The 57,671-nt window shown below is 37.9% G+C and carries 39 protein-coding genes and 2 pseudogenes (1 of these 41 running past the window's edge); 17 read left to right on the top strand and 24 right to left on the bottom strand.

What is annotated here, in order from left to right:
- The 4 genes from QNJ50_RS04335 to cax all read right to left on the bottom strand — a co-directional run.
- Positions 1-891, bottom strand: partial view of a serine/threonine-protein kinase gene (locus tag QNJ50_RS04335; protein WP_300632451.1) — the 5' portion only. Its footprint begins 606 nt before the window's first position; only the first 891 of its 1,497 coding nucleotides appear in the window; it begins with the start codon at positions 889-891; its stop codon lies off the left edge, out of view.
- A gap of 452 nt (positions 892-1,343) precedes the next feature.
- Complete coding sequence (locus QNJ50_RS04330) at positions 1,344-2,750, bottom strand: AtzE family amidohydrolase (protein WP_300632449.1); 1,407 nt, start codon at positions 2,748-2,750, stop codon at positions 1,344-1,346.
- Between the two features lie 58 nt (positions 2,751-2,808).
- Positions 2,809-2,994: a DUF4089 domain-containing protein gene (locus QNJ50_RS04325; protein WP_300632446.1), complete on the bottom strand. Its 186-nt coding sequence runs from the start codon at positions 2,992-2,994 to the stop codon at positions 2,809-2,811.
- Between the two features lie 194 nt (positions 2,995-3,188).
- On the bottom strand, positions 3,189-4,286 hold the full coding sequence (gene cax, locus QNJ50_RS04320) for a calcium/proton exchanger (RefSeq protein ID WP_300632443.1): 1,098 nt from the start codon (positions 4,284-4,286) through the stop codon (positions 3,189-3,191).
- A 574-nt stretch (positions 4,287-4,860) separates the two neighbouring features.
- Between cax and QNJ50_RS04315 the strand changes: the two genes are divergently transcribed.
- Positions 4,861-7,575 carry a DUF3536 domain-containing protein gene (locus QNJ50_RS04315; protein WP_300632440.1) on the top strand — a complete coding sequence of 905 codons (2,715 nt, stop codon included), beginning with the start codon at positions 4,861-4,863 and terminating at the stop codon, positions 7,573-7,575.
- A gap of 332 nt (positions 7,576-7,907) precedes the next feature.
- Here QNJ50_RS04315 and QNJ50_RS04310 read toward each other — a convergent pair whose 3' ends face one another.
- From QNJ50_RS04310 to QNJ50_RS04290, 5 genes and pseudogenes are all read right to left on the bottom strand, one after another.
- Entirely contained in the window at positions 7,908-8,489 is a 582-nt protein-coding gene (locus QNJ50_RS04310) for a TetR/AcrR family transcriptional regulator (protein ID WP_300632437.1), read from the bottom strand.
- A 162-nt stretch (positions 8,490-8,651) separates the two neighbouring features.
- Positions 8,652-9,398 (bottom strand): creatininase family protein, encoded by a 747-nt coding sequence (locus QNJ50_RS04305; RefSeq protein ID WP_300632435.1) that lies wholly within the window; start codon positions 9,396-9,398, stop codon positions 8,652-8,654.
- 244 nt (positions 9,399-9,642) lie between these two features.
- Positions 9,643-9,930 (bottom strand): annotated as a pseudogene (locus tag QNJ50_RS04300) (cupin domain-containing protein).
- Positions 9,931-9,998: 68 nt separating this feature from the next.
- Positions 9,999-10,358 (bottom strand): Mo-dependent nitrogenase C-terminal domain-containing protein, encoded by a 360-nt coding sequence (locus tag QNJ50_RS04295; protein ID WP_300632433.1) that lies wholly within the window; start codon positions 10,356-10,358, stop codon positions 9,999-10,001.
- Between the two features lie 1,030 nt (positions 10,359-11,388).
- On the bottom strand, positions 11,389-14,037 hold the full coding sequence (locus tag QNJ50_RS04290; RefSeq protein ID WP_300632430.1) for a CPBP family glutamic-type intramembrane protease: 2,649 nt from the start codon (positions 14,035-14,037) through the stop codon (positions 11,389-11,391).
- Between the two features lie 458 nt (positions 14,038-14,495).
- Between QNJ50_RS04290 and QNJ50_RS04285 the strand changes: the two genes are divergently transcribed.
- Together QNJ50_RS04285 and QNJ50_RS04280 are read left to right on the top strand one after the other, a co-directional pair.
- On the top strand, positions 14,496-15,206 hold the full coding sequence (locus tag QNJ50_RS04285) for a PspA/IM30 family protein (protein ID WP_300632427.1): 711 nt from the start codon (positions 14,496-14,498) through the stop codon (positions 15,204-15,206).
- Between the two features lie 215 nt (positions 15,207-15,421).
- Positions 15,422-16,357, top strand: coding sequence for a substrate-binding domain-containing protein (locus tag QNJ50_RS04280; RefSeq protein WP_300632424.1), 936 nt, complete (start codon positions 15,422-15,424; stop codon positions 16,355-16,357).
- Between the two features lie 92 nt (positions 16,358-16,449).
- On the opposite strand, the gene QNJ50_RS04275 is transcribed toward QNJ50_RS04280, so the two are convergent.
- Positions 16,450-17,574, bottom strand: a complete 1,125-nt coding sequence (locus tag QNJ50_RS04275) for an alpha-hydroxy acid oxidase (RefSeq protein WP_300632421.1) — start codon at positions 17,572-17,574, stop codon at positions 16,450-16,452.
- Between the two features lie 451 nt (positions 17,575-18,025).
- Here QNJ50_RS04275 and QNJ50_RS04270 point away from each other — a divergent pair, with 451 nt between their 5' ends.
- A complete protein-coding gene (locus QNJ50_RS04270) occupies positions 18,026-18,409 on the top strand; it encodes a hypothetical protein (RefSeq protein WP_300632419.1) in 384 nt (127 codons plus the stop codon).
- A gap of 467 nt (positions 18,410-18,876) precedes the next feature.
- Here the strand turns inward: QNJ50_RS04270 and QNJ50_RS04265 are convergent, their stop codons facing one another.
- The 3 genes from QNJ50_RS04265 to QNJ50_RS04255 form a co-directional block, all read right to left on the bottom strand.
- The gene (locus QNJ50_RS04265) at positions 18,877-20,499 is read right to left on the bottom strand and encodes a hypothetical protein (RefSeq protein ID WP_300632417.1); all 1,623 of its coding nucleotides are present in this window, start codon (positions 20,497-20,499) and stop codon (positions 18,877-18,879) included.
- Positions 20,500-20,711: 212 nt separating this feature from the next.
- Entirely contained in the window at positions 20,712-23,462 is a 2,751-nt protein-coding gene (locus tag QNJ50_RS04260; RefSeq protein ID WP_300632415.1) for a bifunctional acetate--CoA ligase family protein/GNAT family N-acetyltransferase, read from the bottom strand.
- 650 nt (positions 23,463-24,112) lie between these two features.
- A complete protein-coding gene (locus QNJ50_RS04255; protein WP_300632413.1) occupies positions 24,113-26,869 on the bottom strand; it encodes a PAS domain S-box protein in 2,757 nt (918 codons plus the stop codon).
- Between the two features lie 216 nt (positions 26,870-27,085).
- Between QNJ50_RS04255 and QNJ50_RS04250 the strand changes: the two genes are divergently transcribed.
- Complete coding sequence (locus QNJ50_RS04250; RefSeq protein WP_300632410.1) at positions 27,086-28,774, top strand: hypothetical protein; 1,689 nt, start codon at positions 27,086-27,088, stop codon at positions 28,772-28,774.
- 476 nt (positions 28,775-29,250) lie between these two features.
- Here the strand turns inward: QNJ50_RS04250 and QNJ50_RS04245 are convergent, their stop codons facing one another.
- Positions 29,251-30,435 (bottom strand): hypothetical protein, encoded by a 1,185-nt coding sequence (locus tag QNJ50_RS04245; protein ID WP_300632407.1) that lies wholly within the window; start codon positions 30,433-30,435, stop codon positions 29,251-29,253.
- Positions 30,436-31,368: 933 nt separating this feature from the next.
- Here QNJ50_RS04245 and pflB point away from each other — a divergent pair.
- The 4 genes from pflB to adhE all read left to right on the top strand — a co-directional run bounded on the left by pflB (position 31,369) and on the right by adhE (position 38,714).
- Positions 31,369-33,594: a formate C-acetyltransferase gene (pflB, locus tag QNJ50_RS04240; protein ID WP_300632405.1), complete on the top strand. Its 2,226-nt coding sequence runs from the start codon at positions 31,369-31,371 to the stop codon at positions 33,592-33,594.
- A gap of 100 nt (positions 33,595-33,694) precedes the next feature.
- Positions 33,695-34,765 (top strand): ATP-dependent 6-phosphofructokinase, encoded by a 1,071-nt coding sequence (locus QNJ50_RS04235; protein WP_300632403.1) that lies wholly within the window; start codon positions 33,695-33,697, stop codon positions 34,763-34,765.
- Between the two features lie 390 nt (positions 34,766-35,155).
- On the top strand, positions 35,156-35,917 hold the full coding sequence (pflA, locus tag QNJ50_RS04230; protein WP_300632401.1) for a pyruvate formate-lyase-activating protein: 762 nt from the start codon (positions 35,156-35,158) through the stop codon (positions 35,915-35,917).
- Positions 35,918-35,987: 70 nt separating this feature from the next.
- A complete protein-coding gene (gene adhE, locus QNJ50_RS04225) occupies positions 35,988-38,714 on the top strand; it encodes a bifunctional acetaldehyde-CoA/alcohol dehydrogenase (protein ID WP_300632398.1) in 2,727 nt (908 codons plus the stop codon).
- Between the two features lie 110 nt (positions 38,715-38,824).
- On the opposite strand, the pseudogene QNJ50_RS04220 reads toward adhE, so the two are convergent.
- Positions 38,825-38,962, bottom strand: a pseudogene (locus QNJ50_RS04220) (transposase); the annotation flags it as partial.
- 56 nt (positions 38,963-39,018) lie between these two features.
- Here QNJ50_RS04220 and QNJ50_RS04215 point away from each other — a divergent pair.
- Positions 39,019-39,153, top strand: a complete 135-nt coding sequence (locus QNJ50_RS04215) for a DUF4114 domain-containing protein (protein WP_300632396.1) — start codon at positions 39,019-39,021, stop codon at positions 39,151-39,153.
- Positions 39,154-39,280: 127 nt separating this feature from the next.
- Here the strand turns inward: QNJ50_RS04215 and QNJ50_RS04210 are convergent, their stop codons facing one another.
- The 4 genes from QNJ50_RS04210 to QNJ50_RS04195 form a co-directional block, all read right to left on the bottom strand.
- Entirely contained in the window at positions 39,281-40,564 is a 1,284-nt protein-coding gene (locus QNJ50_RS04210; protein WP_300632393.1) for a response regulator, read from the bottom strand.
- Positions 40,565-40,660: 96 nt separating this feature from the next.
- A complete protein-coding gene (locus QNJ50_RS04205) occupies positions 40,661-43,309 on the bottom strand; it encodes an ATP-binding protein (protein ID WP_300632391.1) in 2,649 nt (882 codons plus the stop codon).
- 282 nt (positions 43,310-43,591) lie between these two features.
- Positions 43,592-43,765 carry a hypothetical protein gene (locus QNJ50_RS04200; protein WP_300632389.1) on the bottom strand — a complete coding sequence of 58 codons (174 nt, stop codon included), beginning with the start codon at positions 43,763-43,765 and terminating at the stop codon, positions 43,592-43,594.
- On the bottom strand, positions 43,755-46,808 hold the full coding sequence (locus QNJ50_RS04195; RefSeq protein WP_300632387.1) for an HAD-IC family P-type ATPase: 3,054 nt from the start codon (positions 46,806-46,808) through the stop codon (positions 43,755-43,757). The genes QNJ50_RS04200 and QNJ50_RS04195 overlap by 11 nt, the downstream gene beginning before the upstream one ends.
- Before the next feature lie 516 nt (positions 46,809-47,324).
- On the opposite strand from QNJ50_RS04195, the gene QNJ50_RS04190 reads away from it, so the two are divergent.
- The 4 genes from QNJ50_RS04190 to QNJ50_RS04175 all read left to right on the top strand — a co-directional run bounded on the left by QNJ50_RS04190 (position 47,325) and on the right by QNJ50_RS04175 (position 49,632).
- Positions 47,325-47,696 (top strand): DUF4342 domain-containing protein, encoded by a 372-nt coding sequence (locus QNJ50_RS04190; RefSeq protein WP_300632384.1) that lies wholly within the window; start codon positions 47,325-47,327, stop codon positions 47,694-47,696.
- A gap of 50 nt (positions 47,697-47,746) precedes the next feature.
- Complete coding sequence (locus QNJ50_RS04185; protein WP_300632381.1) at positions 47,747-48,715, top strand: 2-dehydropantoate 2-reductase N-terminal domain-containing protein; 969 nt, start codon at positions 47,747-47,749, stop codon at positions 48,713-48,715.
- A gap of 38 nt (positions 48,716-48,753) precedes the next feature.
- Complete coding sequence (locus QNJ50_RS04180) at positions 48,754-48,966, top strand: hypothetical protein (RefSeq protein ID WP_300632378.1); 213 nt, start codon at positions 48,754-48,756, stop codon at positions 48,964-48,966.
- Between the two features lie 99 nt (positions 48,967-49,065).
- Positions 49,066-49,632 (top strand): hypothetical protein, encoded by a 567-nt coding sequence (locus QNJ50_RS04175; RefSeq protein ID WP_300632376.1) that lies wholly within the window; start codon positions 49,066-49,068, stop codon positions 49,630-49,632.
- On the opposite strand, the gene QNJ50_RS04170 is transcribed toward QNJ50_RS04175, so the two are convergent.
- The 4 genes from QNJ50_RS04170 to QNJ50_RS04155 all read right to left on the bottom strand — a co-directional run bounded on the left by QNJ50_RS04170 (position 49,621) and on the right by QNJ50_RS04155 (position 53,925).
- On the bottom strand, positions 49,621-50,493 hold the full coding sequence (locus QNJ50_RS04170) for an alpha/beta hydrolase (protein ID WP_300632373.1): 873 nt from the start codon (positions 50,491-50,493) through the stop codon (positions 49,621-49,623). The genes QNJ50_RS04175 and QNJ50_RS04170 overlap by 12 nt on opposite strands.
- Positions 50,494-50,691: 198 nt before the next feature.
- Positions 50,692-52,083: a C45 family peptidase gene (locus QNJ50_RS04165; RefSeq protein ID WP_300632371.1), complete on the bottom strand. Its 1,392-nt coding sequence runs from the start codon at positions 52,081-52,083 to the stop codon at positions 50,692-50,694.
- A 318-nt stretch (positions 52,084-52,401) separates the two neighbouring features.
- Positions 52,402-53,478, bottom strand: a complete 1,077-nt coding sequence (locus tag QNJ50_RS04160; RefSeq protein WP_300632368.1) for a heparan-alpha-glucosaminide N-acetyltransferase domain-containing protein — start codon at positions 53,476-53,478, stop codon at positions 52,402-52,404.
- A 186-nt stretch (positions 53,479-53,664) separates the two neighbouring features.
- The gene (locus QNJ50_RS04155; protein ID WP_300632366.1) at positions 53,665-53,925 is read right to left on the bottom strand and encodes a hypothetical protein; all 261 of its coding nucleotides are present in this window, start codon (positions 53,923-53,925) and stop codon (positions 53,665-53,667) included.
- A 390-nt stretch (positions 53,926-54,315) separates the two neighbouring features.
- On the opposite strand from QNJ50_RS04155, the gene QNJ50_RS04150 reads away from it, so the two are divergent.
- The 3 genes from QNJ50_RS04150 (at position 54,316) to QNJ50_RS04140 (ending at position 56,638) form a co-directional block, all read left to right on the top strand.
- Positions 54,316-54,669 (top strand): hypothetical protein, encoded by a 354-nt coding sequence (locus QNJ50_RS04150; protein WP_300632363.1) that lies wholly within the window; start codon positions 54,316-54,318, stop codon positions 54,667-54,669.
- Positions 54,670-55,076: 407 nt separating this feature from the next.
- The gene (locus tag QNJ50_RS04145; protein ID WP_300632360.1) at positions 55,077-55,496 is read left to right on the top strand and encodes a hypothetical protein; all 420 of its coding nucleotides are present in this window, start codon (positions 55,077-55,079) and stop codon (positions 55,494-55,496) included.
- A 317-nt stretch (positions 55,497-55,813) separates the two neighbouring features.
- Complete coding sequence (locus QNJ50_RS04140; RefSeq protein WP_300632357.1) at positions 55,814-56,638, top strand: IS5 family transposase; 825 nt, start codon at positions 55,814-55,816, stop codon at positions 56,636-56,638.
- Positions 56,639-56,912: 274 nt separating this feature from the next.
- Here the strand turns inward: QNJ50_RS04140 and QNJ50_RS04135 are convergent.
- Positions 56,913-57,671, bottom strand: a 759-nt coding sequence (locus QNJ50_RS04135) for an ERF family protein (RefSeq protein ID WP_300632356.1), incomplete at its 5' end; no start/stop codon positions are given.

Raw genomic sequence — 57,671 nt, 5'->3', positions numbered from 1 at the left:
ATGGGACAACATATCCAAGGCTTCCAGCGCTTTTCGCGCCGATCCCATGCGAAGTTTTAAACTTGGTTCTGTTAACCACTTCAACCAGTCGAGAAAAGCAGGACTAAGATTTACTAATTCTTCGAACTTAATTGTCATGTCATCCTGGAGCAAATCTGCAGGATGTTTTCCTGTTACCAGATGAATTAATGTTGCTCCCAAACCATACAGATCAGATGCGGGAAAAGCACGTCCACCGAACTGTTCTGGCGGCATATAACCATAAGTTCCCACCACTGTCATGGTTCCATCTTGCTGCGCCATTGCAGTTTTAACCGATCCAAAATCTACTACGTATACTTGACCAACATTTTCCCAAGAGCGATGGGTCAAGGAATGACTTCCAAATTTCTTTCGAGATTTTGAATTTGAACTATTCCTGTGCTTTAGGTAGTAAGAAGGGGGATCGCCAAGCAAAATATTACTGGCTTTAAGATCGCGGTGAATAACGGGAGGGAGGCGTTCGTGAAGATAAATAAGTACCTTTAATAAAGATTTAGCAATTTGCTTAAGTTCTATTTCGCTGAAGGTACGTCCTGCTCTTAGGTGTTCTACTAAAGACTGTGCTGGGATATAGGTTTGTACTAAAGCAAAACCTTTTAAGTCTGGTAAATCGAGTTCAAAATAGTCAAGATAGCGAGGAATTGCAGGATGAGATAGTTCTTGAAGAATTTGGGCTTCCCTGGTCAACAGTTTCAAATCCTGCCATTTAAAGTCACTACCAAAGATTAACAGTTTGATGATGACTAATTCTTCTGTTACTAAATCTTTTGCCAGTAGTGCGTGTCTTCCAGCATTTTTTCTTAATTGTCGCTGAATTTTATAACGTCCCTGCAAAACCTTGTCTTTCATCAGAACTAATCTCTATCTTTAACTGTTAAGCGTGATAGTAAGGTAAGTTGCTAGTTCAAGTCTGTTGGATTTAGATCCCTCTAACCTCCGTTCGCGCAGCGCGTCCAATAACTTGAGGGAAATTAATTCAAATTCCCCCTTTTTAAGGCGGATTTAGGGAAATATAAGAGAATCTAAAAGTTTTTCCTGTCGCAACTTGGGTTAGTAATTTACTATTGAAACGAGTTTATTCTCATCGTTAAAAAACGAACTATAGCGGTTTTCGGTTGAGTGTAGTACACCTCGTAGAGACGTATTAGCACAGCGTGACCGTAAGGTCATAATTTTACGTCTCTACATTTGGAAATTAGAAAATGTATTTGATTAAAATGAAAACCGCTATAGAATGCTTCCTGGTTCTATCGTAACAATTTTCTTCTTTCTATGAGCGACTACATTTTCCATCGCACGAACTAAACAACTGCTGTAGAAATTACACCTATTTTTTCTAATACTGCTGCAACTCTTAAAATTAATTCTTCATTATAAGGAGCAGCTATTAACTGCACTCCTAAAGGTAAAGCATTCGAACGTTGGATGGGAACAGATAAAACGGGTAAGCCAATAAAAGATAATGGTTGAGTAAATAAGCCAAGATGAGGGCGAACCAGAATTTCCTCACCGTCCAACACCATAGTTTGTTGTCCGATCTCGGGTGCTGTAATTGGTGTTGTTGGTGCCAAAATTACATCAATTTGATCGCGGTTATTTTTACTAAAAATTTCTCGAACTCGATCTCGATACCAAGTTCTAAATCGTTGGGCTTGAATATACCAACTACCAGGAATTAATGCTCCAGCCAAAAAGCGATCGCGTGTGGCGGGATCGAAATCTTGGGGACGCTTTCTCAAGTCATCCAAATGCAAGTTTGAACCTTCGGATGCAGTAATTATATATGCTGCTGCGCGGGCGCGTTCTGCTTCTGGGATGGTTACACGTTCGCTTACATTTAAAGCCTTAGCAACATGGTGCACTGCTTCTAAGGCTTCCGGTGCAGCTTTTTTAGTAAAATAATCGTCTGCAATCGCAATTTTAATGTCATCAATATTAGTGTTTCTACTGATAAGATTGCGCGTTTCTACGGGAGGATGTTTGGTACAGATGGGATCCCCTTCGTCCTCTCCTTGAAGTAAATCGAATACTGTAGCGATATCTCTGACCGAACGGGCGAAAGGTCCAACGTGGTCGAGACTGCTAGAAAATAAAGCAACACCTGCACGCGATAATCTACCGTAGGTGGGCTTGAAACCAAATATCCCACATAAAGCCGCAGGTACCCGAATCGAACCATTAGTATCTGAACCCAAAGTTAAAGGAACCAATCCACCTGCAACAGCAGCAGCTGAACCTCCCGACGATCCACCAGCAATACGTTTTAAATCGTGGGGATTATGGGTCGCACCATAATGAAAGTTTTCGGTCACAAACCCATAAGCATATTCATCCATATTTAAAGCACCGACAAGAATTGCACCTGCTTGTTTTAACTTGGCGATCGCTGTAGCATCTTGGGTCGCAGGTGGGTTTTCTGCATTGATTTTTGCACCTGCAAGAGTTGTTAAACCAGCGATATCATACAAATTTTTAACTGCAAAAGGTACACCAGTTAACATACCAGGGTCTTTACCTGCTGCAATTTCCTCATCAATACGTTTTGCATCTGCTAAAGCTGCTGTGGCTGTTACCTCAGTAAAACAGTTCAATTCCTGTTGTCGTGCTGTAATTCTATTTAATGCAGCTTGGGTAACTTCCACTGCGCTAATTTTACCGTTACGTACTGCATCTGCTGTGGCGATCGCGTCTGCTTGTTCTAGATTCATGGTTTAAAATTCAGACTACGAATTACGAATTACGAATTACGAATTAAAAATTATTCTCTCATGGTTCAAATTTTGACCCTACTTCAATATCTTTCGGTAAGGGAAACTCATTCACAAGCTTGGCGATCGCCTGAATTTTCTTAAAATTTGCGATCGCACTATTTCGATATTCATCTCGTAATTGTAAATCTAATAATAACGCTGCCTGTTCTACATATTGACTCGCATCAATTTTTTTATTCATCTTTTTATTCACAATCTTGTGATGTTTTTTATTTTATGGTGTTTTTAGTCGTCTCAAACTTTCTATCTCTTTTGTTCGTACAGAACTGGTAAAACAAAAAAAGATGTTGGCGTAAGTTACACCAACATGCAAAGAGTTTAAATTTTGATGTGCAAAAATCTGCAAAAAATATAGTTGAATCTGAAATAGATTATCTATCCAATTCCTTCTATAACTGGATGAAAATAGAAAGCTAAACCCAGAATCACATAGGATGCTAGTAATAAAGTACCTTCAAGCCAATTGGACTTACCATCAGAACTAATACTATTAGCAATCAACACCGATACAGCTACCGCTACTAATTCAAAAGGGTTGAAATCTAAATCCATTGGTTTTCCAAACAACCAACCTGCGATTACCAGTACAGGTGCAACAAATAAAGCAATTTGCATGCTAGAGCCAACAGCGACAGACAAAGATAAATCCATCTTGTTTTTCATCGCGACCGTAACTGCTGTAGCATGTTCTGCTGCATTACCAATTATCGGAACTATGACAACCCCAGTAAATAATGCTGTTAGACCCAGTTCGGATGTAGCTACTTCCAAAGAACCAACCAAAAACTCCGACTCAAATGATACTAGTACAGTGCAAAGTAGCAGTACTCCCATCCACTTCCAAACATTGGGTTGGTGACCATTATTTACCAATTGCTCAGAACCCTCTACTACACCCACATCATAAAGATAAGAATGGGTTTTCATAGAGAATAATAAGGTTAAAGCGTAAACTAAAATCAAGACTGCAGCAACAGCCAAAGATAAATTTTGCAATGTAATTTGGCTAATCCCGTTGTTTGATGTGAAGTGCATCGCCGTCGGGACTAAAATCGCAATTACAGCCAAATTCATTGAAGCTGCATTTAATCGCGCCACATCAGGCTGGAAATTTTGCTCTTTATGGCTCAAACCACCCAAAAGCATTGCCAAACCCATCACTAACAGTAAGTTACCAATAATCGAACCAGTGATACTTGCTTTGACTACGTCTACGAGTCCCGCCCTTAAGGCAAACAAAGCAATAATTAGTTCTGTAGCATTACCAAAAGTAGCATTTAACAATCCGCCTAATGAAGGACCGACCACCACAGCAATCTCCTCTGTGGCTGTACCCATCCAAGCAGCTAAAGGTAAAATTGCTAACCCAGCGGTAACGAAAACAGTTAATTCTCCCCACCCTAGGAAGTGGGCTGCGATTGAAACTGGGACAAAAGCTAACAAGACGGAAAATATTTTCTTTTTAACTGACATTTATCATTTCAAATCAGGGATACCAGTCACAAAATTACAAAATCTCGTGATGCCTCAGAGAGATGGTAACGCAACGGATTATACTCTAGAATACCCTCGCAAGACTTAATTTCAGGTTCCGAAGATCTACTGTTTCTCATAAAAATGTTTGTTCGTAATGGTAGAGGTAATACCAATCACAAATTTGTTATTTTCTGTATAAAATTGTAAATAAAATTTTATAATTTGTAGGCAAGATGGGATTTAGAATCTTAAAGGGTAATAAAATTTTTGCTGTTTTATTCATTGGAACTTGCAACAAAAAAAATTCTGAAGAATTTAGTTAGAATAGCAGTTGTTTGTTGGCTATAGGGAACAGCCATTTGCTCAAGTAAAGTAAATACAAATTACTATCTATTGTGAAGATTGTTTGATTATTTGTTGTAACTATATTTTCCATAATTGTCATTTTTCATAATTGTCATCTATGAATTTGTTTTGCTGTAACGCAAGTATATTAAGCAATACATGGATTATTTCAAGATGAAATTTCAGGATAATATTGCTTTTTTTCTATAACATGGATAATCTCTACATGACTTCTTTAGTTGAAAAATCAGCTAATGCTGACACGATATTGAATGAAGAAAAAAATACGGCAAATACCTATCAGCCCGATCCCCTAAATTCGGCTACTGGTGTTTACGTTACAGTACATGGACATTTTTATCAGCCACCACGGGAAAATCCTTATTTAGATGCTATTGAACGTCAAAGTAGTGCTGCACCATTTCATAATTGGAACGAGCGAATACATTATGAATGTTATCGTCCCAATGCCTTTGCTAGAGTCTTAAATGATAGAGGTGAATTAACGGGGATCGTTAATAATTATGAGTATTTGAGTTTTAATATTGGACCGACATTAATGTCATGGTTGGAATCACATGATGTAGAAGTTTATCAACGAATTCTAGATGCGGATCGCAAATCTAGAGAGCGTCTAAATGGTCATGGGAACGCCATCGCGCAGGTATACAATCACATAATTATGCCTTTGGCTAACGAAAGAGATAAATATACACAAATCCGTTGGGGGAAAGCAGATTTTCGTTCGCGATTTGGTCGTGATCCCGAAGGAATGTGGTTGGCGGAAACGGCTGTAGACTACCCAACCCTTGAAGTGTTGATTGCGGAGGGAATTCGTTTTATTATTCTTGCTCCTTCCCAAGCAGAACGCTGTCGTCTTCTACCGACAGTTGAGGATACCAACCCCGAATGGTGTGAAGTTGGAGGAGGTCAAATCGATCCCACCCGACCTTATCGGTGTTACCTGAAAGGAAATAGGGAAATTTCCATAAGTCAGGGTTTAGAAGAGATTGAGAATCAGGAGATTGATAAACCAGAGATTCAAAACAGACCTTACATCGATATCTTTTTCTATGATGGTCCCATCTCACGCGATATGGGGTTTAGTGATGTGGTGTATAATTCCAACCATTTTGCTGGACGTATTGGGGCTGCGATCAGAGGGGATCATCGTCCTGCACAGTTAATTTCTGTTGCAACCGATGGAGAAACTTTCGGACACCATAAGAGTGGTACTGAAAAAACTTTGGCTTATGCTTTCAGTGAAGAGTTTAAACGAAGAGGTTGGACTTTAACCAACTTTGGTCACTATCTAAGTTTAAATTCCCCAGCTTGGGAAGTTGAGCTAAAACCCGTTACTGCTTGGAGTTGTTCCCACGGAGTCGATAGATGGCAAGATGACTGTGGTTGTGGAGGTGCGCCGGGATGGCACCTAAAATGGCGACGTCCGTTACGAAATGCTCTTAATTGGTTGCGGGATCGGTTAATTGAAGTTTATGAAGAACATGGTAGAGAGTTTTTTAACGATCCTTGGGAAGCACGAGACAAGTATATTGAAGTGATTCGCGATCGCTCCAACGCCAATGTCCATCGTTTTTTGAGCAGTCACCAAAATCATGAATTAAATGCATCGGAAGAAGTGGACGCCTTGCGCTTATTAGAAATGCAACGTCATGCTTTGTTGATGTTTACTAGTTGTGGTTGGTTTTTTGAAGAAATATCGCGCCCAGAGGGAACCCAAATTCTCCGTTATGCAGCCCGTGCTTTGGAATTGGCCGGAGATGTGGCGGGAGTACAATTAGAAAAAGAGTTCCTTCAGCGTCTGGAGGAAGCACCGAGCAATATTGATTACTTCAAAACTGGTGCTGGAGTTTACCGTCAGTTAGTAGTTAGCTCCCAAATTAGCCTTCCGAAAGTCGCTGCTCACCATGCAATCGCTTCCCTATTTAATGGATATACTTCGGCTGAAAGAAAGCAATCGAAACCTCACCCCCAAAAAACGTCTCAACCCCATTCTCAATACAAACAGGTTTACTGCTACAGTGCCCATGAGTTAGATTACCAGCTCCAACGTATGGGAACTTTAACTTTAGCTGTCGGACACTTAAAGTTAGTGTCAGATATTACCTGGGAAAGTGAAGATGTCATATTTGCTGTGCTTCATCTGGGTGGTTGGGATTTTCACTGCTGTATTCAACCTTTTACCGGACGGCGGATTTATACACAAGTTAAGGAAGAATTATTTGGAGTACTGCAAGAAGTAAGTGCAGCCCGAGTGATTTTGACAATGTCTAAGTTGTTTGGGGAAAATTCCTATAATTTGCAAAATATGTTTGCAGAAGAACGCCATCGAATCATGCGGTTACTAACCCAAGAAACTCTGACGAGGCTCGATCAACTTTATACTCAAGCCTATAGGGAAAATTACGGGGTATTACTAGCATTTCATCAGGATGGACAAACTGCACCCCAGGAATTACAAGTCGCAGCAGAAGTTGCTTTGGGATATCGCTGTAAAACAACTATTAAAGCTTTAGAGCATGACATTACCGAAGCACAACTGAGTTCGAATCATTTATTGGAACTAGAGGCGATCGCTACCGAAGCCAAACATTTACGCTGTAATTTAAAAGCACCAGAAAGTAAGCAAACAATTGAAGAATTAATTAAGCGACTGCTTTGGCAATTATTGCATCAAAGTAACGGTAGTTTCCACACATGTATTGAACGTTTGGAACAATTAATTGATGTTGCACACAAGTTAGATATTGGTATTTCGTTAGAACGCTCCCAAGAATTATACTTGAACTGTTTGTACACTCAAATTGTTCCACAATTACAAATCCTTACCCACAATTCAGAGGATATGAGTAAATACCGGAAAATATTGAAGCTGGGTCAAAAATTACAAGTTGATGTTAGTTCTTGGTTAAGATATTAGTTACTGCTAGGAAATATTTTTTGTAAAGTTTCCAGAACTAACTATTTAGTATTTTGCTCAGCTATTTGGATGGAGAAGTATAGCATTAACTGTATGGACTAGGTAGTGATAAGTAATCTTTTCCTAAAAGGGAACTGATAACAAAAAATCCTAATCCAGCAACGTAATGTTATAAATCTCTCCATTCTATTTTTAAACCTATTGATAACAGAAAAAATTTAGATTAATAAATTATATTTTTCCTGAAGGGAGATGGAATAATTAAAAGTAAATATAAAATAATCAAAAATAACATCTACAATTAATTTATTTTTTAATACTATTTTTCATGTTTATTCCAAAATACTAAGAGTCACATCAACCATATCTAGGAGAACTTCTTTATCTGGATTAATTTTGGAAATCACTCGCAAACCCTTTAAACTACAGAGTAAATGACGTGCTAATGCACGAGGATCTTTATTTACTTGAATTTCCCCTTTTTTCTTAGCTCTTACTAAAACCTCATATAGTAATTCTTCAACTTTTTGGATCTCTTGCGCCAAATGTGCTGCAATTTCCGGATCGTGATGACCAATTTCTACAACTGAATTAGTAATCAAACAACCTTTGTATTGAGAATCAATAACAGCTTTTTCGACTAGATCGTAGAAAAGGTTAATAATTTCTTGTTTTGATGCATCAGGAGTTCTTAATGCGGTAAACATAGAACTCACAAATGTATCGCTATAGTGAACTAATGCAGCTTTAAACAAAGAGCGTTTATCTTTGAAAGTGTCATAAATACTACCGCGATTAATTCCCATACTTTGGACTAAGTCTTGAATTGAAGTTCCTTCGTAGCCATAGCGCCAGAATGTCTCCATTGCTTGTTCAAGGACTTTTTCTCGTTCGAACTCCTTTTTACGAGCCATAGCAGTTTTTTTAAGTAGAATTTAATATAACAATCCTGGAACAAACATTCAAATGTTTTCCCAGGAAGTAAAAAGTATTTAAGTTATGTGATTATAGAGATGCTATGGTAACATCCCTAAAGTGCTCTGAATATAATTATAAATCCATCATTAGATAAACTTTTATTGGGAATCTAAAAACTCTAAATACCCATTACTCAATTCCTTTACTGCTAAATCGTAAAATTGCTTACCATGTTCTGGTGTCGCAAGGTTGGGATTAGAACCCATCCTCCCATCCGGATAACGATCTCGAAAGTCAGTTGCGCTGTATATTTTTCGCTCTTTGTTTACTTCTGCAGATACAATTACTTGTTTGATACTATCTGGATAAATATATTGAGTTAAAGCAACTTCTGAAGGTGTTGCATGGGAACCTTCTTCCGAGCCATACAATTCTTTCGCTAGTTTGTACACATCTGCACACATAAACCAGTTGGCTACTTGACATTGTACTTGTGAAGCATTATGTAGCTGTAAATCTGCTAAGTAAGCATAAGTTTCCGAGAAAGCTGCTTTGAGGGTAGCAATATTACCGCCATGTCCATTAATAAAGTAAAACTTGCAAAAACCAGCTTTCACCAAACAAGTCAAATAATCTTTGATTAATTGGATCATTGTGCTTGGACGTAGACTAATGGTACCGGGAAAAGCTGTATGATGCAACGCCATGCCCACATTAATTGTTGGTGCAACTATGGCTTGTGTCACTTCTCCAACTGCACTAGCTATTGCTTCTGCACATATGGCGTCAGTACCAATTAAACCTGTTGGACCATGCTGTTCTGTTGAACCTATTGGTACAATTATCCCGCGAGAGCGCTGTAAATATTCCTCGACTTCTTGCCAAGTGCTCAAATGTAACAGCATTAATACTATCCAATATTTTCGTAAAACTTTTTTAACCCTACCTCAATTTTCACTAGAAGAGTTTGATTTCTAGAAATATCTTCAGTAGAAATATCTTTTAAAACAAACTTACTTACAACAAGTGATATGTAGGTATTTGCACATCCTACAGCCAATAAATTGTGGTATGAATTTATTTTTGAGGAAATATTTCTTGGAGTTATTTTTGGCAATCCCCTAAAAACTAATCAAAAAATTATAATGACTAATCAAAATTATAATGCTTTTTTACATCGCTTTTGATTTCCCAGGTGCAAGACATTCCAGCAGGAAATATAACCAAATCACCTTTTCCCATTTGTCATGGTTGTCCTTTGTCGGGAGTTACAATGACGTCACCATCTAAAAAATAACAGGTCTCTTGAGAATCATATTTCCAAGGAAACTTTGAAGCCTCTTTCATCCAAATATCCCAACTATATACACCTAATTTCTGAAGCTTTTCTGGGGTTGGTTGATGTTCAATTGTAATTTCTGAGGGTTTAGTTTCCATCGCGTAGTCGCAAATAAATCTGACAAATCAATCTGAGTAGATACTAAATAAATATTAGCAGTAAGACATTAGCAGTAAGACTCTATGTCTTCACCGTACTCATCTACTAAATAGCATAATGCGCGAAAACGCAAGCACACTAATTCTTCGTACAGTGGGTTTAACTTGCATAGCGGAGGAATATGACCTATTTTGCGACCAAAAATCACAATGTCGCGCTCAAAAGGACATTGGGCTGGGATCAACTTTGCAATCAACTTTGCAAACTTACGATTTTTGATATTTAGGCTGTCTAAGAATTGACGTAATGGCTGCAAGGGATTAAATCGAAAAGATTTTGATGTTTTTTTTGCTGATTTGATATCGCTAGGTGCTAATTGTTGAACGTAAGCAGAAAAATTAATTGATTGACTGTTTGTATTCACCATAGTCCTAAGCCTCTTTTATCAAAATTAAAAATCAAGTTGTTTGAAGATGATTGCCTTGCTTGTAAACCTTAAATAATCAAATTTAATTACAAGATTGAAACTAAAAAATCCGCACATAAAATTAGTTACTTCATATGCGATTCTAAATCATTGACCTAATTAATATTTAAGCCTAGTACCAATCTTATAACTGTCCTGTTGACTACAAAACAATCAAAAATAAATGATACTTTTCCTTCTTTGATTTACTACTTGCAATACCCACTATTTTTTTATTTACTATGCTAATAACTTGTTTTTTATGCAGGTAAAGCCTATAATTCCCCAACATTATTGTAAATAATGCTTATTTACACATGCTATATAGGTTTTACCCTTATATCTTTGAAAGGTCAACTACTTTTATATAATTCTTTTAAATTGTAAGCAATTTTACAAAAGTTAATTTTTTGATTAGCTCCTAAATAACTTATATAAATTGTTTATATTAAAATCGTAAATTACGATTATTTAATAGATTAAGTTATGACACAAATCTAATATCATTATCTCAAAACAAAAAATTATAAAATAGGTAAATATCAATTAATCATAAATACAAACTTTATTAAAAAATATCTATAATTGATAAATTTTTCTCATAAACTAATTTTTGCTCATAAATTAATTTGTGCTTTTATTTGGAAGATGATTATCAAATCCTGGGATAGGTTATAAGTCTCTAAGTCTCGCCCACAGGAAGGTTCACCTTCCTAGTAACCAAAAAACTACTCTACAGATCTATCATTAAGGTTCTACAGGGAAGGTATGTATATTCATTGGACTTTTAATTTTTAATCTGTATCTTACTTACAATCCGTCATATATCTCATATATCTCTCATAAATATTAGGGAATATTAGGTTGCGAACATTTACAACAGAAAAATTATCCAACTTCATGAATTCATAGAGAAAATTTATAGTTAATTTTTAAGAGAGCTAGCGAATCCGATTGGTTCAAACTTTAAAATCCTTTGAGCAAATCACTTTCAAATTAATTTTTTCATTCCACCAAGTAACTGTAACCAAATAACAACAACAATCCAGTGAATAAATACAATTATCCATAAAGAACCTGTTATCCCATATGCAATGGTTAAAGTCAACCCTAAAAAACCAGCCAAAATGAGAAAAATCGGCTGAAGAAATGTTGGATTGCCAATTTTATAAAAGGTTTTAGCATTTAGAGGATGATAAAAGATAAACAATAGAAGTACCAATGCTGCGAATAAAAACCATTGACTCCAATTGATGATTTCTGTGGGGTGGGGAAGGGGTAAAACTCGAAATATTAATTCTTCTACAAAAGCTGGGGCAAACATAATTTGTAATGCAGCTAAGCAGTGTTGAGACAAAGGTGCAGACCATATTTCTCGTTGTAAAAAACCGGAAGAGAAACCCAAAGGTAGGGCGATCACGGCGTAGATAATTAGCATTAATCCGGCTATTAGCCAATCTTGAATTGAGGGGATAGCAATTGCAGCTAAAACACGATGAAGAATTACGGGAATCGGAGAAATATTAGTAAAAGGAATTTTGATTGTTCCGAACAAAGGTGTAGCTGCTAAGGGTTGAATATCTGGGTTTACTCCCCCGACCTGATTTGTTTCCAGGAACCACAGTTTACCACCTTGTTGTAAAAACATCGCAGCAAGTTCATCTTGTGCTTGTCGGGGCATCATGGTTCTCCAAGTTGTTAATGCAGCCCAAATACTGGGGTCTCGAAATGGTTTTTTCCGTTGGTTTTTACCGTTATCAATTCCGGCTAAATTTCCGATACTGCTTTCCCAGTCAGCTCGAATTATTCCTAAAGGAAACAGGTCTTTTTCTAGCCTTTGTCCCAAAGTAATTAGTTTGTTGAAGCGTTCGGTTTGGGGATCGTCAAGATGATTTGCTAACCAATTTTGAATATCTGGGCTGGAACTAACTTTTTGTTTAATAATTTGGATCGCTGCATATAAAGCTTGGGCTGAGTCTTGAACGCAAGAAGTTGCGGGAGTAACGGTTGCACTCCCAGTTCCGTCGCCGATTCGGTACCGTGCCATCATTACTTGCAATTGCTGCAAAAATTCTTGTAATGGTGAAAGCTTAATACCATCAAAATCATAATCTTGGGTGACTGGATCGAACTTAATGAGAATGTCAACAACCGGACGGGTTGCCATCCAACCCCTCGTCAAATTGCCCATATAATTTACCCAAGAATGTTTGGCGGAAATTATTCCATCAGGATTATGGGCATAAACTTGTTCGTATGTTATGTCAAATTGTAATTCCTGGGTAATGGGTTCGCGGACTATTTGAGCTACACCAAAAGCAAAATGTCCGGTGATAGTTTTGGGTACACCTAACTCTTCTGCTTTTTTTCCGCCAATTCCACCAAACAAGTTTAAAACAATTGCTTTATCTCCTACTTGCCATTGAGATATAGCTTGTTTGCTTCCCTTAATATTTGGATCGATTAAAACAGTATTGACTTTACCTTTATCAGTTCGATCAATCTGCCAGTTTTTTTCTGTAATGTAGGTTAATCCAGCTTGTTCGCCTAAAATTACGCGTTTTGGTTCTAATTGAAATAAAGAACGGGGTGCTAAAGCTTGGACGGTAAATATTCCGTTTTTATCTCTGGCTCCATAAATATACCAACCGTTTGCACCTGCAGCTGAAGCTTCTATTTGGTAAGCAGTTGAAGGGGGAATATCCCGCGTATCGATAACTTGTTGAGGAATGCGAATAATTTCTTTTTGACCATCAAATTTGCCAGATATTCGATTGTTTCGATTGTAATGAACTACTGTAAAATATTCGTTTGCACAAAGATGAGGTTCATTACAGGTGGTATTTATTTCTTGAAGTGGTTCGTTCCTAGCTGTAGAATCAAGTTTATTTGCTGGTTGAAAGGTTGCTTCGGAACTGAGAATTTTCACCAAACCGTAAAAACGTCCCGTTGCTAAAACAGGTTCGTGATCTATTTTTAGGATCAAACTAGCATTATTATTATTTGATTTTTTTTGATTTAGTTTTTCTTGATTTAATTTTTCTTGTTTAGAACTATCTGGAGATTTTATCAGTTCAGCATTATGAAAACTAACGATCACATCATCATTCGGTCGAAAACCTGCAAGGGATTGTAATGGTCCAACTTCGGAGCGATTGTTTAGACGAGAAGGATGGACTATTCCTTCTTTTTGGCTTATTTCAGTATTTGCAGTGAATTTAACATCTCGCTTGACAGTTTGGATATAAGACTTAAGTTCGGGGGTATTTTCCCATTCCAAGCGAACTATCTTTCCTAGTAAATTATCATTCTTTATTTGTGGTGGTACCTGTTGTATTTCCATCCACACCCAATCTTCACCGGGTTTAATTTCTTGTTTTTGGGGTAGAATCAATCTTCCTACCCAATTATCTACAGGTTGATAAAGGTCAAATGATATGTTTTGAGTCTGGTTTTGATTTATAGGATAAAACTGGGGTTGATTAAAAGCTTGTTGGAAATGAATAGAATAATTACTAACTTGTTGTGCTAAAAATATTTGTGAAAAATTAAATGTAAAAAATACAGTTGCAATTAGCAACACAATCCACTTTATTAATAGCGGTCTAGGTCGCCGGTAAAGTTTGTGGTAGTTTGACATATCAACAAATATTTATCCCTCTTTTGTTACTTTGGGGAAATAAATATATGAAGCTTATTCTGAGTCTTGGACATAGCAATAGTTTTGGCAATTGCGTCATCATAAATGTCATTTAAGTACTCTTATTGCGAAAGTCTTGAAACATAAGGGTTGTAGATTATTTTCTACCGAAAGTGACAAAAGAGGGTTTATACCAATTTCCTTTAATATGACTACACTTCTTTTATAAAAGAGAACCTGCGCCGCCGATAGGCGCAATCCGGCGAAGTGCCGTGTCTGAGGGTGTGAATGCTGACCAAGACAGGGAAAGGGTAACAGATTTGAATAATTTATGTGTAGCAGTGTTTTTTGAGATTGGTATTACTTAATAATAAAGTAAAGGAAGTGAAGACATTGCAGTCAACTGTATCCTAACTATTATTTTTACTGATTATTTTATCTATTTATATACACACGTCATGAAGAAATTTATTTACTGGCTAATGGGTGATAAAGCCGGACGTATAATCATTAGTATTTGGAATTGGTTATGGGGGTTACCCGTAGAGTCTGGTGGCAAAGTTGCTGTAGCAGTTGCAGAAGAATCTCTACAATCAATGCAAGAATCTGTGCAAAAATTAGCACAAGCTGTGGCTGCTCAAGAAGGTTCTTATCAGAGAGCAAAACAAAAGTATGAAGAAAAAGTCAAAGAGTTACAAACCTTTGAAAGACAAGCTTTAACTGCAAAAAAACAGGGTCATCAAGAAGCTGCGCGAATGGCTATGACCAGAGTTGTTCAAGTCGAACAGATTTTGCCAAAGCTTGAAGAAATGGTCAAGCAAGCTGAAAATGCGGTCACTGCTTCCAAAGATAAGCTCAAGCGAGAGCGGATTAAACTGGAAGCTTATAAGACTGAAATGCAGAATATGAAAGATATGTCTGAAGTCAATGCTGCATTAGAACAAATTGCCAAAGTTAACAATGAGTTTGACATTGGTTCTGCGAAAAATCAATTTGAGGCTGCTAAAAATGCTGTGGAACGGCGAAATTTGAGCGCAGAAGCTTTGGCTGAGCTTTCGGAAAATCCAACGGAAAAACTGCAAGCTGACTTGGAAAATATGACCTTGGATGATGAGGTTGCTCGTCGTTTACAAATGTTAGAGGATTCCGATTCCAAAAAGTTACCATAGTCAAGTTAATTGATTAATCGACTGAGTAATAAAACCAAATATTGTACTAAAAAACATTGATTTATATTTTTTGCTTAGTGATAACCGCTAATTTTTCTCGAAGTTTTTGATTTATATCAAAGAAATAATTGTTATTCTGTAACCTCTTTTATTATCCTAACCGGATTTATACTTAGGGCTATAAGGTGTGAGTAAACAAAAATAAATTAAATTTTATGAGTCAGAGAAGTGGTCCTCCCCCAATTGTTTTCATACTTTTATTTATAGCTTTGCTTGGTGGGGGTTATTGGTGGTTTTTCATGCGTAACCCTACACCACAAGAAGGTGCTAAAGTACCTCCTCCGACTAATCAAGTTGATCTACCTCCTGAAGTTACCCAAGCCCCTGCAGCACCCATTGCTGAAGCTTTTCCTTCGCCAAGTTCTGTTTCTAGTGGAACTAGCGTAAGGATTGATGGTTCTACCACTATGGTAACAATTAATCAAAATCTCAAAAGAAGTTTTGAGAGGAAGTTTCAAGGTACAAGTATAGTCACATCAGCTACCGGTAGTAGTAATGGTATTAAGGCTCTGATTGACAGTAAAGTTGATATCGCTGCGACTTCTAGACCTCTAAAACCGGAAGAAGAAGCTCAAGGATTAGTTGCGGTTCCAATAGCTAGTGATGCGATCGCAGTAATTGTAGGTAGAGATAATTCTTTTATCCAGGAAGGATTAACCAGCGCTCAAGTAAAAGATATTTTCGAAGGAAAAGTTAACAACTGGTCGCAAGTCGGTGGTTCTAATGGAAGTATCTTAGTAATTAACCGTCCTCCGGTGAGTGGTACCCACCAAACTTTTAAGAAGTTGGCGCTCGGAGGGAATGATTTTGGTACCACACCAAATATAACTACGCTACCACGAGACGAAACCACAGGGCTAATAAGGGTTTTGGGACTTAATGGGATTGGTTACGCAACTTTTGCTCAGGTACAAAATCAATCAACAGCGCGGGTACTTAGGGTAGATGGGGTAACACCTGAAGCTGCCACTTATCCGTATACTAGAGAGTTATTTTACGTTTATAAAAATCCTCCCAGTTCTGGAGTAAAAGCATTTTTGGGTTACGCAACTTCTCCGGAGGGACAACAAGCAGCATTAATTGGTAATTAGTGTTTGCTTTTATTTACAAATAACCTCTAATCCTTAATGGATAGAGGTTATAGGATATATTCTCAAGCAATATGTTCGAGGTATTTTTGAGTTTATCCCACCAAACTCAAATCAATATCTTGGATTCTGCTACAACCACATAATGCCATTGCAACAGATAATTCATTTCGTAAAATCTCCAGAACATGAGTTACTCCTGCTTCTCCTCCCACCGCAAGTCCCCACAAAATCGGTCTTCCAATTAGTACCCCAGAAGCACCTAAGGCTAATGCTTTGAGAATATCTACCCCTCGACGAATACCACCATCTACAAGTACTGGAACTTGACTATCAATAGCTGCAATAATTTCAGGTAAAGCATCAAAAGAAGCGATCGCACCATCAAGTTGACGCCCACCATGGTTAGAAACAACAATAGCTTTAGCTCCGTATTCAACAGCGCGACGAGCATCATCACCCCGCAAAATTCCTTTAACAATCAAGGGTAGGGGAGATAGCGATCGCAACCATGCTAAATCTTCCCAGGTTATTGCTGGATCTAGCTGTTGGGCAAAGTATAACAGTAATCCTGATTCGCCATGCTCGGTGGGAATTTCCAAATCTGATATGCTGGCAAGATTAGCTAAATTTAAACCTGCTGGTAAAGTAAATTCGTTCCGTCTGTCCCGTTCTCGCTGTCCTAAAACTGGAGCATCTACGGTTAAACAAAGTGCATTGTAACCAGCAGCATAAGCTCTTTTTACTAAGTTACTAGTTAAATCTCGATCCTTATGGATATATAATTGAAACCATCTGGGAGTATTATTAGAATTATTGCTTGAAGAATTATTGCTTGAAGAATTAATATCTGAATAATTACCTTGTGTTGCTACTTCTTCAATACTTTTAGTAGACATGGTACTTAATATCATCCCAACACCGGCTTTATTTGCTGCTCGTGCTGTTGCAATTTCTCCCTCTTCATGGGCTAAGCATTGAAAAGCCATTGGTGCAACCAACAGAGGAGATTGCAGAGATTGTCCTAAAATTGAAGTACTTAAATTGCGATTATCGCTGACATCTACAAGTACACGGGGTTTTAATTTCACACGCTCAAAGGCTGCTCTATTATCCCGTAGGGTCAATTCATCCCACGCACCACTACTGTAATAATCAAACGCCATTTGGGATAAATGTTTTTTTGCTAATTCTTCATATTCAAATAAATTAATCGGCACAGTTTTTTATTCCATTTTGTCACGTTTAAAATAATTTATATCTCAAATAATGAATATTTAAACAAATCAGATAGTACAAACTACCATAGAAGTTTAATGTGTAAATTAGTGGATTATAAACTTGAGAAATACTTAAACAGATTACAGGATCTATTCGCGCTTTTGCAAAGCACGTATGTGTAGCTCGAAGTATATTTCTAGAATTTTCTTCACAAAATCTTTAGTATTTATAGATAGCAGATAAGTGGAAATTTAAATATTGAGAATAAAATATCTTACTCTCTTCCTAGCACTAGAAAGCCAAGTTTAATGGATAAGTACTATCGGTAAGCCTCAAAAATTTTTATTCAAAAACAAAAAAATATATATAATCTTGATACAATCATGAGCGAAGGGTAATTAGATTGCATTAAAGTTTATCTGAGATAATTCATATCTCAAAGTATAAAATATGGACAAATTAATCAAGGTTTTCAATGGGATATTTGCCTTAGCTGCATTAACTATTCTAGCTTCTTGCGATCATTCTCCTAAAGTACAGAATTGTAAATTTGTTGACATCGAAAATCCAGTAAAAGAACTTAAGCTTAATGAAATGAACGCCAAGGGTGGTGAGGTTGAGATGCGTTGCGGAGATAAAAACCTTGATGTGGCTTGGCGTCAATTTCGTCGCGGTTTCAATATCGATCCGGAAAAATATAAAAATAATTTACAAGCATTAGAAGCCCAAGTGACATGCATCAAAGACGAGCATACAAAAGGTCAAGAAATCTTATGTAATAAACCGGGCGATCGAAATAATATTGTTATTTTAAACTTTACTTATGACGATTAGTGCGTACAAATTTATTGCTAATTTATTTTTTGATAACTATTGGTTATGAACCATAGACATCTACTCACATCATCACAATCACATGTCTATTGTTTTTGCTTCAATACTATTAATAATCTATGAGGTTGGATAATTAAAACTAATTTTAGTGTTGCGATCGCTTCATGGAATACGTCTTAGGTCATTATCAATATTTAATTTCTAAACCATCTCATAATGTAAGTTCTGCTACAACAGTAACAACAACAAAAAATACCGTCTATACCAGTAACAATAGTATTAGTAATTTCAGTAAACTTGATATCTGCAATTAGTAGGTCTTTATTTGGAATTGAAGAAATAAATTTATTGGTGACTTTTTTGTATTCCTATCTTCAAAACAAGGTAAAAAACTGTTTAAGTTCAAATCATACATTTTATTTGATTTATGTCAGACGCGATAGATCGCGTCTAACGAACTACAAGAATCACCTTACCTGCGATTTTCTTCCTTGAGAACTGTTTTCTGGAGAAACTTTTGGCGTTAATGATGGAGCATTTACAGAGATATCCCTTAGCGCACCTCGATAGATTAATGCACCTACAGTATTCAACTTAAATCCCCAACCCTGAGGTAAATTTCCATCATCATCATTTTGTCCCAAGTCTACATAAATGCGTGGTGGAACAAAATATTTTGCATCATCTGCGCCGATCAATTCATCTGCTTTTGTCATAATTTTATCGACAATCAAATCGAGTTCAGCATAATTGCTATAGTTTTGTTGTAGGATCGATTGAGTAAAGGCGATAAATTCCCGCACTGATTTTACTTTCTCATCTATTTCTGTACTTGATTCTTGATTTATTCTGCTCAAAGAAGAATTGTCAAGACCCAATTGTCTTAAGATTAAAGGTTCTAAATATCCAAAAAGCTTTACTTGTGCTTCAATAATTTTGGTATCATTAACATCTTGATGGCGGGGTAACAAGGTACGGAAAGCACGACGTAATACTTGAGAAAGGGTAAAAGGTGGAAAAGGAATACTGTTAGGATCTACGACCATTCCATTATTTGCCATGAGTACATCCAAAGGCTGTAAATCTGAAGGTACGATTGGCATGGAAATATTAAAAGCTTTTAATTGTGGGTTTAAGCTTTTATCGCTGAGAATATTTTCTTGTCTGCGATTCTGTTGTTTCTGAATTTCCAGAATTTCTTTGGCTTTACTTTCATCTCCATCTAAAACTAAACTTAAACCTTTGAGGTTGAAGGGATAAACGGCAGTATTCAGACTTATATAAACAAATTCAGAGCAATAAGCTTTATTCTCAGGACTTTTAAGAAATTCTATTGCACTTTCATCACCGACACTAGCTAAAGCACAATTTTTGAGCAATTCTTTGAGACTGGTCTTATTAAGAACGCGAGTGGGGTCTCCTCCATTAAAATTATGACCGGAAAATTGGACAAAGGGATTCATAAGCGCCATCCAACCAATAATGCTATCGGTATATCCCTTCTGCTGAACTGATGTCACAAATTTGGGGAAAATTAAATTTTGTACTATTGCAACAAACCCATTTTCGCCATATAAACCCTTATGATAATCATCGGGTTCATTAAAAGAGGCAAAAGCTTTGGCTCCACTTTCTCTAATGGCAGGTACAATTACACCAGAGTGATGTCCCTCGTTTTTGATGAAAATTTCCACTAAATTATGGATGTCATAATCACTCTGGGGAGGATGACGTAAATCAACGGCTTGACCGTAACGGTCCTTATTATATTGATAGGTGCAAACTAGCAGACCGTATCTATTGAGAAATTGAACGATATCTTGATGTCCAGAAACCGTTTTTCCTTCAAAGTTAGTAATCGTATCCTCATCTGCGATACCAATAAATCCTGGTACTTGGATAGTTTCTGTATCCAGTGAGGTTTCATCATCAACAATTACTTCTTTATGAAACAATCGTTTCATATCTTCTACAGGCTTTCCTTGCATGTCATCGGGACTTCGGATAGAGTTAAATATTTCTAAATCCACATCTTCAGAAGAATACAAAGGTAAATCAGCAGAATGCAAAGTATTATTAATCGCGTTCATCTTGAATACTTTTGTGTAACATACTTTGTATTATGAGATTATTTAGCCCAGAAAATAGTTAGTTTCAGAAGAATTTTAGATTTGAAGAAATAAATAATAACCAATAACCTTTGTGAATACATAATGCTTTACACATAAAGACGAAACAGACCACTGGTTACCAGTAGAGACCTAGTAATCAGTGATGCAATGACATCTGTTAGTAAAGTATGTTACAAGTCAATTTCTGCTCTTAACACAGAAGGATCCTCTGTACGCTCGATTGTAAATCCTAATTTTTTGCAAACATGCTGCATCGCTGTATTTTCAGCCAGAATTTCGGCGCTAATTTTCTTCAGATTTTCGTCACGTCCAATCTGCAAAAGTTGTTGTAACAACTCGCTTCCAAGTCCCTGACATTGATGGCGATCGCTAATTATAAGGGCAAATTCTGCTTTCTTTTTACCGTGAAGTTTACTCAACCTAGCAACTGCTAAAATTTCATGCTCCTGGGTTCGAAGATTTTTATAATCCGCAACTAGAGCTATTTGTCGGTCATAGTCAATAAAACATAAACGTGTGAGGCGCTCATGGGCAATTCGCCGACTCAGTTTAATCATGTGGAAGTAGCGGAAATATACACTTTCCTCAGAAATAGTGTGATGAAACTTAATTATTAACGGTTCATCTTCAGGACGAATGGGGCGAATTGTGACTTCAGTTCCATTAGCTGTCTTCCAGTTAGAAATGTATTGGTTTGGATAAGGACGAATTGCTAGCTTTGGTAGTTGACTTTCTTCTATATGTTTTTCTTGAAGAACAACTCGAGCATCAAGGGCTAGTAAAGAATTTCCATCAGCTTTTGCTAACAAAGGATTAATATCAATTTCCTCGATCCAAGATTGCTCTACTACGAGTTGACTGAAGCGGACTATCAGTTGTTCTAATTCGGCTAAATTAACCGATTCTTTGCCTCTCACCCCTTGTAGAGCTTTGTAGATCCGGGTTTGCTCCATCATCCGACGCGCTAATGTAGTATTAAGAGGAGGTAAACCCAAAGCTCGATCTTGAAATACTTCTACTAATTCACCGCCACAACCAAATAAGAGAACGGGACCAAATTGGGAGTCAATACTACTACCTAAAATTAATTCATAGCCATTTTTCAAATCTATCATCGGTTGCACGGTAACCCCTGCAAAGTGATTTGCTCCTGCTTTCTGCGTAACGGAAGACTCAATTGCTTGGTATGCCGAACGAACTTCATCTGGGGTATGTAAATTCAAACGCACGCCACCAACATCAGTTTTGTGGGTGATGGTTTCGGAAAATAGTTTTACTACAACCGGATAGCCGATTTCTCCAGCGACTTTGACTGCTTCTTCTACCCCCACAGCGATGTGTGTGGTAACGGTGGGAATACCATAGGCAGCAAGTAATTCTTTTGACTCAGCTTCAGTCAGTAAAGTTCTTCCTGCTTTTCGGGCAGAACTAATTATTTTTTCAGCGAGAGCACGATCAGGAAAATCCCCATCTCCATTATTGGGAAGTACTGGAGTTTCATATATTGATCGCAAATTGTAGCTGTAATGCCACATATAATTAAACATTCGTGCTGCCGTATCGGGATAAGGAAAAGTAGTAATAGAAGCTTTGTTGAGAATTTCTGACCCTGCTTCTACAGCAATATCCCCCATCCAACTAGCCAACACGGGTTTACCAATGTGGGCGTAATCTTGTAATAACTGAGCAGTTTGGGTTCCATCGGTCATTGCTTGGGGTGTTAAAATTACCAATAGTCCATCACTATTAGGATCTTTCGCAGCAATTTCTAAGGCTTTGGCATAGCGACTAGGGTCAGCATCTCCTAATAAATCGATGGGGTTATTATAACTACCATTGGCAGGTAACAATTGTTTCAAGGCATCTTTTGTATCTTCAGATAGTTGCGCTAATTCACCACCACCGGTAACTAATGCATCTGTTGCAATAACTCCAGGACCACCTGCATTGGTAACAATGGTCAGTCTTTTGCCTTTTGGGCGGGGTTGTTTTGCCAGAATTTCTGCCATATCAAATAATTCTGATATACTATCAACCCTTAAAACCCCACAACGCCGCAATGCTGCATCTAATACTGCATCACTACCAGTTAATGCTCCCGTGTGAGAAGCGGCTGCTTTGGCTGCCGCTACTGTACGCCCTGGCTTAATTAAGATAATTGGCTTCGTAAGCGCCACTTCCCTTGCCGCAGAAAGGAAAGACCGGGCATTACCAATTGACTCCATGTAGATAACAATACTTTCAGTATTAGGGTCATCACCTAGATAGTAAATCAAATCCCCCCAGTCAACATCAAGCATGGAGCCTATAGAGATAAAAGCACTAAAACCAACATGTTCTCGAAAACTCCAGTCAAGAATTGCCGTACAAAATGCGCCACTCTGACTGATAAATCCTACTTTTCCCGGAAGAGCCATGCTACTAGCAAAAGTAGCATTTACGTTAGTATGGGGATTCATAATACCCAAACAGTTCGGACCAATCAAGCGCATACTTCCTCGGCGCAATTGCTCGAGTATTTGTTTTTCCAGTTCTAACCCAGTTTCACCTGTCTCTTTAAAACCTGCTGAAAGTGTGATTGCACCCTTTACTCCTGCATCGATACACTCGCCAATAATCCCTGGGACTGTGTGAGATGGTGTTGCTATAATTGCCAAATCTATGGATTCGGGTAAATCTGAAATTTTTGGGTAAGCCTTTATACCTAGGACGCTGTTACGTTTAGGATTAATCGGAAAAACTGTTCCCCCAAAAGGATTACTAATCAAATTCCACAGTAGAGTTCGTCCAACACTACCTTCTTTTTCTGTTGCGCCGATAACTGCAATATTCTTAGGCGCAAAAATAGCATCTAGTGGATGATATTCAGAACGCAAAATATCGTAAGCACGATCAGTGACATTGGTCAGACTTTGTGGCATAAATTACTCCTCACTGAAACCATTCCTTCTCGTTAATTAATCTTTATCAGCTAATATTTCAGTTCATCCTTCGATTTGGAAAACGCATACTTATCTATATGTATTATGCAAATAATAAACTGTAACTATAGTCTGTCAAAACATAATCTAAGCAATTAAGTTTAAGCAGTAAAGATTTAGTGTAAACTGGCTAAATACTTATAAATTATACTTATAACTGTAGCCCGTAAGGACTTGGCGTTCGCTGTTACCTGTTGGTTAATTACTACTGTTCTTTGTGGCCGTTAACTACTCACTTCCAATTGTGCAATCGAGGGCATTATTTGTACTAAAACCTCAATATTCTAGAGTTTATACTTCCCTCAGGATAATTAAATTAGGGAAAACGCGATTTACTGTGAAATTACTCCTCAAAGGCTCAAACTGCTATTTTTCTGCCTTGGTACTGAACTGTTTCCCGTTATCTTTTAACGCCTCTTTGATTTTAATAGAAATATCAATCAAGTGTTAGAGATTTTGGTTACCTTAATTAATTTTTTATTTTTGCTCTTAATTCAAATATTTTCCCGACTGACTAGTGAGTATAATACGGTGAAAACCTTGTGTAAAAATAGCTTAAAAGCCAAGAAGTAATTCTTGGCGAGTAATTCTTAATGAGTAATTGGAATTTCAATTGTAAATTCAGTTCCTTGACCAAAATTAGATTGACAAGATAGATTGCCACCGTGTTTTTCAACAATAATTTGATAGCTAATAGATAATCCTAATCCCGTACCGTTACCAATATCCTTAGTAGTAAAAAAAGGTTCAAATAAACGATCTTGAATATCTTGGGAAATCCCAGGACCATTATCGGTAATTCTAATTGTTACGCTGTTATCTGAAATTCTTTCAGTGGAAATATTTATGCAGCAAGGATAAACGTTAATTCCTGCAAAAGTCAGTGTTTTACTATACTCATCTAGAGCATCAATTGCATTGTTGAGAATATTCATAAATACTTGATTTAACTGGCTGGGGTAACAATCCACCAAAGGTAAGTTGTCATATCGCTTTGTGACCTCAATTGCTGGGCGATTGGGTTGAGCTTTCAAGCGATTGCGTAAAATCATCAAAGTACTATCAATTCCGTCATGAATATTCACATTTTTGAATTCAGATTCATCTAAGCGAGAAAAATTGCGTAGAGAAATGACAATTTCCTTAATCCGGCGCGTTCCCTCTTGCATTGAATCTAGCAGTTTTGTTAAATCCTGTTCGAGAAAATCAAGTTCTATGGTTTCTATCTTCTCCTGGATAACCTGTGGGGGTTCGGGATAACATTGTTGATAGAGTTTGACTAGTCCAAGTAAATCTTGGAAATATGAGGAAGCTGGATTCAAATTTCCATAAACAAAACTAACAGGATTATTGATCTCATGGGCTATCCCTGCTACCATTTGACCCAAACTGGACATTTTTTCACTGTGAATAAGTTGAGTTTGGGTGTAGCGGAGTTCAAACAGACTTTTTTCTAATTCTTCTGCTTGTTGCTTTAATTTTAGTTCTACTTGTTTGCGTTCGCGAATATCTCGACTGATGCTAGCTGTATAAAGATGCTTTTGAGTCTCTCGATCGCGAATCAGAAAAATACTACTTTCGATTTCAATAATTTCACCAGTCAAACAGTGTTTGAGAAGTAATTCTCCTTGCCAAGATCCAGTCCTCAAGAGGGTTGGTTGCACATCTTGTAAAATATACTGCCATGTCTCAGGAGGATATATTTGCTTTGATGTTTTGTTTTTTACTTTATTGTCATTTTGAATACCCAGAAGTTTACAACCTGCAGCATTGATGTAAAGTAATTTATTGTCCGGTGAGGCAATTGTAATTAGATCGTGGCTGTGTTCAATCAGGGCAATTAACTTGTGCTCTTCTACTTTTGCCTGCAATAGTTGCTCTGTACGTTTTTCAACTCTAAATTCTAATTCTTCATTTAATTTTTTCAACGCTGCATCTGCATTTTTACGTTCCGTAATGTCACGAGCAATTGCGCAGCTGTATTCTTTATCATTAAATTTCAAATAATTGACACTAATTTCTACGGGAAACTGTTTGCCACTTTTTGTTTGCAAAATAGACTCAGGATTTAAAAATTTTTCTTGTTTTAATTGATTCCAAATTTTTAACCAATTATCTCGAGGTAATGTGATATCAACATCAAACATGCTCATATTCAAAAATTCTGCTTGGGAATAACCAAGAATACGGCAAGAAGCCTCATTTACATAAGAAAAATTTCCCAGGGAATTAACTAAGAATACACAGTCTCGAACTCGATTAAGGGCAAATTGGATTAGTTGTAAACTTTCTTCTGCTTGTTTGCGTCTGGTAATATCTTCATAGGTTCCAAGAATCCCCACCACACGCTCTTCATTATCTCGGAGCGGTATTGTATTGGTGTTTGCCCAAAATTGTTGCCCATCTGCTTGCTTTTGAGTCTCAACAATATTTAATTGTGCAAGACCTGTTTGCGAAACCTGTCGTTCCCGTTCCCATTTGTGGGAAAAATCAAACAGGGAATCTTCCCAAGATAAGTCATTATCAGTCAAACCAATAATATCTTCTGGTTTCTCAACACCAGATATGCGTGCAAAGTTACTGTTACAGCCAAGATAAACAGAATTACAGTCTTTCCAGAAAATAGACTGGGGAATATTATCTATTACTAGTTGTAAAAACTTTTTTGATTCTCGTAATTTCATCTCAGTTTGATGGCGCGCGATCGCCGTTCCTAAAGTCCCAACAGCAGACTTTAATACTAACTGCTGGCATTGTGACCATTGATGTTCCTTATGACAATCATCAAAACCGATAAAGCCCCAAAATTTATCTTCGATCTGAATTGGCATCACAAAAATTGAGTATATACCTTGGGATGCAAGAATCTCTTTCTCGGTATCTGGAAAATCTTTAATAATTCCAACAATAGCATCGCCTTGAGAAAGGGTTTCGTACCAACGCGGACAAAAATCCTTATAAGGAAGATTTTTTAATAACGGGTTATTAATCTGTGATTTAATTCCAGGTGCAACCCATTCCCAATTCTGGGTCGTTTGTAGTTCGCCAGTTTCAGGATGAGAAGAGTTTTCAAAAATGTATACCCGATCCACAGCTGTAGCTTTTCCTAAAGCCGCTAAAGCAGCATCAATAGAATCATCATAATTAGTGACAGATAGCAGACAATTAGCTGCAGTTGCAACTCCACTCAATAGTCGATTACGTTCGTCTAACTCTTGCCAAATTTCCTGTTGTTCGCTATTTATTTGACAAAATTCTAGCTTTGCAAGCTTTTCCCGCAATCTTGTAACTTCTTGCAGGAGAAAAAAGTAACTATTCTTATCTAGCTTAACGAAATCATCTGCCATAAAGCTATCAACTGTAGGGCAACACACATAAACATATTATGCGTTCCCATGAATAGATGATCTTAATTTCTGATTTTAATGATCAATCAGTAATTTTCAAAATTATTAGTTTATAAAACTAACAAAGTATTTGTAAGTCTTTAACAAAGTATTGGTAAGTTTTTTTGTTTTTCCTGAAATTATACTAAAAAGCGACGGCAAAATATTGAGATAAATATGATGCGACAGATGGAGACATGGTCAGCCAAAATCGATATGCGCGACCTGAGTGCTACTTACGGAACACCACTGTATATATTTAATCGCGCTCAACTCAGGTGTAATTTTATTCTTTATGCTGAGTTGTTGAAGTCTACCTCGAATATCTTATATCCAGTCAAGACTAACCCTTCTATGGCTGTACTTGAAACTTTAGCTGCAGAGGGTAGTGGAGTTGACTGTGCAACTGGTCATGAAATCTTTTTAGCTCGTCTAGCTGGAATTCCCGTTTCTCGAATTAGTTACTACTCCCCGGCTCCAGATATTTGTCTTGCAGAGAATCTTTTAAAAGCTGGTGCTTCAGTCGTTCTTGACGCACCATCCCATATTCGGAAACTAGAAGAGCGTTTAAATGACCAAAAATTCCCGGGAAAACTTTTTCTTCGAGTGAATCCCGGTAATTTACCAGGTTATTTAGAATATGCAGAATACCACCGCTACACTGCCCATAGTTCGCCTTTAAGTCAGTTTGGTATAGCCTCCGAGGAAGTAATTTTCTGCTTGCAGCAGACACATCTTCCTTTCTCCGGACTCCACGTACATGTAGGGACTCAAATGGATAATCTGGAGATATTCGAAGTCTGTCTAGATTTCTTACACAATCTAGCAGATATCATTAACGAACAAACTTCCCATTCGATTGAAATACTCAATCTTGGTGGTGGGCTAGGGATCCCCGGTCACCAGGGAGAAGATTATCCCTCCCTAACTTCTTTTACTAAAATTTTTGCATCTCTGATGCAAGATAGATTTACATATCGCCTAGAACCTGGAAATTCTTTAGTAGGAGATACTATCGGTATTCTCACACGGGTAGTAACAAGAAAGACTACTAGGGGACGTGGATGGGGGATTATTGATGTCGGTACTAATCAGCTTATTAAGGTAACAATGGCAGGTTTTGGACAGACAGTACTCAATGCAGAACATTCTCCCCTTCCCCGGGGTGGTTCAGATACAATAGCTGGTCCTCTTTGCTTTGCTGGAGATGTAATTCTTGATCGCACAGACTTAACAGACGTAAAAGAAGGAGATCCACTCTTTCTCACCCACTGCGGCTCTTATTGTAGTGCGATCGGTAGTCGCTTCAATGGTTATAAAACACCTGGTCTTCTGATGATAGAAGAGGAGAAAGTCTTGGGTCTTGTCCAGTCCCATGAGGATCTCTGTTGGGAACCAGATTTGCAATCTTTTAAACCTGCTATTCTCAAACCTGTAGAGGAATCATTTGCTATCGCTATTGAAAAGGTAGAAAAAATGCAGAGTGAATACCTTAAGGAGAAACAGTATGAGGATAATTACCGCTTTGTGTCATTTAAAAAAGTTGGGCAAGGGATCTATGATGTGAAGGTAGATGTGCGATCGCCAGTTTCTTTCATTTCTGCACCTTTTGCTCTGCGTATTATTAGCGATGCTGCAATTGTAGCGACAATTCAAGAACTTGGAAAAGAAAGTAAAGATATCTCTGTGTGGGGTAACCGTTTTACTCTATCCCTTGATGGTATATTGAGAGCGAATAGGACTCAAAAATGTCAAATTCGCTTAAGTCCTTTCATAGAATCTTTAGGTGATAAGACTCGAAACTGCTGGGCTAATTGGTCCTTTGGTGATGGGCGTTTCTTTGGTAGTATTCTAATCACGATTTGAAGTGGCAATCGTTCCAAAATAATAGGTAATCAAAAATGTGATACTCAAAAGGAGGTATCTTATTTTCGGACGGCTTCAGGGGGAAAACTAAGATGGGGATAGGATTGGAAGATCCGAAAATTTTTCGCAATACTTACGTTAGTACTGTTTTCCCTCAGCAGCTGTTCAATAAAAGTAAATTATGGTGCATCAAGTCATTCAAGTCAAAATATATCAAATGTTGACTATACTCAATTACGTCCTTTACTCAATAGTGAAAGAATAAAGTCACAATTTGGCAGCTATGGAATTGAAGTTTTATAATTTTTTGAAGCTTTATGTCAATTTGATTAATATTAAAGTTAGATTTTGATTTAGATTTCAAATTTTTTAACTCAAATGATTTTATGCGAATTTTATCCTATTTGAGACTTTACTACAGTGGATTTTGATTTGAATTTAATGCATACAAATCAGGTCGATTATGAGATATAAAATCAGATATTAGAGTTATCCAACTTAATTACGATATCATTATCATCATGATCAAGTTGATAATTAAAACCGAAAACATTACCATCAAGTAGCTTAATGCGGTCTAAACCATCACCACCAATAGCACCAGCATAGGAAAAGTAAACTTTTGCGTTACCCTTTTGTACTTCTGCAAGACTACCTTCTTCTATAACCAGAGGAACAATTAAGGAACCAGCGTCTAATTGAAGAGTTCCACTTTCCACTTTATGAACGCGATTAGAAAACTGGGGAAAGATGATGTTATTCAGCGCAGCTTCTACGTAACCATCATCAGTTGGTGCTAAGCCTTCTACGGTACCATTAACATCATCAACTACATAGAAGTAAACTTCATGTTTGCAGTCATTTTTTCTAATTACACTATAATTAATTACTATTTCATCAGTTAAAGTATTTAAGTTATCTTCCTGAATTAAGTTGCTAGTAACGTCAGTAGGTAAAATTTTTACTTCTTCCTGATTTTGGAATGATTCGGGTAAGTCTTTTTCGAAAGTCAAACTGCGATCGCACTCTAATTCCAAGATTGGGGTCTTACTATCCCAAATACCATTTTGCTCAATCCAGTTTCTAACAAACTCTACGGATTCAGAAAAATCCATTGCAGTCCCAATCCCAGTCTCAATCATAGACCAGAAATCATCTTCATCTCCCCCCAATACATCCAAAGACGACCTAATGCAATTCATGGTAATTTGACTACTCTTAAGTTGCTGCTGAATTAATTCATTTTCTGTTTGATTTATTTCACAATTTTCTATGACGAGATCTGCAAAAACGCCTACACCTAACTTACCGTACTCTTCTTCAGCAGATATCCAACTTGGCGACTCGGCTTGTAAACCATAATCGTACAAGTTAAAGAATCGATCACTGTCTTCTGGGTGCGAATTAGTAACATTTTCAGCCAAGACTTCAACTGTATTGGAACCGTTTTTTAGCAAGTTATATATCTCATTATACCCTTCATTGAGGAGTGTCTTGTAACCATCTTCACTAACATATTTGAAGTCATTTTTATCGAAACTAGTACTAAACCAAGAATCTGCTTGGGTCTGATTTAAGATTTTACGACCAATGTCGATCTGTTCCTCTATGGTTGGCAAACTCGCAAATTTGTTATTTTCACCATTTTCAATTGCAAACATAAAACTCTTACTCACAGTAGATATTTCCCTTGACTTATTTGCTTATACTTAAAATAATAAGCAGGCCGCAAGAGCTAAATATCATACTTTGTTGTGATCTCTGTCACTGCAAAACTCACAATTATTTGAAAAATCGCTTATAGAAACAATAGAGAACTAATTTTTTAGTTATCCCAGGCTTGTTGAATCTTTTTTTTGACATTGGTAAAGACAACACAAGTATTTTTCTTTAAACCAGTAATAATACTAGTTGACTTGGATATCTTTATGGAAAATGAAGAGATTTATATTATTGATAATAGCATTGAATAGTAGATAAATCGCGGTTTTTACAAAAATAAATCAACTTTGAAGGCTAATGGCAGATATTTTTGGGATAAAAGTATTTTGGGATACATTTTTTATCTTCAGAGTAAATCAATAATAATCAACTTCGTATTACATCAGACTATACATGCTTTATGGATATTGGCTTTGATATTTGTTCTACGAAAACTAAATATTAGTAAATTAAAATTGGTATATTTCAATAATTATTCATAGTTAGAGCAGTATCTAACAAGATGTCGGTCGCACAAATATTTTTTTTGGAAGGACGATAGCAGCAAAGTCAAGCAAAAAAATCAGGAACTGGTGAAGTGTGTCACAATGAAAGCGTCACATCACCTCACAAGTTCCTCATGTTTTTTATTTACAACGGAATTGTAGAAGAATGTTGGAGTTTTTAAGCGATAAATATCCGATCCAGGACAAGCATTCAAAATAATTTTTATTCGCAAGCTGACTTGTTTACTGATTTTTTAGGTTGCACATTTGTATTTTTTGCCTCAAAGTTTTAAATATCTAGAATTCCCGCTCGGAAAATTAGTGTGCAATAATTTTTACTTTTTTGCTGGTAATTAAATAAATATATACTGCTAGAGAGTCAAGAAAATGAAACAATGGCATGGGTTTCAACCTGGCACATGGATGAAGGAAATCAATGTGCGTGACTTTATCCAAAATAACTACACCCCCTATTTGGGAGATGAGTCTTTTTTAACAGGTGCAACTGAACAGACTCAAAATCTGTGGAGTCAGGTGAAGAATCTGATGAAAGCGGAGCGAGACAAGGGGATTTTAGATGCTGACACGGAAGTTGTTTCCACAATTACTTCTCATGCACCGGGCTTTATTGATCGCGAACTGGAACAAATTGTAGGTTTACAAACAGATAAACCCCTCAAACGTGCAATTATGCCTTTTGGTGGCGTTCGAGTGGTAAAGTCATCCCTAGATGCTTACGGCTATAAGCTTAGTCCTAGGACTGAAGAGATTTTTACTAAATATCGTAAAAGCCATAATGACGGAGTTTTTGATGCTTATACCAGGGAAATGCGTCTAGCACGACATTCCGGTATTATTACAGGCTTACCTGATGCTTACGGTAGGGGTCGAATTATTGGTGACTATCGTCGAGTAGCTTTATACGGTGTCGATCGCTTAATTGACGATAAAAAGGAACAACTCTCATCTCTGGAAGTTGATACAATGGAATCTTCTATAATTCAACTCCGAGAAGAGATTAATGAACAAATAAAAGCCTTGTTTGAATTTAAGAAGATGGCTGCTAGCTATGGCTTTGATATCAGTTACCCTGCTAGCAACGCCCAAGAAGCAGTACAATGGCTTTACTTTGGTTATCTTGCAGCAGTAAAAGAACAAAACGGTGCTGCAATGTCCTTGGGAAGGGTTTCCACCTTCTTAGATATTTACTTCGAACGGGATTTACAACAAGGTAAAGTAACAGAACAGCAATTACAAGAGTTGATCGACCACTTCGTAATGAAGTTGCGAATGATACGTTTTTTAAGGACTCCAGAATACAACCAATTATTCTCCGGAGATCCTACCTGGGTCACAGAATGTATTGGTGGAATGGGTGAAGATGGTAGAACTTTAGTTACTAAAAATAGCTTCCGCATTCTTAATACTCTGTACAATTTAGGAGCTGCACCAGAACCTAATTTAACTGTATTGTGGTCGGAACGCTTACCAAAACCATTCAAGCAATTCTGTACCAACGTTTCTATAAATACTAGTTCAATTCAGTATGAGAATGACGATTTGATGCGTCCTTATTGGGGTGATGATTATGGTATTGCTTGCTGTGTCTCTGGAATGCGAATTGGTAAGCAAATGCAATTCTTTGGTGCGCGGGTTAATCTTGCTAAGTGTTTGTTATATGCAATAAACGGTGGTAAAGATGAAAAATCTGGCGACCAAGTTGCACCTGCTTTTGCGCCAATTACTTCAGATTATCTTAACTATGAAGAGGTAATAAGCAGATTTGATTTGATGTTAGACTGGTTAGCAAAAACCTACATCAATACCCTTAATGTCATCCACTACATGCATGATAAATATTGTTACGAACGGATAGAGATGGCGTTACATGACCGTGATGTCTTCCGAACAATGGCTTGTGGTATGGCTGGTTTATCTGTAGTTGCAGATTCCCTAGCGGCGATTAAATATGCCAAAGTGAAAGTCTTACGGGATGAGGAAGGATTGGCTATAGATTATCAGATAGAGGGTGATTTTCCTAAATATGGAAATAATGATGACCGGGCTGATGATATTGCTGGTGGTTTAATTACCAACTTTATGAAGAAACTGCGGCAGCATAAAACCTATCGTAATGCTTTACCAACTCAATCAATATTAACCATTACTTCTAATGTAGTTTACGGTAAGAAAACAGGTAGTACTCCAGACGGAAGAAAAGCTGGGGAACCCTTTGCTCCAGGTGCTAATCCCATGCATGGAAGAGATACTAAAGGCGCGATCGCTTCTCTTGAATCGGTGGCTAAACTTCCCTACGAATACTCTCAAGATGGTATATCTAATACCTTCTCAATTGTTCCTACCGCACTGGGTAAAGTTCCAGAAGATAGGATCAACAATTTAGTAGGAATGCTTGACGGTTACTTCCATGATGGCGGACATCATATTAATGTTAATGTCCTAAATCGGGAAATGTTATTAGATGCGATGGAACATCCCGAAGAATATCCGCAGTTGACAATCAGAGTTTCCGGTTATGCGGTCAATTTTATAAAACTAACGCGGGAACAACAACTTGATGTTGTGAAGCGGACATTCCACGAAAGAATGTAGATAAATAGATGTAGAGACGTACCGCGGTACGTCTTTACTATAGGACTATAAACAGATATTTGAGATGGATCCAGCCAGATATTTTATTTTGATATAGATAATGAAAGCACAAAAAAGACTAGGTATTCTGACAAGTGGAGGAGATTGTCCGGGATTGAATACCGTAATTCGAGCAGTTGTAAGTCATGCAATATTGACATATGATTGGAAAGTATTGGGTATCCCCTACGCAACAAAGGGTTTATTAGAAAGAAAAACTATCCCACTATCACTCCACAGTTTTGACCTGCGTGGAATCGACCCATTGTTAAACATGGGTGGGACAATTCTCGGAAGTATCAATAAAGGAGATACCTTAAATCAAATTGATGAACTTATTTGTGCTTATCGAGATTTAGAACTTGATGCATTAATTGGTATTGGTGGAGATGGAAGTTTAGCAATATTGAATAAATTACAGCTTATTGGAAATTGGCAATTTATTGCGATCCCCAAAACCATCGATAATGATGTAGCTTTAACAGATAGGGTCGTCGGATTTGATACTGCTATCAATACAATTGTCGATTCATTAAATCGTCTCACATTCACTGCAGCTAGTCACGACCGAGTCATGATTGTGGAAGTAATGGGACGGAGTGCTGGACACTTAGCTTTGTGTTCGGGGATCGCTGGTGGAGCAGATGTAATTTTGATTCCCGAAATTCCCTATTCTATTAAGGGAATATGCCAACATCTTGCAGAATTACGCGAGAAATGGGAACGAAGATTTGCTATTGTTGTGGTTGCAGAAGGAGCAAATGTCGCCGATGATTCATCTTTATATAAATCATGTCAAACTCCTAGCTGTGGTATGGCACAGTACATAGCAGATGAAATACGTAATTGCAGCCACAATAAACTTGATATTCGTGTTTCTGTATTAGGACATATCCAACGTGGGGGAATACCTACAGCTTTAGACCGCTTGGTTGCAACAGCATTTGGTAAAGCTGCTGTGGATTTGATTGCTGCTGGGGAAAGTGGCAAAATGGTAGCTTGGCAAAACGGTCAAGTGAAGTCTGTTGCTTTAAATGATGTTTTGGCTCAAAGTCCATTGCATGTAGCTAAGAATCACTACTTAGTTGAAACCGCAAGTGCTTTGGGTATTTATATAGGAAATGAACGATAAATTAGTTGTATCAATAAACTAGGATTATAGGACTGGAGTAAATTATTTATGACTACATCGATTTAGTATTTAAGGGTAAATACTTAACAATATATTTATAATTCACCTCCAGTCTATGGTTTGGATTTACACAAATTGGGAATATACTTTATTATTATGCTGTTCCAACTTGTAAAATAATATTTATACTTTCGTACAGTAATAAAATCTGTCTTCAATTAATAATCGATAGATTTTCTGATGAATACGTAATTATCTGCGAATATCTTAGAGTAAACAAGGATGGAGAAGTAAAATTTGGTATATTTTCAATTCTTTTCACAGTTTTCTCAGATTATTATCCTATAACTCACAGTGAAGCGAATATAAAAGTAAAATTTCCTCTGCACTATGGGTAGATCTCAAATTACTACATCAGTCACAAACACATCAGGTTATATCCACTCTGTGGAAACCTGCGGAACAGTTGATGGTCCCGGAATTCGCTTTGTTATTTTTACTACTGGCTGTCCTCTACGTTGTCTATACTGCAGTAATCCTGACTGTCGCTATCTAGAAAATGGGAAACAGGTAACAGTTGATGAATTAATTACAGAAATTCAGAAGTATGCTTCCTATATGAAAGCTTCAGGTGGAGGTGTAACGGCTTGTGGTGGCGAACCTTTATTTCAACCGGAGTTTGTCAGAGAGATTTTTCGACGTTGTCAAGAATTGGGAATACATACAGCTTTAGATACATCTGGATTTTGCAAGTTAGAAACAGCAAAATCTGTATTAGAATTTGTAGATTTAGTACTACTTGATATTAAATCATTCGATCCTGCTATTTATAGGAAAGTCACAAGTGTTGATATTGAACCAACACTCAATCTTGCTAAATACTTAAGTGAAATCAATAAACCAACCTGGATTCGATTTGTATTAGTACCTGGTTTAACTGACGACCCAAACAACATATCTATGTTAGCTGATTTTATTTCTACTCTGAATAATGTTGAAAGGGTTGAAGTTTTACCATTTCATAAGATGGGTGAATATAAATGGGAAGAACTAGGTTACGAATATGAGCTCAAAGAAACTCCAACTCCTACCTCAGAAGAGATAGAAAAAGCATTAACTATTTTCCGTAACAAGGGTTTGAGGGTACTTTAAACTGGAAATTTATAGTTGATTTAAACTTTGAATGTGCGAAGCTCTACATGATACTTCGTATCATTTCAATATGCAATATATGGTAGTAGAAATTATGAAAGAAATTATGCGAGTTACAAACATTCAAGAATTAGAATTGCTCGTACAGAAGGTCAAAAAAGCACAAGAAAAATATGCTAGCTACTCTCAAGAAAAAGTTGATTTGATTTTCAAACAAGCAGCCTTAGCAGCTAATAATCAAAGAATACCTTTAGCGAAACTGGCTGTTTCGGACACAGGTATGGGTATTGTTGAAGATAAAGTAATCAAAAATCACTTTGCTTCTGAATATATCTATAACAAGTATAAATCCCAAAAAACCTGCGGTGTTATTGAAGAGGATAAAGCTTTTGGAATTCAGAAAATAGCTGCGCCTGTGGGAATTATTGCTGGGATAGTTCCCGTTACGAACCCTACCTCTACGACTATTTTTAAAACATTAATCGCCCTCAAAACTCGTAATGGAATAATTCTTTCCCCCCATCCCAAGGCAAAAAAATGTACGATTGAGACAGCAAAAATTATTCTCGAAGCAGCAATTTCTGCTGGTGCTCCCGAAGGTATTGTCGGTTGGATTGATAAACCAAGTATCGAACTATCCAAAGCATTAATGCAGCATCAAGAAATCACATTAATTTTAGCAACTGGTGGACCAGGAATGGTACGTGCTGCTTATTCTTCGGGAAATCCGTCTTTAGGTGTAGGTGCGGGTAATACTCCTGCAGTAATTGATGTTTCAGCAGATATTAAAACTGCTGTTAGCTCAATTTTGCTGAGTAAAACCTTTGATAATGGGATGATTTGTGCTTCGGAACAATCTGTAGTTGTTGTTGATGAAATCTACGAAAAAGTTAAACAGGAATTTATTTGTCGCGGTGCATATTTTCTTAATGATGAGGAAAAAAATCAAATCGGTAGCTTGATATTGAAAGATGGGAGATTGAATCCAGCAATTGTCGGACAGTCGGTGGGAACAATAGCAAAACTTGCTGATATTCAGCTCAAACAGGAAGTTTCTGGATGTGGAGAAGATAGTTATTGTCCGTTACCAAGTAGCTACAAAACTTTGATCGCTGAAGTAGAAGAAATTGGCGCAACCGAGGCTTTTTCCTATGAGAAATTATCGCCGATTTTAGCCATGTATCGGGCCAAAAATTTCCAGGAAGCGGTTACGAAAGCCGAAAATTTGATTGAATTTGGTGGTCCCGGACATACTGCTGTTTTATATACCGATCCCGCCAACCTCGATGATATTGCTTATTTTGAGAATGGTGTAAAAACTTCGCGAGTTCTGATCAATACACCATCTTCCCAAGGTGCAATTGGGGATCTATATAATTTCAAATTAGACCCATCCTTAACTTTGGGTTGTGGAAGTTGGGGTGGTAATACCATATCTGATAATGTTGCACCCTATCACTTACTTAATATTAAAACAGTATCCCAGCGTCGGGAAAATATGCTGTGGTTCCGTATTCCACCAAAAGTCTATTTTAAATATGGTTGTTTACCCGTAGCTTTGCGAGATTTAATAGGTAAAAAACGGGCATTTATCGTTACAGATAAAGGTCTATTTAACTTAGGAGTTGTCGATCGCGTTACCCAAGCTTTGGATGAGATTGGAATTAAATATGATGTATTCCACGACGTAGAACCGGATCCAACTTTATCGAATGTTGAACAAGGTTTAAGGTTATTAAGGAATTATCAACCAGATGCGATCATTGCAATTGGTGGCGGTTCACCCATGGATGCAGCAAAAGTAATGTGGTTAATGTACGAGCATCCCGACGTGGAATTTGCAGGCTTAGCAATGCGATTTATGGATATTCGCAAACGGGTATATGAATTACCTCAATTGGGACAAAAAGCCATGTTAGTGGCGATTCCCACAACTTCCGGTACAGGTTCGGAGGTCACACCATTTGCAGTTGTTACCGATGAAAAAGTAGGAGTTAAATATCCTTTAGCAGACTATTCGCTCACACCAAACATGGCAATTGTAGACCCAGGATTGGTCTTAAATATGCCGAAAAAGTTAACCGCATATGGTGGAATTGATGCTTTAACCCATGCATTGGAAGCTTATGTTTCGGTAATGGCGACTGAGTTTACAGATGGATTAGCATTACAAGCAATAGATTTATTGTTTAAATATTTACCAAGAGCTTATAACAATGGTAGTAACGATCCTGAAGCACGGGAAAAAGTTCACTATGCAGCAACAATAGCCGGAATGGCATTTGCTAATGCCTTTTTAGGAGTTTGTCACTCCATGGCTCATAAATTAGGAGCAACTTTTCATGTTCCCCATGGGTTAGCAAATGCACTGATGATTTCCCATGTAATTCGTTATAATGCTACCGATGTTCCTTTTAAACAGGCGATTTTTCCACAATATAAATATCCCCATGCAAAGAAACGTTATGCACAAATTGCAGATTTTCTTCAATTGGGTGGAAATACCCTGGATGAGAAAGTGGAAAAACTGGTGGAAAACGTAGAAAATCTTAAACACCAAATTGATATTCCTCTGACCATTAAAGAGACATTGGGTTCTGACGATAAGACTTTCTACAATAGCTTGGAAAAAATGGCAGAACAAGCATTTGATGACCAATGTACGGGAGCAAATCCTCGCTATCCATTAATTAACGATTTGAAAGAATTGTATGTTTTAGCTTATTGCGGTTGTCGTATCGACGCAGCTTTTTATCATGACGATGAATTGGGGGATTTGCAACTTGAAAAAGTATGAGTTGAAAATTATGAACTCCCCTTATAAAGATAACTATTGAACTTCTAACTTGAAGGTATTGGGTGACAGTCCCCATTCCCAACAATAGCGGGATGGGGAATAATAGCGCTTCAGGGTCTATCTTGATTTTGGATATATTTCTTTAAAACGTCGATTGGCAACCCACCACAAGATACTACGTAATAAGAATTAGAGCAAAAAGAAACTTTACTCCAGTGATATTTTTGCACTTTTTGCGGAAACTCCTTATTTTTATGAAACCCCTACCATATTACTCCCTTCTGCCTTCTTCACTTCCCATACCTTGGAGCAAACACTGATTGATGGTAATGACCATATTCGCTTGCTCTCAGACAATACCTTTGGTTTCGAAGATTTACCCAATGGTAGTGATAATTACTACAATGATTTGATTGTTGAAGTTGATTTTACGGTTTAAATTAATCCCCCGTAAAATTATCCCATGATTTAGTAAAGGCAAGTTTTCTTATCAATCATCAACTTATTAATAACGTTACCATTGAACTCATATAGAATTTGCGGAGAAAACGGCTTGAAAATCTCAATTAACAAATACTTTTAGAGGGAATTTGAATTATAAATTCTGTTCCCTGACCTGGAGTAGAATAACAGTTAATTTTGCCACCATGGTGCTCAGTGACGATTTGATGGCTAATTGATAAACCTAATCCAGTACCTTTACCAATGGGTTTAGTAGTGAGGAAAGGATCGAAGATTTTAGAAGCTATTTGATTGGGGATACCTTTTCCATTATCAGCGATACGAATTACTACCCATTGATTAGGTAATTGGTCGGTGCTAATCGTAATCTGGAGTTTGGCATTTTCTTTTCCATTTGACTCTTGCAAAACATCAATCGCATTTGCCAGAATATTCATAAATACCTGGTTCAATTTGCTGGGATAGCACTCTACCAAAGGTAGTTCTCCATATTCCCGAATCACCTCAATGGCAGGATGCTCGGAATTGGCCTTGAGGCGATGTTGTAAAATTAGCAGGGTACTTTCGATTCCTTCATGTAAATCTACTGGTTTGTGTTCTGCCTCGTCTAGACGGGAGAAATTCCTCAGGGAAAGAACTATTTGACGGATTCGATTGCTACCCATTTTTATCGAAGCGAGCATCTTCTCCAAATCTTCTTCTAAAAATTCTAACTCTAATTCTTCTGCGTAATCTTGAACTTCTTCAGGGGGTTCGGGATAATGCTTTTGGTAAAGTTGCACTAACTCTAATAGACCCATGGTGTATTCTTCAACGTGATTGAGGTTGCCATGAATAAAATTTACTGGGTTGTTAATTTCATGGGCAACTCCAGCAACAAGTTGACCGAGGGAAGACATTTTTTCGCTCTGCACCAGTTGGACTTGAGCACGTTTGAGGTTTTCTAAAGCCTGAGTTAGCTCGGCTGTGCGTTTAGCGACCATACTTTCTAAAGCCTTTACATTTCGTAATTGCAGGTGAATCTGGATACGTGCTAATACTTCTTCATGCTGGATGGGTTTGGTAATATAATCCACTGCACCAAGGCTCAGGCCTTTAACTTTATCCACAGAGTCAGAAAGGGCAGTCATAAAAATAACGGGTATATTAGAGGTCCTGGGATTTGCCTTCATCTTTTTGCAAGTTTCAAATCCGTCTATTCCCGGCATCATCACGTCCAGTAAAATCAGTTGGGGTAGATAGAATTCTAAGCGTTCCAAAGCAGCTTCCCCATTTTTGGCGATCGCTACCCGGTAGCCCTGTTGGCTTAGTAAATCAAACAGTACTTGAAGATTTGTACGGGTATCATCAACTACTAAAACTGTATTTTCCTGGTGAGTAATATTCATTGGTATCTAATTAAATCCTTAAACTCTAAATTTTTAAACTCTAAATTTTTAAACTCTAAATTTTTAAAATCTAAATTCTTAGACTAATAACTTAATTCAAATTAATGGTTTGACTAAATTAACAATTGCTGAATCATCAAAGTTTTGACTAAATTCCAGCAATTTATTCGCAAAGGGTATATATTGGGAGTCAATTTCTTTGAGACGATTAGCTTCCTGCTGTACGTCCCCAATAAAACCGTTTTTTGCAGCCTGGTAAAGAACTATCAACAATTCTGGCGGTGGTGTAACAAATTTTGTTAGCTCAGTGTCCTGTGAAGATGCTTCCTCCGTAACTAGCTCACGATCCTCAATCCACTGGAGTTGTAAGTGTTTTTGTAATATTTTCAACAACTCTGTAAATTCAAACGGTTTAGGTAGGAAACCGGTACAGCCAGCATCCAAAGTTTCTTGTGGCTCCACTCGTGACAAGTGTGCAGAAGAAGCAATAATTGGTGTTGTGGCAAAATTAGGTATTTGTCGTAAATGGCGAGTCATCTCTAAACCATCCATCACCGGCATAATTGCATCTGTAATTACTAAATCTGGTTGAATTTGGATGATTTTATCTAGCCCTTGCCGTCCATTTTCTGCTGGAATTACTTGGAAATCTAAAGGTTCTAAAGTGTCGATGACTACATCTCGGTTTTCTTGGTTGTCATCCACTATCACAATAGTTAGGCGTTCGCCTTGATAACCCACAACTTTACTATTGGAGAATTCAGTTTGAGCAGTCCATTCTGTCGTAGCAGATAACTCCACTTCAAACCAAAAAGTACTACCCTCACCCAATAGGCTTTCAACATGAATTTTACTTCCCATCATTTGCACAATTTGGTGGCTAATTGCTAGTCCCAATCCCGTACCTTCCACATTACGTTGTTGTTTTTCTGTTTGTTCGAAGGGTAAAAATATTTTCGCCAGCTTATCAGGAGGAATACCGATACCAGTATCTTCCACTAGAAAACGAATATGATAACTTTGGTCGGGATTTGTCCTATTTCCCAATACTTTAACTTGGAAGGTTACACCTCCTTCATCAGTAAATTTAACAGCATTACTGAGTAAATTAAGTAATACCTGGCGCAGGCGTTTATCATCAGCATAAACAGCTATTGGTAGTTGCTCATCAATTTGATAATCAAGGAAGATCCCTTTTTGTTCTGCTTTGATCCGACAAATATCAACAGTAGTGGCTAAGAAATTACCTAAATGTAAATTTTGGGGATGTAGTTTCATTTTTTGCACTTCTAATTTAGAAAAGTCGAGAATATCATTAATTAATGTCAGTAAATGAGAAGCACAGTTAAGAATAGTGGCTAACCCTTTTTGATGTTTATTTGCCGTTTCGGGGTCGCGTTGGAGGATTTGAGCATAACCCAATATGCCATTGAGGGGAGTTCTGAGTTCATGATTCATGTTGGCGAGAAATTCACTCTTGGAACGGTTGGCAACTTCTGCTAGTTCTTTTGCCTGTTCTAATTCAGTAGTGCGTTCTCTAACACGTTGCTCCAAATCAGCATTTACTTTCTCAATAGTTTTTAAAGAAGCTGCTAGATCGGCTCCTGTTTGCCGTAATCGTACCTCAGATTTCTTCAGTTCTGCTAATGCTTGCTGTCGCTTCACCCATAAGCTTGTCAGAAACCACAAACCCAAGCCAAAAAATCCAGTCAACCCAAGATAAAAAATTAACAAAATAGGCTGTGCAGCCTGCACTTGCTTTTCCAATACTGCTGTTGGGACAAAGGAAACCAACTTCCATTGGTAGGATTTTGCATCCACAGTGTTTTGATTAAAACCAGACAACTGAGAAATTTCAGTACCCAATTCTGAATTCCAGATGTCTTTAAGGGGGTAGATTGTTGTAAAGCTAAATAAGCCGTTTGGTGTCTGAAATTGACCTGTTTCGAGGGTTGATATCTGCTTCCACGCTTTAGGAAAGGTATTGGCAAAGGTACGATGTTTACCATCTTCATACATGAATCCCCACTCATCTTCCGGTTTTATACCCTTCAACCAATAACCTTGTGAATTAAGCAGTAAAGTCTTACCAGTAGTAGTAGTTTTTTCTTGTCCTAGTTGATTCAAAAGGTTTTGAGCAAGATAGTTGAGGACAACTATACCTTCCATTTTCCCAGAATTAAAAATGGGAGTTACAAAGCGAATCATCGGTTTGAGAGGTTGCTCTATCTTCCCATTCTCTACATTTAAATCCATGGGTGAAATGAAAACTTCTCCTTCCCGTAATTTAAGGCTATTCTGAAACCAGTAACGTTGTGATTGATTTTGTAAGTTAGCATCTGGAACAATCCCAGGCTTTCCCTCATTGAAATTTATCCTTACCCTTTCTTGTCCAGTGCGATCGAGAAGGCGTATCTGGTCATATATCTGTTTCTGCTCAGACATTGCCAGGAATTTTTTGTTAAGTAGCTGTTGAAAGCTTTGCTTATTCTGGGGCGAGATCCTAGAACTTAGTATAATATGCTCCTCATTCCACATTGTCATCATCATCAAATCAGCCCGGATGTCACTGAAGCGATCTGCCAAACTTGTTGCTCTGATGCGAACACTTTGGTCTTCAGCAATAGCAATTGCTGTGCGATTGCTGTTCTTTTTATTTTCATAAAATCCTACAAATCCAATTCCCAAGAACAGGGCTACTGGCAAAAACATACTGAGAAACCGCTTGACGATCTTTGCGGACATTGAGAAACTCCTTTTAAGTCTGCAGTTAGTTCAGATTTAAACCTTATAACTACATAAATAATTCCCAATAGTAGACAACAGCAAACATCAGGATAAACGTATCTAAAATTAACAAAAATCGATGAATATCCAAAGGTAAGGTAGATCCCTCTTTGGAATTTCTAATAACGGGACTTAAACTTGTAGTAGTCAGGTTTTAAAAAGCTGGAAGCCCCGACCTCTACGTTCGTCGCAGACGCGTCTCAGTGGGTCAATGTAGTTCACCAGTACCATTTAGGATATTTATGTATTCATTCCAAATTCGGCAAAATCATCCCATGATTCAGCAACGCCAGATTTTGTAATTGAATATGGATACCTACCAAAAGTACTAGTGCTTACCCAGCGTTCGCAATTCCGGTAATTATAGTAAGCCATTTGATAACCATGATGTATTACACCTAGTTCAAGTCTCATTCCCCAAGTTCTTAACCCCTTCATTCACCAATAAAGGCAACACAGCACTAGTAGCAATTACAGCACTATCTAAGAGATGAATCGGTGTTATTTGTAGAAGATCCTTCAAACCTGGAACAATCGCAGCTAATATCTGGAGTGCAAAAGAACCGCTAAGGGCAACTGTTAAGTATTGATTGGGCGGTAGTTTATGTTTACTAAAAATACTGCGTGTTTTAGAACGACAACTCAGAGCATGTAATAACTGTGCCGATGTCAAGCTCATGAAACCAATCGTACTTGCTTGGGAACCAATGCCATATCTACTAATACCGTAACCGTATGCTCCCAGAGAACTGATAGACAATGCAGTTGACTCCCGAATAATTCTCTTAAGGTCCGATGTCTTAATAATTGGTTCTTCGGGATCCCGGGGGTTCTGACTCAATACATCTGGTTCTGGTGGTTCCAAAGCAAGGGCTAGTCCGGGGAAAATGTCAGTAACTAGGTTCAGCCATAAAAGTTGCATCGCATTTAGGGGCTGACCAATACCAGCTGATGTAGCAGCTAGCATGACCATAATTTCACTAGTGTTGGTTGATAGCAAGAAATGGACAGATTTTCGGATGTTGTTATAGATCGTTCGTCCACGACTGACGGCAACAATCATGGTTTCGAGATTGTCATCTTCTAAAACTACATCTGCTACCTCACGAGCAACATCTGTTCCCGTATGTCCCATTGCTACTCCAACATTGGCGGCTTTCAAAGCTGGGGCATCATTAATTCCATCTCCAGTCATGGCAACAATTTTACTGCTACCCTGCAGCGCCTGAACAATTTGTAATTTATCAGCAGGACTGATACGGGCAAAAACCTGAATGCGATCGCACAGTGCTTGCATCACTTGGGGTTCAATGTTATTTAGATGAGTCGAATCAAGGATTTCCATCTTTCCGCCATTGCTCAAATTCAATTTCTTACCAATGGCGTATGCAGTTGGACTTTGATCGCCAGTAATCATTACCGTATTGATTCCAGCTTGATGAAAATTACCTATCAGCTGTTTCACCCCATTGCGAATTGGGTCTGTCATACCCACAAGACCAAGCCAAATGAAATTATTACCAAAGTGAATATTTTCTATTTCGTCAATCGAATAAGCAGCCCCAAGTACCCGCAATCCATTGCTTGCCATGCGCTCGTTTTCTATTTCAATCGCTAGCCTGTCTTCATTTGCAAGACTTACTTTTTGACCATCTTGGATTTGCCAGTTGCACATGGCTAAAACTTCCGAGGGGCTACCCTTAAGTGCCAGCAGATTACGACCATCACAACTTGAATGTAGCGAGGTCATGTAATTGCGGTCTTGAGAACGTTGATTTATTTTTAATAGTGGATAATTTTGCCTCAAAGCCTTCACATCAACTCCAGAGTCGATTCCCAGATAGATTAAGGCGTTTTCGGTAGCTGAACCTCTGATGACATAATCGCCATTTTCACCATCTAATCGACTCTCGTTGCATAAAAGCAATATGTGAATCATCTTTAAAATTGCATCGCTCTGGTAAGGGTTAAGCAATTCTTCCCCTGCAATCAAATTCCCTGACTCAAACTCGATCCGTTTGTTATCCGCATATAGTTCTACAACTGACATTTTGTTTGCCGTGATGGTTCCAGTTTTATCCATGCAGATAGTCTGGATAGAACCAAGGGTTTCCACAGCATCAAGACGACGGATGAGGACTTTATGCTTCCTCATTTTGGCAATTCCTAGGGCAAGAGTGGTAGTTGCCACTGCTGGTAGTCCTTCCGGAACTGCCGCCACTGCCAAAGATATAGATGACTTCATCATTTCCAGCCAGCCATATCCACGCAACAGTCCGATACCAAAAACAACAGCACATACAGCACTGGAGACAAACACGAGTTGACTGCCTGCCTTATCAAGTTGTTTTTGCATAGGAGTTTGGGGCAAGGTGGCTTCCCCAACCATTGCTTGGATTTTACCCATTTCCGTATATTGACCGGTGGCGACAACTACAGCGAAACCTTGTCCGCCAGTCACTAATGTCCCCATGTAAACCATGTTGATGCGATCGCCAAGGGGAATATTCTCAGCATTGAAGACTTTTGGAATTTTCATGACCGGCATACTTTCACCTGTCAGGGCAGACTCATCAATACTTAAATGTTCTGCTTCAATCAGTCTGGCATCAGCAGGCACATAACTGCCGGGTTTAAGAATGATAATATCTCCGGGAACAATCTCTTGAGCGGTGATTTCTTGCAAATTACCATTTCTCATCACCCAAGCAGATGGTCTGACCAAAGTTTTGAGTGAATGAATGATTTTTTCGGAGTGGCTTTCTGTGGTATAACCGATAACGGCATTAATTCCCACTACCCCCATAATTACCAAAGCATCAATTAAACCTCCAGTGGCGATGGAAAGCCCTGCTGCTAAGGTCAACAAACCTACAGGAAGGGATTGGAACTGCTCAATAAACATACTCAGGCGCGAACGGCGAGCTGTCTGGGGAAGGATATTCGCCCCGTATTGCTGTAGCTTTGTTTGTGCGGACTCGTAAGATAATCCCGATACCTTTGATGTCTGGAAGTTAGCAATTACCGAGTCCACTTCGCGAATATGCCAGGGTTCATTTTTTTGCTCCTGAACATCAGGATTTAGTTTTTCCACACGGATAATCGGTTTGCTTAATTTTTTATGGTGTAATTTTTTGCTCTTTGGTAATATACTCTTTCGGCTGAGGAATTTGCAAAGTTTGCTTCGGTGTTCTATTACTATTGTTTCAATGAGATAGGAAATCTCGGTAACACTGTAATCCGAAGAGAAAATGACAAGTACATTACCAGTTAATGTGTTAGCACGAACTTGAGTAATATATCTTTCTGTTTTAAGTCTTAACTCCAGCAGTATTTTGAGATTATCTGAATTGCGAAGTCCATCGACTTTATACCTCACTCTTCCAAAGACTGTGGTGTGTATTACTGAAACTAGAGGTTTTTTAACACGATTGGAGTTGCTATAGTGATTTTTCATGTTTCCATTGATTGATTAATGGAACACTATTTTTCTGCGGAAAGTGTGGATTTCCTCTATTATTCTAAGTTTATTTTGATGTCTAGAGAATACAAGTATTGCAAAACTTCACCGATATTGCAAAACTTCACTCCCAGATATATCGTCAGGGTAAACGGAAGAAAAATGAAACCGTAATATGCTCAGGAAATCCAGGTTTATATATGTATTTCCAATGCCTGTAGTAGGGCGAACAAAATTTTGCGTGGGTTCTAGCTAAGTACCCAAAATTTTCTCATTGAGATTGCTTTTAAGGTTTAGAAATGCCAACTCACAATTTCTTCATATTTATTTTGTAAGATAAAGTGAAAGAAAATATGTACGATAACGATTTATACATACCTGCCGTTTAAGCTTCTTTTCTGGTGGGTAATGAAACTTAAATATACTTAAATATATTTACCCACGCAAGTGCTCAAAACATCATATACCCGTACAAATATTAAGAAATATATGCAATAAAATTGGTACTATGTTATGGATACAAATCTTCAGAAAACCATCAAAAATCCAGATACTGCTGAATCTGAAATTCTCGCCACTGAGACAGAAACAGTCCTCAAAGATAAAGTGACCATCGAGGAATTCAAGATTTCTGGTGACACACTAGTAGCCAAAATCAAAGAACTCATCCATCAGGGCAACATTCGTCGCATTATTATCAAAAACGAAGAAGGTCATACCCTAATCGAGATTCCGATGACCGTAGGTGTGATTGGGGGCGTTATCAGCGCAACCTTATTTCCAGTGATTGCAGCTGTCGGCGTTATTGGTGCTATGGTAGCACACCTTACAGTTGTTATTGAGCGTCAAGAATCAGGCCCGTCAAATCACCAAGATCAAGACTGAGTTTCATCAAATTTTGTTGATTTCGCCAATGTCAGTCTAAGGAGAAGGGTATGAAAATTTTGTTCTATGGTGCCGGGGTAATTGGAAGTTTGTATGCCGCACGATTACAAGACGCGGGTAATGATGTCTCGATTCTTGCGAGAAGACAGCGCCTAAAAGACATCAGAGAGTATGGCATTGTTTTAGAACATGCCTTGACTGGCAAACAAACGACCACTCACATAGATATATTGGAGCAATTATCCCCGGAAGATGCTTACGACCTGATTGTGGTGGTGACGCGTAAGAATCAGGTTCAAGCAGTATTGCCAATTTTGTCAGCCAATAAACGCACCCCTAATGTGATGTTTATGGTCAACAATCCATCTGGCTATGATGATTGGATTCAAGCGGTTGGTCGAGAGCGCCTCTTGCTCGGGTTTCCTGGCGCAGGCGGGACGTTAGAGAAGCACATCGTTCGCTACATCGTGGTTTCGGGAATGTTTCAACCCACTAAATTGGGTGAACTGGATGGACGCATTACACCCCGACTTAAGGAAATTGTCAGCACGTTTAAACAAGCAGGTTTTCCAGTGGCTATCAGCCGTAATATGGATGCCTGGCAAAAAACCCATGTGGCGCTAGTAAGTCCGATTGCCAATGCTTTGTATATGGCAGGGGGCGATAATTACCGATTGGCGCAGATGCCGGAAGCTCTTCATCTCATGGTGCGCGCGATTCGTGAAGGATTCCAGGTGTTGCGGGCGCTCGGTATCCCTATTACCCCCGCCAAACTAAGGCTTTGGGAGTGGCTGCCGGAGCCGATTCTAGTCGCACTTTTGAGACGTTGGGTGAATACCAAGCATTTTGAAGCCGTTGCCGCCCGCCACGCCAATGCCGCCCGTGATGAGATGAAACAACTTGCGGATGACTTCAAAGTATTAGCCCGCCAAATGTCGGTTGCGACACCAGCGATCAATCAGCTAACTAGTTATATCGACTTACATCGAACTGACAGCTTTGGGGTCGCTCACACTTGATAATTGGTTAATTACTTTTGGAGGGTGGGTATATGAAATTGAAGATTTTAGGGGGTTTGGCTATTACACTGGTCTTCATCAGCAGTTTTTTGCTAGTAGGGGGATGGTATTGGTTCAGGGGATGGGCTTTTATCGGACTCCTGATCGTTGGTCAAACCATAAGTATGTTATACATGTCGCGCAACAATCCCAACCTGCTGATGAGACGCGGTCGGATTGGTAAAGGTACAAAAACTTGGGATATTGAGTAATTTCTGAGACATCCAGCTTATGTAAGTGGTTGACAAACTCACAATTTCCCCAAGTTCTTTCAATAGGATGAAAATAGAAAGCAGTCGGAGAAATACAACATGTCTGGCTGGTATAATTTTATTGCTTTGATAAGCTTGGTTGGCTGGCTGCTATTTTCTAGCGCCGCAACATCGCCTGCATCGTTAGAAAAAGAAGAAAAGGCTGGTATTTCGCCAATGGCAGAGACTTTGCTGGTTAATCTTCCAGATGGAGCTTATCAGTTATGCACTGAACCCGATCCTCAAGATTGGCGTGATGGAGCAGGAGTATGCCTCAACTGTGTGAAGCAAGGTATGAGCATCGATGGCTACTATGGCTATCCCCACAGTGATAGCTTTGTGTGTCTGCGAGGGAAGCTTTCCAAAAATTGGCTATACGGTGAGGGAATGGTTATTTCCTGGGTGGGAAATCCCTGGTTTGAAATTCCTCAGAAAAAGTTCACTTGGGACAAAGAAGAACGGTTAAATCTGAGCCAGGGAAATTTGATGCACAGTGATGGGATAGGGGAAGATCGGGTCAAATGGATTATTTTTAAACAGGCGAGTTTGAACATGCAGGGGTTGTATCTCTATCCCAACCCTCGCATGACGTCGCCAACCCAACTGTGTGACTGGTCATTTAATTGATGGGGAGCTTTGTGACGATGAAAACAATCCAATAACAATTGGACTTTGGACTATCGCCTTGTGTTGCTCAATTACTCCATCTAATGCCAAATTTCTATCAGATTTTTGTTTAAAGCAATTATCAGCATATATCTGCGATTGTATACTACTTTGATTAACAGAGTTTTCAAATATAGGTAAAATTGTTCGAGAATCATTTATTGTTAACTGCCTGGTGGGATTATCGCAATCACAAAGTAACTCCTGTTGCAATGGACCAAATACTAATGCCAAAAACTTATTCCATCGCTCCGTAAATAACTTGACATCACGGTGAACTGTATCCAAGTTTTTTAGGTTAAGCCTTACTTTCGATTTAGGATAGTGTCTAGCCAGTTGTATAAATGACATATTATTATCTAAGTATGCCTCATATAAAGCTATCCCCAAGCTTTCTGTATCTTCTCTACCTAATGGCGAACCTACAAGTTTATTCACTTGGATTAACAGAAATTCAATCTCTTTCTCATTCAGTTCTACCCCATCATCCTCGAGAATAGATTCATCGAGTAATAAAGTTGATACTCTTTTTGCAGTTAGTGGAATTTTCTCTAAAAATCTCTCCAATTTATCAGAAGCTTTACCAGTCTTGGAAAAGTTTTCCAGTTGTTTATAAGGTACTGAGGTGCGAGTATTTCCGTATTCTAGAATGACAGTTTTAGCAGCATATGCTGATTGTACTGGAGCTAAAACAAAAAAACTAGCACATAAAATCAGTAAAAGACTTCGAGTAAGGGACTTCAAAGTAATAAAATATCCAGCCCTTGCGTTGCGCCTATCGGACGCATCCTGCGGATGAACGGCGCAACGCGCAGCAGTCATCGGTTTTACCCAAAATATATTTGATAGGGCTGGATATTTTATTTTTTGGATCTCTCTAAGAAACTTGAAGTTGAAACACTTGTCACTGAATGCAGAGAGGAAATTCCCAAGTTTAAATTTGAGTGCCATTTTCGTTAACAGTTAACGGTTAACAGCAAACAGTTAACTGTCTTCAGAACTAACTGTTCGCTGATTTATTTAATAGATTGCTTTTGCAGGACAAGATTTAGGGTTGGGTAAACCAAGCATGTCGCCCAGAGAAAAGCAGGTAAATTGATTTTTAGGAATCGGGACTTTGCCAGCTGCGATCCAAAATAGTAAACGTTCTGGGTCAAAAACAACCTGTCGTAATGAACCATTACCACCGATACTTGCATTGTCATCAAATACAGATGGGGGACTGGCTTTTTTCGTAAGGGGGTTAGTGCGATCGCGCAGAATTTTAACTATTTCCGAGGGATTAATTTTGCCATAACGGGATTGGGACCCATTTTTTTCTAACAATTGCTCAAACCGCTGATATCGCAATAGACTGGATTCTGTTGGTGTTGAATCTTTACCCTTTACTTCTGGTGACAGGAAATGATTAGTCATATAGATTGCACCATTGCCTTTCAGTTCGCGCACACCCATTTTCTGATTGAGTAATTCAAATACCCCAGCTTTATGAGATTTACCGTCTGTAATCATGATTAAGTCTGCCATTAGACGATTATTGTTAGCCATAATGGCATGGGCATCTTCGTAGGTCCGGGCTCTTTTCATTACTTGAGACATTAGCTGCACATTACTTCTACCATCTGGAGGCATTGTCTCAATTTCCTTCGGACGTGCTGTATCTAATGAAATAGAAATACCTTCAGCATTTAAACCCGAATTTGGCCAAACCATCCCCGGCACCGAAATAATCATATAAGGAATGCCATTATTAGGCTGTCGCACAAAAACCGTGGTATTGTCCACCCAGTATTTAATCGGTTCTTCGTTATTGTCTAGGGTACGACCATGATAAAGATGACCATCAGTGGTAGCATCGCCTGTCGCAGCAAAATTCGCGCAGCCATCATGAAATAAAATATTTGGCAGGGTATAACCGAATATCTCCTTATATACGTCACCGAAGGCTAGGACCATACAAGCATCCATCGTCATTCCAATATCACTGGTGGCATCAACTAAACCCTGACACTCTTGATAAATTCCAGGAAAGGAATTCCGTTTAGCCAGTTTCGACATCAGCATCAGCTTGCCGAAGAAACTTAGTACGCTAATCACTTCCCGATCCATTGAGGCAATTTCATTATGTAAAAATTTGCCATGCTGATAGCCCATTTCATAGGGTGTACCCCGCAACCAGACAACTTTGATTGCACCTATATCTTCTCTGTGAGGTGGTACTGGTTTCCAATTTCCCTGAGATGGCTGCCACTTTGTAGGTTGAGTTAATCCTGGAACATCAGGAAGTGGTTTAATATTTTGAGTCAGTTGGGAAAAAACTGGCAAAGTGTGCCAATTTAAAAATATTACTAAACATAATGTGAAGATTAGTATCAATCCATTTTTCAACCAGTTATATATCTTAATCTTCATGTATAAATCCCAAACAAAAATATAGTTGATTCGATTGATTTTGATTGTTTGCAACCAAAACAGTTCAGTATCAAATGAAGAATAGATTTAATTCTCAGGATTAAAAAATTAATCTCTTTGGATTTTATACATATTCAATCATTTTATCGATAGTTTTGAGATTGAATTAAACAATATTTAATCTGATATATAAAAACAACTTGAAAATGAGCGTCAATGCTAGACACTTTTCCAAAACTGGGTTCGGCTATACAATCCCAAGTCAGTGACTGGGAAAGATCGCATTTCGGTAAAAAAATAACCAGCCTCTAAGCAGGGCTAAATCCACGAAAACAATTTTCTCACACCCTCCTTCTTCACAGAGAAATGAGTGATTAAAAGAACGGTTAATCCAATTAGCGCTGCATCAAAGGCATTTTGCTTGTTTTGATCGAAAATCAACATACTCCAGCCAAAAAGTACCCACTGAATAAAATATATCGCTGTAACATTTTTGCTCCAATAAACAAGTACTTTTATGATTCGATTTTCAACGCCAAACTTTTGCTCAAGCCAATAACAAACGTTAAACCATAAGAATACAAAACCAATGATGACCAAATGTAAGCCTGCACCACTCCGGTGATAATCTCCAATAGGGGAAAAGACTTGGAACGAGAAAATTTCAAGGGAACTTAAAAGTACCATTATTCCTCCCAAAACGCCTAGGAAAAATCCATACTTGCCTATCATTTTGAGGCTTCTCTTGAGTGATTTAATACCAATTAAATACTTACTTAGATACATACCCAGGAGCGGATAAATCACCCACGGGAAAAATGGAAAAGGTACGTTTTTGGTCACCCCCCAAAGAAAATGAGACACTGGATTACTATCGAATTTTCCCCACAAAAAGGGTGAAGCTAAAAGGACAAATGCAGCAAGAAAAGGTATAAAAAATTTTTGTTCGGCTATGTTTTTTATCAATGCGCCAAAAATGATAGACAAGCCAGCTAACTGAAAAATATCAACGTAGAATAATACGTTTAGCGGGGTCTCACCTTCAGATAAATTAAGGCTATCGCTGCCAAATATTGTTACAGCTATTAGTAAAGGAATCGTAAAGCGAAGTAAGTTTAAGATAAATCCAAGTATAAGTAGCTTAATTCCTCTCCATATGCTTCGTCCCATACTGGAGTCTGATTTCATTAACAATGCACCCATGATCAGCATGAATACCGGAGCAGATGGAGCTGTTCCTAATAAAGTGAAGAAATTTGCAAATAAGTTTTTTCCCTCTCCAGCAGATACTTCATGAACAATCATACAATGCTGGGTAAACATGCCGAATATCGCAAAACCACGAGTGATATCTAAATAGTAAATTCGTTTTTTAATCTGATTGTTTTGTGTCATTATTTTTTAGTACTAAGGCACCGTGTAAAAATAAGTTAAACAAGTCTTTTTTGAGATATCTGTCTGGGCAAAGAGATTACGCGTTTGGTTATGTTCACGTAGTGCGTTCAAAGACTTGTTCAACTTATTAATGCATAACTCCTAACGGGATCGCTAGAACAAGATAAACAACGAGGAAAGTGAAGGTTAAGGGACTTCAAAGTAATAAAATATCCAGCCCTTGCGTCCCCCCTTTAGGGGGTTACGCGCAGCAGCTATTGGTTTTACCCTTCGTGGCGCTAGCCGCGCGGTTTGTTCGGCTATGCCGCGTCCTAATATATTTGGTAGGGCTGGATATTTTATTTTTTGTATCTCTCTAATGTGATCAGGAGCAGGTTCTGACCTGTGAAATTCAAGCCAACTACCAGTCCTGGTAGGTGCCAGAAATGTTAATACTCTTTTGTTCATTCCGGTTTACCAATATGCTGGACTGTGATCCCCGTTGCAATTTTTTTCCCATTCTCAACTCTCACACCCCCTTGAGGCATGGGCAATTGGCAATCTCAAATTATGGATATCAGCGATTTCAGAAAAGAATATACGCTAGAAGGTCTAAGACGCGAACACCTCAATCAAGATCCTTTTAAATAATTTGAACTATGGTTTCAACAAGCTTAGAGCAGTGGCTTTATCCTCAGCCCCAATGGTCAACTTTTAATTGACCCGAATGTCAATACTGCCAATGTTTGGGATTTAAAGACGGGGCGAATTTTGCATACCCTCAACGAAAATAGACTTTCCTTTACTTTGCGAAACCTTACGATCAGTCCTGATGGGCAAACACTGATTATTTTTGATATGGATAAGCATAACCCTTCCCTTTTGAGTGAACCTAATCGACAGAACAGCATTATCGAATTATGGGACTTAACTACGGGTAAACTGAAACAAACTCGTCGAGTGACTGGCTGGATAAATCCTCTAGCTATTAGCCCTGATGGACAAATCCTGGTAGGAGGCGATCGCTTGGATGAAATCATCAAAGTTTGGGATCTGCATACTGGTGAGCTCTTATATGTCCTGCCAAAATTGTTGCCTTCAGTTGATCACGTTACCATTAGTCCGGATGGACAGTTTCTTGCCAGTAGTAGTATTTCTTGGAGAAAACGAGATAAAATTGCTCTTTGGCGGTTGGTAAAACCCAAGCCATAATTCCCCTCTGCTTATGCCTGAAATAGTTACATTAATTTTATCCTGCTATTACTCATTACCCAATACTTCCACCGCTTCTTATGAATAAACCGGGAGCAAACTCAGGGTAGATTTTTAGGTAGTGATTCCAAGGGACGCAATGTTTTTATTTTGTTGACAGATTTAACTAGAAAAAATAGATTATGACATGAGTAAGTCTCTGAAACGAATGGCACGTCATAATATTCAACCTGTCCTTTGTTCACGCAGTGCGTCTAAAAGAAGACTCAATCAATTTTTATCCCGCCACTTTTTTGAGTAATAAGTGCGAGGTATATTTTTTGCAATTACCCTTAAGGACTGTTTCCCACAACAAACCTCAAAATATTACTAGACTAAAAATAGTCCACTTATTTTTTGGGGGGGCTATGGATAATTTACAGCTAGCAGCAGGAAACGCACAATTGTTGTTAGATTGCTTGGAGTTGAACGACATCGAAGCCTTGCAATATCTCCTCGACTGTTTATCACCAGACCAAAAGCAAGCCGTCAAGTCAGTCCTCACCAACGAGCAATATCAACAGATTCACCAAGCTTTGAAACTGTATAAATTGAAGAAGAATTTAAAGGTGGGCGATTGGATTGTTTGCCATCCAACCCGATTGCATTTCCATAACAATTGGCTTGTGGAAGCTAGGGTGAAATCAATTGGTTTTTCGGGCAAGAAATTTACTTGCACAGTTTCATACCTTGACCATAATCGCAAGCAACGTATTGGTAAAATATTTCAAGCTGATTGGATTTTGAGAAAAGCAGATAAGTATTTGCATTTTGGAAATTCAGGATAAACTTGTATCAATTACTTAGCGCGCTAAACATTTAATTTGTGCATTGCGAACTAAGGGAAGGCCAAAAAATAAATTATCCCACCGTCCTACAAAATTATTTCTAAAACCAAGATATATCGAGGCTTAGCCCTGCCGGGCTAAGCCGACGGTGGGATAATTTATTAATTTGAAGTCCCTAAACTCAATTAATCTATCTCGCCACTAATGTTAAATGATGAGTAATAAGTTTAAGGTGTAATTTTTGCAACTATTATTAGACCTCTTGCAAAAATCTTTTTATGGTAAGATAAAAGGTTTGCTTTCTGACTGAACTAAATATGAGATATTCACAAGTCCGTAAACTTTCCTCTAGAAAATTTAAGCGACTAACTGGAGTTAAACGCAAAACATTCCAAGTAATGGTTAGAATAGTAAAGGCACAAGAAAAACTCAAGAAAAAACCTGGTCGCCCCAACAATTTAACAGTTGGAAACCAAATCTTATTAACTCTACAATATTGGAGAGAATATAGGACTTATTATCATATATCAAACGACAGTAATATACATGAATCTAATGTATGTCGTACAGTAAAAAAAATAGAAAATATATTAATCAAATCCGGTAAATTTAATCTCCCAGGTAAGAAAATATTATTAGATTCATCTATCAATGAAGATTTAATTTTAATGGACGTAATGGAAAGTCCTATTGAACGACCTAAAAAACATCAAAAAATTTTTTATAGTGGGAAACAAAAAGAACATACCCTAAAAACACAGGTAGTATTTGGACTAAAAACTAATAAAATCATATGTTTATCTCATTCAAAAGGAAAAACTCACGATTTTAAATTATTCAAAAAAAGTGATGTAAAATTCCACAAATTACTTAAAGTAATAGCTGATAAAGGTTATCAGGGAATCGCTAAAATTCATAAATTAAGTGAAACTCCACTCAAAAAACCCCGTGGTGGGAAGTTAACAAAATTCCAGAAAAAATATAATCGGGAACTTAACCGGTTAAGAATTGCTGTAGAACATATTAATCGTCGGTTAAAAATTTTTAAAATCTTATCTGACCGCTATAGAAATCGTCACCACAGATTTGGCTTAAGAACGAACTTAATTGCTGGTATTTATAATTACGAATTAGCTGCATAAATTGAGAGTAAAAATTGAATATATTATCAAAATTCAGAAATTAGTAGATGGCTGAATCAATTTTTTATCTCACTTTTTTATATTGTATATAGTCTGACGAAACTTAATAGAAAAACTATCTATTTCTTAGTATTTAAAGTACTAAGGCAATAAATATAAATAACCTCTAATTGTACCATAAAATAACTTTTGCAAGAGGTCTATTCTTAAGAACTGGTTCCCATAAAAACCTTAAAACATTACTTGAACATAAACTATTTAGCACACTAAGTATTTAACTCGTTCGTTGGTAAGCAAACTCAAGTAATTTATCTCGCCATTGCTTGACTGTTTCCACACTGACATTCTTAGGAATGTGGCTAAACTCCTCAACAGGATAACCATTTTGCGTTCCCCATTGCCAACAAATAGATCTAACAAATCCATCAACAACCTCATCGCTCAACGAGTTAAAATTGGTAGAGTTGTTTTTGTGTAGCCACTGCCTAGCAAGCTCTAGAGGATAATCAAGTAGCGCACAAATTTTCTTAACCCGCTCATTTTGACTAACTCGCTCATTTTGGGAAGGTTTATTCTGTACTGACTTCTGTGGTTTACTAGATGTTGGTTTACCAGATACTAGATTGCCATCATCATCCTCATCTGCGGTAATAGAGAGCATTGCACAAATTGCGTATCTACGAGCATAGGTGATTGCTGCTCCAAGCTTTTGAGAATCAGTAGTTTCTGGAAGCGGGTAATTACTCTGAATGAACTCCCCAGACTCATGGTAAAGAAAAGTTTGCAAAGTATATCCCTCGACTATCTGAACAATCGTCAGACCTTGTTCTGCTAAAGCGCTTTCAGTAGCTTCCAACACCGCATCCAAGGTTGCATACTTGCTTTTGAAATATGGATTAACAGCATCCTTACTAATTTTCTTAAAATTTTTCTTAGCTTTGATGAGAGCAGGTATTATTTGTTGCATTGTCTTTGAAGGGAAAGAGGACAAAGTGCAGGGAGTGAAGGAAGCAGGGGAGCGAGGTGCAGGGGG

Origin of the sequence: Mastigocoleus sp. MO_188.B34 (assembly GCF_030065675.1) — a bacterium.
Lineage (GTDB): Bacteria > Cyanobacteriota > Cyanobacteriia > Cyanobacteriales > Nostocaceae > Mastigocoleus.
This window is presented reverse-complemented; position numbering and strand designations above follow the sequence as displayed.

What these genes read in the sequence shown, in the direction of transcription:
- QNJ50_RS04330 (WP_300632449.1), bottom strand. Translation starts at nt 2,750, where the DNA reads ATGAATCTAGAACAAGCAGACGCGATCGCCACAGCAGATGCAGTACGT.
- QNJ50_RS04325 (WP_300632446.1), bottom strand. Translation starts at nt 2,994, where the DNA reads ATGAATAAAAAAATTGATGCGAGTCAATATGTAGAACAGGCAGCGTTA.
- cax (WP_300632443.1), bottom strand. Translation starts at nt 4,286, where the DNA reads ATGTCAGTTAAAAAGAAAATATTTTCCGTCTTGTTAGCTTTTGTCCCA.
- QNJ50_RS04315 (WP_300632440.1), top strand. Translation starts at nt 4,861, where the DNA reads ATGACTTCTTTAGTTGAAAAATCAGCTAATGCTGACACGATATTGAAT.
- QNJ50_RS04310 (WP_300632437.1), bottom strand. Translation starts at nt 8,489, where the DNA reads ATGGCTCGTAAAAAGGAGTTCGAACGAGAAAAAGTCCTTGAACAAGCA.
- QNJ50_RS04305 (WP_300632435.1), bottom strand. Translation starts at nt 9,398, where the DNA reads ATGCTGTTACATTTGAGCACTTGGCAAGAAGTCGAGGAATATTTACAG.
- QNJ50_RS04295 (WP_300632433.1), bottom strand. Translation starts at nt 10,358, where the DNA reads ATGGTGAATACAAACAGTCAATCAATTAATTTTTCTGCTTACGTTCAA.
- QNJ50_RS04290 (WP_300632430.1), bottom strand. Translation starts at nt 14,037, where the DNA reads ATGTCAAACTACCACAAACTTTACCGGCGACCTAGACCGCTATTAATA.
- QNJ50_RS04285 (WP_300632427.1), top strand. Translation starts at nt 14,496, where the DNA reads ATGAAGAAATTTATTTACTGGCTAATGGGTGATAAAGCCGGACGTATA.
- QNJ50_RS04280 (WP_300632424.1), top strand. Translation starts at nt 15,422, where the DNA reads ATGAGTCAGAGAAGTGGTCCTCCCCCAATTGTTTTCATACTTTTATTT.
- QNJ50_RS04270 (WP_300632419.1), top strand. Translation starts at nt 18,026, where the DNA reads ATGGACAAATTAATCAAGGTTTTCAATGGGATATTTGCCTTAGCTGCA.
- QNJ50_RS04265 (WP_300632417.1), bottom strand. Translation starts at nt 20,499, where the DNA reads ATGAACGCGATTAATAATACTTTGCATTCTGCTGATTTACCTTTGTAT.
- QNJ50_RS04260 (WP_300632415.1), bottom strand. Translation starts at nt 23,462, where the DNA reads ATGCCACAAAGTCTGACCAATGTCACTGATCGTGCTTACGATATTTTG.
- QNJ50_RS04255 (WP_300632413.1), bottom strand. Translation starts at nt 26,869, where the DNA reads ATGGCAGATGATTTCGTTAAGCTAGATAAGAATAGTTACTTTTTTCTC.
- QNJ50_RS04250 (WP_300632410.1), top strand. Translation starts at nt 27,086, where the DNA reads ATGATGCGACAGATGGAGACATGGTCAGCCAAAATCGATATGCGCGAC.
- QNJ50_RS04245 (WP_300632407.1), bottom strand. Translation starts at nt 30,435, where the DNA reads ATGTTTGCAATTGAAAATGGTGAAAATAACAAATTTGCGAGTTTGCCA.
- pflB (WP_300632405.1), top strand. Translation starts at nt 31,369, where the DNA reads ATGAAACAATGGCATGGGTTTCAACCTGGCACATGGATGAAGGAAATC.
- QNJ50_RS04235 (WP_300632403.1), top strand. Translation starts at nt 33,695, where the DNA reads ATGAAAGCACAAAAAAGACTAGGTATTCTGACAAGTGGAGGAGATTGT.
- pflA (WP_300632401.1), top strand. Translation starts at nt 35,156, where the DNA reads ATGGGTAGATCTCAAATTACTACATCAGTCACAAACACATCAGGTTAT.
- adhE (WP_300632398.1), top strand. Translation starts at nt 35,988, where the DNA reads ATGCAATATATGGTAGTAGAAATTATGAAAGAAATTATGCGAGTTACA.
- QNJ50_RS04210 (WP_300632393.1), bottom strand. Translation starts at nt 40,564, where the DNA reads ATGAATATTACTCACCAGGAAAATACAGTTTTAGTAGTTGATGATACC.
- QNJ50_RS04205 (WP_300632391.1), bottom strand. Translation starts at nt 43,309, where the DNA reads ATGTCCGCAAAGATCGTCAAGCGGTTTCTCAGTATGTTTTTGCCAGTA.
- QNJ50_RS04200 (WP_300632389.1), bottom strand. Translation starts at nt 43,765, where the DNA reads ATGAGACTTGAACTAGGTGTAATACATCATGGTTATCAAATGGCTTAC.
- QNJ50_RS04195 (WP_300632387.1), bottom strand. Translation starts at nt 46,808, where the DNA reads ATGAAAAATCACTATAGCAACTCCAATCGTGTTAAAAAACCTCTAGTT.
- QNJ50_RS04190 (WP_300632384.1), top strand. Translation starts at nt 47,325, where the DNA reads ATGGATACAAATCTTCAGAAAACCATCAAAAATCCAGATACTGCTGAA.
- QNJ50_RS04185 (WP_300632381.1), top strand. Translation starts at nt 47,747, where the DNA reads ATGAAAATTTTGTTCTATGGTGCCGGGGTAATTGGAAGTTTGTATGCC.
- QNJ50_RS04175 (WP_300632376.1), top strand. Translation starts at nt 49,066, where the DNA reads ATGTCTGGCTGGTATAATTTTATTGCTTTGATAAGCTTGGTTGGCTGG.
- QNJ50_RS04170 (WP_300632373.1), bottom strand. Translation starts at nt 50,493, where the DNA reads ATGACTGCTGCGCGTTGCGCCGTTCATCCGCAGGATGCGTCCGATAGG.
- QNJ50_RS04165 (WP_300632371.1), bottom strand. Translation starts at nt 52,083, where the DNA reads ATGAAGATTAAGATATATAACTGGTTGAAAAATGGATTGATACTAATC.
- QNJ50_RS04160 (WP_300632368.1), bottom strand. Translation starts at nt 53,478, where the DNA reads ATGACACAAAACAATCAGATTAAAAAACGAATTTACTATTTAGATATC.
- QNJ50_RS04155 (WP_300632366.1), bottom strand. Translation starts at nt 53,925, where the DNA reads ATGAACAAAAGAGTATTAACATTTCTGGCACCTACCAGGACTGGTAGT.
- QNJ50_RS04150 (WP_300632363.1), top strand. Translation starts at nt 54,316, where the DNA reads ATGGATAAGCATAACCCTTCCCTTTTGAGTGAACCTAATCGACAGAAC.
- QNJ50_RS04145 (WP_300632360.1), top strand. Translation starts at nt 55,077, where the DNA reads ATGGATAATTTACAGCTAGCAGCAGGAAACGCACAATTGTTGTTAGAT.
- QNJ50_RS04140 (WP_300632357.1), top strand. Translation starts at nt 55,814, where the DNA reads ATGAGATATTCACAAGTCCGTAAACTTTCCTCTAGAAAATTTAAGCGA.